This window comes from Silvania confinis, assembly GCF_025564085.1.
GTDB classification, from domain to species: domain Bacteria; phylum Pseudomonadota; class Gammaproteobacteria; order Enterobacterales; family Enterobacteriaceae; genus Enterobacter; species Enterobacter confinis.
The window spans coordinates 1-57,671 of sequence record NZ_JAMGZJ010000060.1; the positions used below are offsets into that span (position 1 = coordinate 1).

The 57,671-nt window shown below is 55.3% G+C and carries 51 protein-coding genes (1 of these 51 running past the window's edge); 16 read left to right on the forward strand and 35 right to left on the reverse strand.

Going from position 1 to position 57,671, the window contains the following annotated elements; all coding sequences use genetic code 11:
- Nucleotides 1-200 precede the first annotated feature (200 nt).
- Nucleotides 201-761: a D-glycero-beta-D-manno-heptose 1,7-bisphosphate 7-phosphatase gene (gmhB, locus tag M8013_RS00645; RefSeq protein WP_271265908.1), complete on the reverse strand. Its 561-nt coding sequence runs from the start codon at nt 759-761 to the stop codon at nt 201-203.
- Nucleotides 762-948: 187 nt separating this feature from the next.
- On the opposite strand from gmhB, the gene metN reads away from it, so the two are divergent.
- The 6 genes from metN to proS all read left to right on the forward strand — a co-directional run bounded on the left by metN (nt 949) and on the right by proS (nt 6,529).
- Nucleotides 949-1,980: a methionine ABC transporter ATP-binding protein MetN gene (gene metN / locus M8013_RS00650; protein WP_271265909.1), complete on the forward strand. Its 1,032-nt coding sequence runs from the start codon at nt 949-951 to the stop codon at nt 1,978-1,980.
- Nucleotides 1,973-2,626 (forward strand): methionine ABC transporter permease MetI, encoded by a 654-nt coding sequence (locus tag M8013_RS00655; protein ID WP_271265910.1) that lies wholly within the window; start codon nt 1,973-1,975, stop codon nt 2,624-2,626. The genes metN and M8013_RS00655 overlap by 8 nt, the downstream gene beginning before the upstream one ends.
- Nucleotides 2,627-2,667: 41 nt before the next feature.
- Nucleotides 2,668-3,483 carry a methionine ABC transporter substrate-binding lipoprotein MetQ gene (gene metQ, locus M8013_RS00660; protein ID WP_271265911.1) on the forward strand — a complete coding sequence of 272 codons (816 nt, stop codon included), beginning with the start codon at nt 2,668-2,670 and terminating at the stop codon, nt 3,481-3,483.
- A gap of 107 nt (nt 3,484-3,590) precedes the next feature.
- On the forward strand, nt 3,591-3,995 hold the full coding sequence (rcsF, locus tag M8013_RS00665) for an Rcs stress response system protein RcsF (RefSeq protein WP_271265912.1): 405 nt from the start codon (nt 3,591-3,593) through the stop codon (nt 3,993-3,995).
- Nucleotides 3,992-4,699 carry a tRNA (N6-threonylcarbamoyladenosine(37)-N6)-methyltransferase TrmO gene (tsaA, locus tag M8013_RS00670; protein ID WP_271265913.1) on the forward strand — a complete coding sequence of 236 codons (708 nt, stop codon included), beginning with the start codon at nt 3,992-3,994 and terminating at the stop codon, nt 4,697-4,699. Before rcsF ends, tsaA begins: the two co-directional genes overlap by 4 nt.
- A gap of 111 nt (nt 4,700-4,810) precedes the next feature.
- The gene (proS, locus tag M8013_RS00675; protein ID WP_271265914.1) at nt 4,811-6,529 is read left to right on the forward strand and encodes a proline--tRNA ligase; all 1,719 of its coding nucleotides are present in this window, start codon (nt 4,811-4,813) and stop codon (nt 6,527-6,529) included.
- A gap of 40 nt (nt 6,530-6,569) precedes the next feature.
- Here the strand turns inward: proS and nlpE are convergent, their stop codons facing one another.
- The 3 genes from nlpE to M8013_RS00690 are packed head-to-tail and all read right to left on the reverse strand — an operon-like array spanning nt 6,570 to nt 8,257.
- The gene (gene nlpE, locus M8013_RS00680; protein WP_271265915.1) at nt 6,570-7,268 is read right to left on the reverse strand and encodes an envelope stress response activation lipoprotein NlpE; all 699 of its coding nucleotides are present in this window, start codon (nt 7,266-7,268) and stop codon (nt 6,570-6,572) included.
- Nucleotides 7,269-7,292: 24 nt separating this feature from the next.
- Nucleotides 7,293-7,715, reverse strand: coding sequence for an alternative ribosome rescue aminoacyl-tRNA hydrolase ArfB (gene arfB, locus M8013_RS00685; RefSeq protein WP_271265916.1), 423 nt, complete (start codon nt 7,713-7,715; stop codon nt 7,293-7,295).
- Complete coding sequence (locus tag M8013_RS00690; RefSeq protein WP_271265917.1) at nt 7,712-8,257, reverse strand: YaeQ family protein; 546 nt, start codon at nt 8,255-8,257, stop codon at nt 7,712-7,714. The genes arfB and M8013_RS00690 overlap by 4 nt, the downstream gene beginning before the upstream one ends.
- Nucleotides 8,258-8,455: 198 nt before the next feature.
- On the opposite strand from M8013_RS00690, the gene M8013_RS00695 reads away from it, so the two are divergent.
- Together M8013_RS00695 and rof are read left to right on the forward strand one after the other, a co-directional pair.
- Nucleotides 8,456-8,656 (forward strand): YaeP family protein, encoded by a 201-nt coding sequence (locus M8013_RS00695; RefSeq protein ID WP_271265918.1) that lies wholly within the window; start codon nt 8,456-8,458, stop codon nt 8,654-8,656.
- Nucleotides 8,643-8,903, forward strand: a complete 261-nt coding sequence (rof, locus tag M8013_RS00700) for a Rho-binding antiterminator (protein ID WP_271265919.1) — start codon at nt 8,643-8,645, stop codon at nt 8,901-8,903. Before M8013_RS00695 ends, rof begins: the two co-directional genes overlap by 14 nt.
- A gap of 28 nt (nt 8,904-8,931) precedes the next feature.
- Here the strand turns inward: rof and tilS are convergent, their stop codons facing one another.
- The 20 genes from tilS to rpsB form a co-directional block, all read right to left on the reverse strand.
- Nucleotides 8,932-10,224 carry a tRNA lysidine(34) synthetase TilS gene (gene tilS / locus M8013_RS00705; RefSeq protein ID WP_271265920.1) on the reverse strand — a complete coding sequence of 431 codons (1,293 nt, stop codon included), beginning with the start codon at nt 10,222-10,224 and terminating at the stop codon, nt 8,932-8,934.
- 62 nt (nt 10,225-10,286) lie between these two features.
- Nucleotides 10,287-10,676 carry a VOC family protein gene (locus tag M8013_RS00710; protein ID WP_271265921.1) on the reverse strand — a complete coding sequence of 130 codons (390 nt, stop codon included), beginning with the start codon at nt 10,674-10,676 and terminating at the stop codon, nt 10,287-10,289.
- 59 nt (nt 10,677-10,735) lie between these two features.
- Nucleotides 10,736-12,874, reverse strand: coding sequence for a lysine decarboxylase LdcC (locus M8013_RS00715; protein WP_271265922.1), 2,139 nt, complete (start codon nt 12,872-12,874; stop codon nt 10,736-10,738).
- 101 nt (nt 12,875-12,975) lie between these two features.
- Nucleotides 12,976-13,935, reverse strand: a complete 960-nt coding sequence (gene accA / locus M8013_RS00720) for an acetyl-CoA carboxylase carboxyl transferase subunit alpha (RefSeq protein WP_271265923.1) — start codon at nt 13,933-13,935, stop codon at nt 12,976-12,978.
- A 12-nt stretch (nt 13,936-13,947) separates the two neighbouring features.
- Entirely contained in the window at nt 13,948-17,430 is a 3,483-nt protein-coding gene (gene dnaE / locus M8013_RS00725; RefSeq protein ID WP_271265924.1) for a DNA polymerase III subunit alpha, read from the reverse strand.
- A 33-nt stretch (nt 17,431-17,463) separates the two neighbouring features.
- Complete coding sequence (gene rnhB, locus M8013_RS00730; protein WP_271265925.1) at nt 17,464-18,060, reverse strand: ribonuclease HII; 597 nt, start codon at nt 18,058-18,060, stop codon at nt 17,464-17,466.
- Nucleotides 18,057-19,205, reverse strand: a complete 1,149-nt coding sequence (gene lpxB / locus M8013_RS00735; protein WP_271265926.1) for a lipid-A-disaccharide synthase — start codon at nt 19,203-19,205, stop codon at nt 18,057-18,059. Before lpxB ends, rnhB begins: the two co-directional genes overlap by 4 nt.
- Nucleotides 19,205-19,993: an acyl-ACP--UDP-N-acetylglucosamine O-acyltransferase gene (gene lpxA, locus M8013_RS00740; RefSeq protein ID WP_271265927.1), complete on the reverse strand. Its 789-nt coding sequence runs from the start codon at nt 19,991-19,993 to the stop codon at nt 19,205-19,207. The genes lpxB and lpxA overlap by 1 nt, the downstream gene beginning before the upstream one ends.
- 3 nt (nt 19,994-19,996) lie before the next feature.
- Complete coding sequence (fabZ, locus tag M8013_RS00745; RefSeq protein WP_006817227.1) at nt 19,997-20,452, reverse strand: 3-hydroxyacyl-ACP dehydratase FabZ; 456 nt, start codon at nt 20,450-20,452, stop codon at nt 19,997-19,999.
- Nucleotides 20,453-20,554: 102 nt separating this feature from the next.
- The gene (gene lpxD, locus M8013_RS00750; RefSeq protein ID WP_271265928.1) at nt 20,555-21,580 is read right to left on the reverse strand and encodes a UDP-3-O-(3-hydroxymyristoyl)glucosamine N-acyltransferase; all 1,026 of its coding nucleotides are present in this window, start codon (nt 21,578-21,580) and stop codon (nt 20,555-20,557) included.
- Nucleotides 21,581-21,583: 3 nt separating this feature from the next.
- Nucleotides 21,584-22,078: a molecular chaperone Skp gene (gene skp, locus M8013_RS00755; RefSeq protein WP_271265929.1), complete on the reverse strand. Its 495-nt coding sequence runs from the start codon at nt 22,076-22,078 to the stop codon at nt 21,584-21,586.
- A gap of 118 nt (nt 22,079-22,196) precedes the next feature.
- Nucleotides 22,197-24,614, reverse strand: coding sequence for an outer membrane protein assembly factor BamA (gene bamA / locus M8013_RS00760; protein WP_271265930.1), 2,418 nt, complete (start codon nt 24,612-24,614; stop codon nt 22,197-22,199).
- 31 nt (nt 24,615-24,645) lie between these two features.
- Entirely contained in the window at nt 24,646-25,998 is a 1,353-nt protein-coding gene (gene rseP / locus M8013_RS00765; RefSeq protein ID WP_271265968.1) for a sigma E protease regulator RseP, read from the reverse strand.
- 11 nt (nt 25,999-26,009) lie between these two features.
- Nucleotides 26,010-26,867 (reverse strand): phosphatidate cytidylyltransferase, encoded by an 858-nt coding sequence (gene cdsA, locus M8013_RS00770; protein WP_271265931.1) that lies wholly within the window; start codon nt 26,865-26,867, stop codon nt 26,010-26,012.
- Between the two features lie 12 nt (nt 26,868-26,879).
- Nucleotides 26,880-27,638: a (2E,6E)-farnesyl-diphosphate-specific ditrans,polycis-undecaprenyl-diphosphate synthase gene (gene ispU, locus M8013_RS00775; protein WP_271265932.1), complete on the reverse strand. Its 759-nt coding sequence runs from the start codon at nt 27,636-27,638 to the stop codon at nt 26,880-26,882.
- Between the two features lie 188 nt (nt 27,639-27,826).
- Complete coding sequence (gene ispC, locus M8013_RS00780) at nt 27,827-29,023, reverse strand: 1-deoxy-D-xylulose-5-phosphate reductoisomerase (protein ID WP_271265933.1); 1,197 nt, start codon at nt 29,021-29,023, stop codon at nt 27,827-27,829.
- A gap of 95 nt (nt 29,024-29,118) precedes the next feature.
- Nucleotides 29,119-29,676 carry a ribosome recycling factor gene (gene frr, locus M8013_RS00785; protein ID WP_271265934.1) on the reverse strand — a complete coding sequence of 186 codons (558 nt, stop codon included), beginning with the start codon at nt 29,674-29,676 and terminating at the stop codon, nt 29,119-29,121.
- 169 nt (nt 29,677-29,845) lie between these two features.
- Complete coding sequence (gene pyrH, locus M8013_RS00790; protein ID WP_271265935.1) at nt 29,846-30,571, reverse strand: UMP kinase; 726 nt, start codon at nt 30,569-30,571, stop codon at nt 29,846-29,848.
- Between the two features lie 151 nt (nt 30,572-30,722).
- Nucleotides 30,723-31,574: a translation elongation factor Ts gene (tsf, locus tag M8013_RS00795; protein ID WP_271265936.1), complete on the reverse strand. Its 852-nt coding sequence runs from the start codon at nt 31,572-31,574 to the stop codon at nt 30,723-30,725.
- 120 nt (nt 31,575-31,694) lie between these two features.
- Nucleotides 31,695-32,420 carry a 30S ribosomal protein S2 gene (rpsB, locus tag M8013_RS00800; protein WP_271265937.1) on the reverse strand — a complete coding sequence of 242 codons (726 nt, stop codon included), beginning with the start codon at nt 32,418-32,420 and terminating at the stop codon, nt 31,695-31,697.
- Between the two features lie 319 nt (nt 32,421-32,739).
- On the opposite strand from rpsB, the gene map reads away from it, so the two are divergent.
- The 4 genes from map to M8013_RS00820 all read left to right on the forward strand — a co-directional run bounded on the left by map (nt 32,740) and on the right by M8013_RS00820 (nt 37,626).
- Entirely contained in the window at nt 32,740-33,534 is a 795-nt protein-coding gene (gene map, locus M8013_RS00805; protein ID WP_271265938.1) for a type I methionyl aminopeptidase, read from the forward strand.
- A gap of 62 nt (nt 33,535-33,596) precedes the next feature.
- Nucleotides 33,597-36,272, forward strand: a complete 2,676-nt coding sequence (gene glnD, locus M8013_RS00810; protein ID WP_271265939.1) for a bifunctional uridylyltransferase/uridylyl-removing protein GlnD — start codon at nt 33,597-33,599, stop codon at nt 36,270-36,272.
- A 28-nt stretch (nt 36,273-36,300) separates the two neighbouring features.
- A complete protein-coding gene (gene dapD / locus M8013_RS00815) occupies nt 36,301-37,125 on the forward strand; it encodes a 2,3,4,5-tetrahydropyridine-2,6-dicarboxylate N-succinyltransferase (RefSeq protein WP_271265940.1) in 825 nt (274 codons plus the stop codon).
- Between the two features lie 111 nt (nt 37,126-37,236).
- Nucleotides 37,237-37,626: a DUF3461 family protein gene (locus M8013_RS00820; protein ID WP_012016111.1), complete on the forward strand. Its 390-nt coding sequence runs from the start codon at nt 37,237-37,239 to the stop codon at nt 37,624-37,626.
- 96 nt (nt 37,627-37,722) lie between these two features.
- On the opposite strand, the gene cdaR is transcribed toward M8013_RS00820, so the two are convergent.
- From cdaR to dgt, 3 genes are all read right to left on the reverse strand, one after another.
- The gene (cdaR, locus tag M8013_RS00825; protein ID WP_271265941.1) at nt 37,723-38,880 is read right to left on the reverse strand and encodes a DNA-binding transcriptional regulator CdaR; all 1,158 of its coding nucleotides are present in this window, start codon (nt 38,878-38,880) and stop codon (nt 37,723-37,725) included.
- A 158-nt stretch (nt 38,881-39,038) separates the two neighbouring features.
- The gene (degP, locus tag M8013_RS00830) at nt 39,039-40,478 is read right to left on the reverse strand and encodes a serine endoprotease DegP (protein WP_271265942.1); all 1,440 of its coding nucleotides are present in this window, start codon (nt 40,476-40,478) and stop codon (nt 39,039-39,041) included.
- 131 nt (nt 40,479-40,609) lie between these two features.
- Complete coding sequence (gene dgt, locus M8013_RS00835; RefSeq protein WP_271265943.1) at nt 40,610-42,124, reverse strand: dGTPase; 1,515 nt, start codon at nt 42,122-42,124, stop codon at nt 40,610-40,612.
- A gap of 83 nt (nt 42,125-42,207) precedes the next feature.
- Between dgt and mtnN the strand changes: the two genes are divergently transcribed.
- Genes mtnN through M8013_RS00850 form a run of 3 tightly spaced genes read left to right on the forward strand, consistent with a single transcriptional unit; the run spans nt 42,208 to nt 44,339 of the window.
- A complete protein-coding gene (gene mtnN, locus M8013_RS00840; RefSeq protein ID WP_271265944.1) occupies nt 42,208-42,906 on the forward strand; it encodes a 5'-methylthioadenosine/S-adenosylhomocysteine nucleosidase in 699 nt (232 codons plus the stop codon).
- Entirely contained in the window at nt 42,899-43,699 is an 801-nt protein-coding gene (gene btuF / locus M8013_RS00845) for a vitamin B12 ABC transporter substrate-binding protein BtuF (protein WP_271265945.1), read from the forward strand. Before mtnN ends, btuF begins: the two co-directional genes overlap by 8 nt.
- Before the next feature lie 16 nt (nt 43,700-43,715).
- The gene (locus tag M8013_RS00850; RefSeq protein WP_271265946.1) at nt 43,716-44,339 is read left to right on the forward strand and encodes a TRIC cation channel family protein; all 624 of its coding nucleotides are present in this window, start codon (nt 43,716-43,718) and stop codon (nt 44,337-44,339) included.
- A gap of 47 nt (nt 44,340-44,386) precedes the next feature.
- Here M8013_RS00850 and erpA read toward each other — a convergent pair whose 3' ends face one another.
- Together erpA and clcA are read right to left on the reverse strand one after the other, a co-directional pair.
- Nucleotides 44,387-44,731 (reverse strand): iron-sulfur cluster insertion protein ErpA, encoded by a 345-nt coding sequence (erpA, locus tag M8013_RS00855; RefSeq protein ID WP_271265947.1) that lies wholly within the window; start codon nt 44,729-44,731, stop codon nt 44,387-44,389.
- A gap of 79 nt (nt 44,732-44,810) precedes the next feature.
- Nucleotides 44,811-46,187: a H(+)/Cl(-) exchange transporter ClcA gene (clcA, locus tag M8013_RS00860; protein ID WP_271265948.1), complete on the reverse strand. Its 1,377-nt coding sequence runs from the start codon at nt 46,185-46,187 to the stop codon at nt 44,811-44,813.
- Nucleotides 46,188-46,364: 177 nt separating this feature from the next.
- Here clcA and hemL point away from each other — a divergent pair, with 177 nt between their 5' ends.
- The gene (hemL, locus tag M8013_RS00865) at nt 46,365-47,645 is read left to right on the forward strand and encodes a glutamate-1-semialdehyde 2,1-aminomutase (RefSeq protein ID WP_271265949.1); all 1,281 of its coding nucleotides are present in this window, start codon (nt 46,365-46,367) and stop codon (nt 47,643-47,645) included.
- 108 nt (nt 47,646-47,753) lie between these two features.
- Here hemL and fhuB read toward each other — a convergent pair whose 3' ends face one another.
- The 6 genes from fhuB to hrpB form a co-directional block, all read right to left on the reverse strand.
- Nucleotides 47,754-49,736, reverse strand: coding sequence for a Fe(3+)-hydroxamate ABC transporter permease FhuB (gene fhuB / locus M8013_RS00870; protein ID WP_271265950.1), 1,983 nt, complete (start codon nt 49,734-49,736; stop codon nt 47,754-47,756).
- A complete protein-coding gene (gene fhuD / locus M8013_RS00875) occupies nt 49,733-50,620 on the reverse strand; it encodes a Fe(3+)-hydroxamate ABC transporter substrate-binding protein FhuD (RefSeq protein ID WP_418939515.1) in 888 nt (295 codons plus the stop codon). Before fhuD ends, fhuB begins: the two co-directional genes overlap by 4 nt.
- Nucleotides 50,620-51,417: a Fe3+-hydroxamate ABC transporter ATP-binding protein FhuC gene (fhuC, locus tag M8013_RS00880; protein WP_271265951.1), complete on the reverse strand. Its 798-nt coding sequence runs from the start codon at nt 51,415-51,417 to the stop codon at nt 50,620-50,622. Before fhuC ends, fhuD begins: the two co-directional genes overlap by 1 nt.
- A gap of 55 nt (nt 51,418-51,472) precedes the next feature.
- Nucleotides 51,473-53,731: a ferrichrome porin FhuA gene (gene fhuA, locus M8013_RS00885; RefSeq protein ID WP_271265952.1), complete on the reverse strand. Its 2,259-nt coding sequence runs from the start codon at nt 53,729-53,731 to the stop codon at nt 51,473-51,475.
- 236 nt (nt 53,732-53,967) lie between these two features.
- Entirely contained in the window at nt 53,968-56,499 is a 2,532-nt protein-coding gene (gene mrcB / locus M8013_RS00890; protein ID WP_271265953.1) for a bifunctional glycosyl transferase/transpeptidase, read from the reverse strand.
- A gap of 142 nt (nt 56,500-56,641) precedes the next feature.
- On the reverse strand, nt 56,642-57,671 hold the 3' portion of the coding sequence (hrpB, locus tag M8013_RS00895) for an ATP-dependent helicase HrpB (RefSeq protein ID WP_271265954.1). 1,400 nt of this gene lie beyond the right edge of the window; the window shows 1,030 of its 2,430 coding nt (coding positions 1,401-2,430); the start codon falls outside the window, past its right edge — the gene reads right to left on this strand; the stop codon is at nt 56,642-56,644.

Consider the following 57,671-nt stretch of genomic DNA (forward strand, 5'->3'; position numbering starts at 1 on the left):
AGGTGGCGTATATTACGCTTTCCTCTTTCAGAGTCAAGCGTTTATTTTCGCTTTTCTCTTCAACCGAACCGGCTGTTTGTGTGAAGTGATTCACATGTTCCGTGTCGATGGAGGCGCATTATAGGGAGTTATCCGGCGCTGACAAGCGGAAAAAGACAAATTTATTTCAACCGCTCATCTTTTCGCCATAACGCCTGCTTTTACTGCTTTTTGAGGGTTGCCGGCAGCTCTGCCAGGCTATTAATCACCCAATCGGCTGCATTTTCTGCTTCTGGCGTGACGGGTTTACCTGTACGCACCAGAACTTTATGACCGATACCTGCAGCCGCAGCCGCCTGCATGTCTTCCAGTTTGTCGCCCACCATATATGAAGCGCTCAAATCAATATCAAGGAACTCTTGCGCAGAGATGAACATGCCCGGGTGCGGTTTACGGCAATCGCACGTCTGGCGATACTCTTCAACGGTGCCCTGCGGATGATGCGGACAATAATAGATACCGTCGAGGTCAACGCCACGATCGGCCAGCGACCAGTCCATCCATTCGGTCAAAGTCTCAAACTGCGCTTCGGTGAATTTACCGCGTGCGATGCCAGACTGGTTGGTGACCACCACCAGCGCATAGCCCATCTCTTTCAATTCACGCATGGCATCTATTACGCCATCGATGAATTCGAATTCATCTATCTCATGCACGTAACCGTGATCGACATTAATTGTGCCGTCACGATCGAGAAAAATTGCGGGTACTGATTTCGCCACCGGTTTGCTCCTGAAAAGGGGTGTCTTAGTAGTATCTCATGAATCACTGCGCAATAAAGTGCTCATCACACAGAGTTGGATTGATTTAGACGTCTGGATGCCTTAACATCCGTTTTGTTGACGGTCATCGCCGGTATCAGGCAGCATAAAATGCCACGACTCACTTACATACGATAAAAATAATCTAATGATTAAACTTTCGAATATCACCAAAGTGTTCCAGCAAGGGACCCGTACCATTCAGGCGTTGAACAACGTTAGCCTGCATGTTCCGGCTGGACAGATTTATGGCGTCATTGGCGCCTCAGGTGCAGGTAAAAGCACACTCATTCGTTGCGTTAACCTGCTCGAACGTCCAACAGAGGGCGTGGTCCAGGTTGATGATCAGGATCTGACTCAGCTCTCCGAAACAGAATTAACCAAAGCACGCCGTCAGATTGGCATGATTTTCCAGCACTTTAATCTGCTGGCTTCCCGCACCGTGTTTGGTAATGTTGCCTTACCGCTGGAGCTGGACAACACCCCAAAGGACGAGATCAAACGTCGCGTGAAGGAACTGCTGGATCTGGTCGGTCTGAGCGATAAGCACGATGTTTATCCCGCGAACTTATCCGGTGGCCAAAAGCAGCGTGTGGCCATTGCCCGCGCGCTGGCAAGTAACCCAAAAGTCCTGCTGTGCGATGAAGCCACCAGCGCATTGGATCCAGCAACGACCCGCTCGATTCTGGAACTGTTGAAAGACATTAACCGTCGTCTGGGGCTGACCATTCTCCTTATTACCCACGAAATGGATGTCGTCAAACGCATCTGCGACTGCGTGGCAGTGATCAGCAACGGTGAGTTGATTGAACAAGACACCGTAAGCGAAGTGTTCTCGCATCCGAAAACCCCGCTGGCGCAGCAGTTTATCCAGGCCACATTGCATCTGGATATTCCGGAAGATTATCAGGCACGTTTAAAAAGCACGCCGCAAGCCGACAGTGTTCCCATGCTGCGCATGGAATTTACCGGTAAATCCGTGGATGCGCCGCTGCTGTCTGAGACCGCGCGTCGCTTCAACGTGAACAACAACATTATTAGCGCGCAGATGGATTATGCCGGTGGCGTGAAGTTCGGCATTATGCTGACCGAAATGCATGGCACGCAACAGGACACGCAAGCCGCTATCGCCTGGCTGCAAGAACATCATGTAAAAGTAGAGGTACTGGGTTATGTCTGAGCCAATGATGTGGTTGCTGGCGCGCGGCGTATGGGAAACGCTGGCGATGACCTTTGTATCCGGCTTTTTCGGTTTTGTGATTGGTCTGCCGGTAGGCGTGCTGCTGTACGTCACGCGTCCGGGCCAAATTATTGAGAATGCCAAACTTTATCGCACCCTTTCGGCGCTGGTGAATATCTTCCGTTCCATCCCCTTCATTATTCTGTTGGTGTGGATGATTCCCTTTACCCGCGTTATCGTGGGTACGTCTATCGGCCTGCAAGCAGCAATTGTTCCGCTGACTGTAGGCGCCGCGCCGTTTATTGCGCGTATGGTGGAAAACGCACTGTTAGAGATCCCAACGGGTCTGATTGAAGCCTCACGCGCAATGGGCGCTACGCCAATGCAGATTGTGCGCAAGGTCTTACTGCCAGAAGCACTGCCAGGTCTGGTCAATGCAGCGACCATCACCCTGATTACCCTGGTGGGTTATTCAGCGATGGGCGGTGCAGTGGGTGCCGGCGGTTTAGGTCAGATCGGCTATCAGTATGGCTACATTGGCTACAATGCTACGGTGATGAATACCGTACTGGTGCTGCTGGTCGTGCTGGTTTACCTCATTCAACTCTCTGGCGATCGCATCGTCCGGACTGTTACGCACAAGTAACGTTACATACAACACAAACTCGACGAGTTAAGGATAAAAACATGGCGTTTAAATTGAAGACTTTTGCTGCGGTAGGCGCATTGATCGGTTCTCTGGCTCTGGTGGGTTGCGGTCAGGACGAAAAAGATCCAAATCACATCAAAGTAGGCGTCATCGTCGGTGCGGAACAGCAGGTTGCAGAAACGGCAGCCAAAGTTGCAAAAGAGAAGTATGGCCTCGACGTCGAACTGGTGACCTTCAACGACTACGTTCTGCCTAACGAAGCGCTGAGCAAAGGCGATATCGATGCCAACGCCTTCCAGCACAAACCTTACCTGGATCAGCAGATCAAGGATCGTGGCTACAAGCTGGTTGCAGCGGCTAACACCTTCGTTTATCCGATTGCTGGCTACTCCAAAAAAATCAAATCTGTTGATGAACTGCAGGACGGTTCGCAGGTTGCAGTCCCGAACGATCCAACCAACCTTGGCCGTTCTCTGCTGCTGCTGCAGAAAGTGGGCCTGATCAAACTGAAAGATGGCGTAGGTCTGCTGCCAACCGTTCTGGACGTGACCGAGAACCCAAAAAATCTGAAAATTGTTGAACTGGAAGCACCTCAGCTGCCACGTTCTCTGGATGACGCACAGATTGCACTGGCGGTTATCAACACCACCTACGCCAGCCAGATTAACCTGACCCCGGCGAAAGACGGTATCTTCGTTGAAGATAAAAACTCTCCGTACGTAAACCTGATCGTGACGCGCGAAGACAATAAAGATGCCGAAAACGTGAAGAAATTCGTTCAGGCTTATCAGTCTGATGAAGTTTACCAGGAAGCGAACAAAGTCTTTAACGGTGGTGCAGTTAAAGGCTGGTAATCTGACCTTTGTGTAATATCATTCAGGACGGGCGTAAGCCCGTCTTGTCATTTATGCAGGCAACTGATTCAATATCTGACGATTTGATTATTCACTGAGGAATTACTATGCGTGCTTTACCGATCTGTCTTTTAGCGCTGATGCTGAGCGGCTGTTCCATGCTAAGCAGATCTCCTGTTGAACCTGTTAAAAGCACAGCAACCCCGCCTAAAGCAGAGCCAGAGAAACCGAAAGCGCCGCGCCCTGCCCCGGTCAAAATCTATACCAACGCCGAAGAGTTAGTGGGTAAACCTTTCCGCGACCTCGGTGAAGTCTCCGGCGATTCTTGCCAGGCCAGCAATCAGGACTCTCCTCCGAATATCCCTACTGCGCGTAAACGCATGCAGGTTAATGCCTCTAAAATGAAGGCCAACGCCGTCCTGCTGCACAGCTGTGAAGTGACCAGCGGCACGCCGGGCTGCTACCGTCAGGCTGTTTGCGTAGGTTCAGCCCTTAACGTATCGGCGAAATGAGTGCTTTCCAGTTCGAGCAGATAGGCGTTATCCGTTCTCCTTATAAAGAGAAGTTTGCCGTGCCGCGCCAGCCAGGTCTGGTGAAAAGCGGCGGTGGTGAACTTCACTTGATAACGCCGTATAACCAGGCCGATGCCGTGCGCGGACTGGAAGCATTTAGCCACCTGTGGGTGCTGTTTATCTTTCATCAGACCATGGCTGGCGGCTGGCGTCCGACCGTGCGCCCGCCCCGTCTGGGCGGTAATGCCAGAATGGGCGTCTTTGCTACCCGATCAACCTTCCGGCCGAACCCTGTCGGGATGTCGCTGGTCGAGTTAAAGGGCATCCGCTGTCAGAAAGACCAGGTGATCCTTGAGCTTGGTAGCCTGGATCTGGTGGATGGCACGCCGGTGGTGGATATCAAACCTTACCTGCCGTTTGCTGAAGCCATACCGGATGCTCGCGCAAGCTATGCCCAACAGGCACCGCAGGCAGATATGCCGGTGTACTTTACTGATGCGCTGACCGCACAACTCGCACTGTTGGAAAAGCGCTACCCTCGCCTGCAGGATTTTATCGTCGATGTACTGGCGCAAGACCCCCGTCCGGCCTACCGCAAAGAGGAAGCGGCCGGGAAAACCTACGCCGTTATGCTGCTGGATTTTAACGTTCGCTGGCGTGTCACCGAAGCAGGCTTCGAAGTGTTTGCCCTGGAAGCGCAGTAATTTTATTGTCCTCTCTTTTGGCATCATGGCCACACTGGTAAACTAAACCACTTTTTTGTGTCAGGCTGATCTGTCAGCCTGTTCCAATCGTCGAAATGGAACCGTAACTACATGCGTACTAGCCAATATCTGCTCTCCACTCTGAAGGAGACGCCAGCCGACGCCGAAGTCATCAGCCATCAGCTGATGCTGCGCGCCGGGATGATCCGCAAGCTGGCCTCCGGGTTGTATACCTGGCTGCCGACCGGCCTGCGCGTCCTGAGAAAAGTCGAAAACATCGTGCGTGAAGAAATGGATAACGCCGGTGCCATTGAGGTGTCCATGCCTGTGGTTCAGCCTGCTGACCTGTGGGTTGAGAGCGGCCGCTGGGAGCAGTACGGTCCGGAATTGCTGCGCTTTGTTGATCGTGGCGAGCGCCCGTTTGTCCTTGGCCCGACTCATGAAGAGGTGATCACCGACCTGATTCGTAACGAGCTGAGCTCTTACAAACAGCTGCCGTTGAACTTCTACCAGATCCAGACCAAATTCCGTGACGAAGTGCGCCCACGTTTTGGCGTAATGCGCTCCCGTGAATTCCTGATGAAAGATTCCTACTCGTTCCATACCTCACAGGACTCGCTGCAAGAGACCTATGACAAGATGTATGACGCGTACAGCAAAATTTTCACCCGCATGGGTCTGGATTTCCGTGCGGTGCAGGCCGACACCGGTTCTATCGGCGGCAGTGCATCCCATGAGTTCCAGGTTCTGGCGCAGAGCGGCGAAGATGATGTGATCTTCTCCGACACCTCCGACTACGCAGCCAACATCGAGTTTGCCGAAGCGCTGGCTCCGACTGCTCCACGTGCAGCGGCTACCCAGGAAATGACGCTGGTTGATACGCCAAATGCTAAAACCATCGCCGAGCTGGTTGAGCAGTTCAATCTGCCGATTGAGAAAACGGTTAAAACCCTGCTGGTGAAAGCGGTTGAAGGCAGCAGCTACCCACTTGTTGCCCTGCTGGTGCGTGGCGATCATGAGCTGAACGAAGTGAAAGCAGAAAAACTGCCACAGGTTGCCAGCCCGTTAACCTTCGCGACCGAAGCGGACATCCGTGCGGTAGTGAATGCCGGCCCTGGCTCTCTCGGCCCGGTTAATCTGCCAGTTCCGGTGGTTATCGACCGTACCGTAGCCGCCATGAGCGATTTCTCCGCCGGGGCGAACATCGACGGTCAGCATTACTTTGGCATTAACTGGGATCGCGACGCTGCGACGCCAGAAGTGGCCGATATCCGTAACGTGGTCGCAGGCGATCCAAGCCCGGATGGCCAGGGCGTGCTGCAGATTAAACGCGGCATCGAAGTCGGTCATATCTTCCAGTTGGGAACTAAATATTCCCAGGCACTGAACGCAGCGGTACAAGGTGAAGACGGTCGTAACCAAACGCTGACCATGGGTTGCTACGGTATCGGGGTAACGCGCGTGGTGGCTGCAGCAATCGAGCAGAACCATGACGAGCGCGGGATTGTCTGGCCGGACAACATTGCACCTTTCCATGTGGCGATCCTGCCAATGAACATGCACAAGTCCTACCGCGTGCAGGAGCTGGCAGAGAAACTGTACAGCGAGCTGCGTGCACAGGGTATCGAAGTGCTGATGGACGACCGTAAAGAGCGTCCGGGTGTGATGTTTGCCGATATGGAACTGATCGGGATCCCACACACTGTGGTGATTGGCGACCGTAACCTCGATAACGAAGAAATTGAGTACAAATATCGTCGCAACGGCGAGAAGCAGATGATCAAAACCAGCGAAATCCTGGATTATCTGGTGAAAGCGATTAAGGCATAAGCCACAAAAAACCCCGCTGATGCGGGGTTTTTTATGTCAGCTATTTGCTGTCGCAGTTTTTGCCGGGTTCAAACCTGGCGTCTCTGTCTGGCACCATCGTTTTAACGCTTTCTCCGCTGTCCGGATTGGGCTCCAGAGTAAAATGCCCGTCCACCGTCAGCAGCAACGGTTTGCTATCACTGCCACGCGCCGCCGCATAATCCCGTTCCAGCTGGGCGTTATTGGTCACGCTCACCTTTTTACCCGTCATACAGTCGGTGAAGATCGCCGCATCCGCCATATAGAAATACATCCCCCGCATCGCCATCGGCGTGGACGGTAGCGCGGCACTCGCTGGCTCAAGCGTGTAGTTCAGCTGCGAATCAATAGGGTTGCCTTCACGATCCAGCATCTCGAGTGCTGCACCTTTGGCGTGGAAATAGTGTTTTTCGCCATCGGTCGCCGTAAGTACCAGCTTGTCGGCCGTACGTGCCCAGCTGCCGTAGGTGGCAAATGAGGACGGCGCTTTTGCGCCCTGATAGTGCTGATTCATGACCCAGCTACCGTCTGTTTCCAGAAACAGCGAGGTTTCGATGCCTTCACAATCGGCACAAGGCAACACGCCGCGCCAGCTTTGCTGCATCGGTTTTAACGCTTCTGCATGACTGGACCCCAGCGCCTGCACTTCCGTGCGATTATGACATCCCATCAGAACCAACAGCGCACCTGCTGCCATCACTGAAAATATCGCTGTTTTCACCCTAAATTCCTTATGTATTCCCGACTAATCCTGAGGGCGGCGCACTTTGCCACGCAGTGACTTAACCGTCGATTTCTGCGATTTCGAAGACAGGCGACGCTCTTTCGATGCGCGTGTCGGACGGGTTGCCCGACGACTTTTTTGTACTGTGGTTAACTCTTGTATCACTGCCACCAGCCGGGAAAGCGCCGCTTCACGGTTCATCTCCTGGCTACGGTACTCCTGCGCCTTAATGATAATCACACCCTCGCTGGTGATCAGATGATGGCTGGCGGCCAGCAGGCGTTCTTTATAATACTCTGGCAGGCTGGATGCCCGAATGTCAAAGCGCAGATGGATAGCCGTTGAGGCTTTGTTCACATGCTGCCCACCCGCTCCCTGTGCGCGGATCGCCGTTATTTCGACTTCGCTATCAGGAAGGGTGACCGTTCGGGACAATACAATCATGAACGTGACTGCCAGGCGTCGAGATGAATTTCCAGATTATTCTCAGCATCCGATAACCAGATGGCACCGTCCTGGATCGTGGCCTGCAGGATCATGGTCCGCCCGGCAAATGCACTTAGCTGCGCCAGTTGCTCATCATCCAGATACCAGACCGACAGATTGTTAAACTGCGCACATTTGTTCTTGTGCTGCTGCCACCAGATTTCCGCCGCGCGGCTGTTATAGGCAAATAAAGCCACTTCACCCGCCTGGGTGCAGGCTTTCTTGATGCGGCGTTCATCCGGCAGTCCGAGCTCAATCCAGAGATCAATCCCCAGATGATCGTTGAGCTGCCAGGCTTCCGGCTCATCTTCCGCACTCAGTCCGCGGGTAAACTGCAGCCGGTCGTTGGCATATTTAATCCATGCCAGCAGGCGCAGCATCATGCGCTCCTGGGTTTCAGAAGGGTGACGCGCCAGCGTCAAGGTCGCATCAAGAAACTGGTTGCGATCTAAATCCGCCACATTGACCGTGGCTTTGTAAATTGTCGCTTTAAGCGCCATGAGAGAACTCCTTTCGAATCAGGTGCGCATTGTAGCGAAATATCCATAAAAAGGCTGTTATAGCCTCGCGAATGTCTGTGACATCAACCTGCTGATATTGCTTAAATGAGTATGGTATAGTCACCTTGCTAAACCGAGTTTATCTTCGTAGGCTTAAGGGTATCTCACAGTAAAGTCAGTGCGCTGGCAGGAGGGGATGTGAATAATTATTGTGAGCTAATTCGCAAACGGTATGCGGAAATTGCCAGCGGCGATCTGGGGTATATCCCTGATGCGTTGGGCTGTGTATTGAAAGTTCTGAATGAAATCGCATCAGATGATACGCTTTCAGAGTCGATCAGAGAAAAAGCGGCATATGCTGCTGCGAATTTACTGGTGAGCGATTATGTCAATGAATGATACCTATCAACCCATCAATTGTGATGACTATGACAACCTCGAACTTGCCTGCCAGCACCATTATATCCTGGCGCTGGCACTCAAAGATGGCGAGGTTCTGAAGGCGAAGGCGAGCGATCTGGTCTCCCGTAAAAACGTGGAGTATCTGGTGGTGGAAGACGGCGGCGCAACCCGCGAACTCCGTCTCGATAAAATTGCCAGCTTCAGTCATCCCGAAATCGGCACCGTCGTGGTGAGCGAGTCCTGATAGTGTGTGACGGGCGGCCTGCTGCCCGTTACGCTTTCCACTCCAGCTGTACGCCCTTCCCGCTTTCATCCACGCCATCCAGGGTAACGAACACTCCAGCCGCCGCCACCAGCGTCTCGCCGTAAAACAGCAGCGGTGTGCTATCACGCAGCCAGGGAGCAACGTTCAACTCCTGCCAGATTTTTTTAATCTTACGCCCACCGTTTCGCCCAACAATGTGCAAGGTTCCGCTGGCACGAAAACGCACCGTGACCGGCTCATCAGACTGCGGTAAACGCAGATCGCCATTCGCTGTCAAAGACAGCGTACCCAGCCCCAGCGGCAACAGCAGCGGCGCGAATGGACGATGCCAGTCGATAATCTGGTCGGCCAACGAGGGCTGGCATTTCACCCACCACAGCCGATCCTTAAAGCGTCTGATTTCAGCCTCACCGCAACGCAGTCGCGGTGCGGCATCTTCCCGGGCCAGCGCCACTTCGTCCCAGAGCCGATTCAGCAGCGCGCGCGAGGGCATTAATCCCCCGTGCCCGGCAATCCAGCGCCGCAGCATGGCCGCCCGGCGCACGGCACTCATTGCCCGCAGCGGCGCAATAGTCAGCGAGCCGTCGTCACAGACTAATGACGCCAGTTCCTCTGCCAGCAGTTCATCCAGCAGCTGTTCCTGCTCTGCGCAGAGCTCAGCGCTGCGCGTCGTGGCTTGCGCAAAATGCGGCCAGCGTGCGGCCAGCAACGGCAGCACGCGCAGACGCAGAAAATTGCGGTCATAGCCATCATCCTGATTGCTTTCATCCTCAATCCAGCGCAAACCTTGATGCTGTGCCCAGTGCAGGAGTGATTCGCGTGCCTCATTGAGCAGCGGGCGAAGCTGTTCGGTATCGGCAAAACGAGCTCGGGCAGGCATACCCGACAGCCCCGCAGGGCCGCTACCGCGCTTGAGCGCCAGCAGGAAGGTTTCGCACTGATCGTCCTGATGCTGCGCCGTGACCAACGCTTCATCAGGCAACAGCGCATCGCGAAAAGCGGCATAGCGCGCTTTACGCGCCTGCGCCTCGATGCCCAAACCCTCTTCGACTAGCGTCACGCGTGCCACAATCAGGGGAATGCGCCATTCGCGGCAAACGTTCTCGCAGTGGGCGGCCCAGCTATCGGCATTCGGGCTCAGCCCGTGATGAATATGGATAGCGCGCAGTTCAAGGCCGGGATCCTGTTCCCGCACCTGCATCAGGCGATGCAGCAGAACGGTAGAATCCAGCCCACCGCTAAATCCCACCAGCAGACGGCGGTACGGATCGATAGCGTGATGCAGAACAGGTATGGTCATTGTCATTTTTTATACAGGAAGATGCCCGGCAAATTACCGGGCATTGCAATGGGAGGCAAGTGTTACTGCTGATACAGCTCCAGCGGCAGGCCATCCGGATCGTTGAAAAAGGTGAAGCGTTTGTCGGTAAACGGATCGATACGAATGGCTTCGCATTTTACGCCATGCGACTCGAGATGCTGCACCGCCTGGTCGATGTCATCCACGCTGAAGGCAAGATGACGCAGGCCACAGGCTTCTGGTCGTGACGGGCGCGCCGGCGGAAAAGGGAAAGAAAACAGCTCAATAACATACTGGCCGTTCAGCGCCAGATCGCCCTTCCAGGAGTCGCGCTCTTCACGATAAAACTCACTCTGCAGGGTAAAACCCAGCGTATCGCAGTAGAACGCCTTACTGACGGCATAGTTGGACGCAATAATTGCAATATGGTGAACCTGCTTTAAACCCAGCATAGCCTCTCCTTTTTAGTGTGCCTGAACGGTATATCCGAAAGCCCGCGTCACGCAAGCGGTCATTGCGCTTTTAGGACCCTTACCCGGTAGATGCCGTTTTCATCGCGTTTCGCGCCGTGAATATCGGTTTCAAAGCCCGGATAATGACGTCCGATAGAGCAGAGCATCAGCAGAAAATCGAGCACCGCCCGGCTCTGTTCGGTGATCATCTCTCCAGGCATCAACAGCGGAACGCCCGGGGGATAAGGCAGGATCATGTTGGCGGAGATCCTGCCGACCAGATTTTCAAGTTCGACCGTTTCGACCTCACCGCGAACCTGACGCTGCCAGGCATGGTGCGGCGTGAGCTTCATTTCCGGCAGGACATCAAAGGCCTGTAGCATCAGGCGCGGCAAATCGTGCTGGCGGATCAGCCGGTGGATCCCCTGCGCCAAATCCTGGATCCGCATATTGCGGTAATAATCAGGATCCTCGGCATACAGATCCGGCAGCATGTTCCTGACCCGCAAATTGAGATCGTAGGCGCGCTTGAACTCCATTAGCCCACGCAGCAGCCCCATCGCCCGGGTCTTATCGATGCCGATACTGAACAGAAACAGCAGATTATACGGCCCGGTTTTTTCTACCACCACGCCGCGTTGATCGAGGAATTTCGCCACCAGCGCCGCCGGGATCCCCTCTTCACTCATTACCCCCTGCTCGTCCATGCCCGGCGTCAGGATCGTCACTTTGACCGGATCGAGGAACATATGATCCGCATCAGCGTCGCGAAAGCCGTGCCAGCTCTCTCCCGGCGCCACCGGCCAGCACTCGGCTTCTTCAATCTCGTTCGGCTGCCAGATATCGAAGAACCAGCCTTCGGCTTCGTCCTTCAGGCGCTGCACCTCTTTACGAAAATGCAGTGCCCGCTCCACCGAGCGATTGATCAGCCGTTTACCCGGATTACCACGCAGCATTGCTGCGGCGGTTTCAATCGAGGCCACCAGCGGATAGCTCGGTGACGTGGTGGTGTGCATCATATAGGCTTCGTTGAAGGTCTCTTCATCGTAGTCACCTTTTATGTGGATCAGCGAGGCCTGCGAAAAAGCTGCCAGCATTTTGTGCGTGGACTGGGTTTCAAAGAACACTTTTCCCGGCACCCGCTCGCCGCTCATTCCACTTTTACCGGCATAAATCGGATGGAAATTAGTGTAGGGCACCCACGCCGAATCAAAATGGATCGAGGGAACGTCCAGCGTCTGCTTGACCCAGTTGGTGTTATACAGCAGGCCGTCATAGGTGGAGTTGGTGATCACCGCATGCACCGGCCAGCTTGCCCCGGGAACGGAGGCCACTTTGCCTTCAATGGCAGCAGGGGAAAATTCACGCCGCGGGATCCCGCCGAGAATGCCCAGCGCGTTACGCGTAGGTGATAGCCAGAGTGGGATCACATCGCTCATCATCAGCAGGTGGGCCAGCGATTTGTGACAGTTGCGGTCTATCAGCACCGTACTTCCAACCGGAGCGGCATACATACCGACAATCTTGTTTGATGTCGAGGTGCCGTTGGTCACCATATAGCTCTGCTCAGCGCCAAAGGTGCGGGCGATATACTCTTCCGCTTCCAGATGCGGGCCGGTATGGTCCAACAGCGATCCCAGTTCGGTGACCGAGATCGACACATCCGCTTTTAAGGTATTGCCGCCAAAGAAATCATAAAACAGGCATCCCACCGGACTTTTCTGGTAGGCGGTTCCCGCCATATGACCCGGCGTACAAAAAGTATATTTCCCCTCCTTCACATAGGTGAAAAGTGCGCGGGTAAACGGCGGGGTGATGTTATCCAGATACTCGCTGGTGTATTGCTGAATGCGGGTCGCAATGTCGTCCGCGACGCCCAGTGAATACTCAAAAAACCACAGCGCCATGCGCATATCATGCGCGCTGACGTCCATCGTGGAGTGGGTATTGATAAAGGCATACAGCGGCAGGTACTCATTGAGCCGATTGATATCGCTGCATAATTCCAGATCGTACTCATCCCAGTCGAAAATGACGCCACAGATACGCGGGTTGTGTTCGATGAATTTCAGCAAATCGGCACTGTTGTGTGGCCAGATGAGTTGATAACCACGCGAGGCTAACGCCTGCTCCAGCTCCTTGATGGGTTCATCTTTATAAAAGACGCCGTGCGGCCCCATAATGGCAATGATGTTCACGGTATACCTCCTTAAAAAACATTCACTAAGCATAGTTGAGGTAAACGGCAGGCATAAAAAAAGCCGCAACAGTGTGCGGCTTTTTAAGATTAATGTGCGGCTTATGCGTAGCCGTAGCTCATCAAACGCTGATAACGACGATTAAGCAGCTCTTCTTTGCTCAACACATCAAGATCGGCGAGATCAGCCAGTAATTGAGCCTTCAGGGACGCAGCTATCACTTCTGGCTTACGATGTGCACCACCCAGCGGTTCTGGAATGATAGAGTCGATAAGCTTCAGCTCTTTCAGACGCGTGGCAATAATGCCCATCGCTTCCGCAGCCAGCGGGGCTTTATCGGCGCTTTTCCACAGAATGGATGCACAGCCTTCCGGGGAAATAACGGAATAGGTGCTGTACTGCAGCATATTCACTTTATCGCCCACGCCAATTGCCAGTGCGCCACCGGAACCACCTTCACCGATAACGGTACAGATAACCGGTACGCTCAGGCGCGACATTTCGCGCAGATTGCGGGCAATCGCTTCGGACTGACCGCGCTCTTCTGCGCCCACGCCCGGATAGGCACCAGGGGTGTCGATGAAGGTGACGATCGGCATATTAAAACGCTCGGCCATCTCCATCAGACGCAGTGCTTTACGGTAACCTTCTGGGGCAGGCATCCCGAAATTACGGCGAATTTTTTCTTTGGTTTCGCGCCCTTTCTGGTGGCCAATGATCATGACTGGACGACCGTCGAGACGCGCAATGCCGCCGACAATAGCTTTATCGTCTGCATAGGCACGATCGCCTGCCAGTTCGTCAAACTCATCAAATGCCAGGCGGACATAATCCAGGGTGTACGGACGCTGAGGATGGCGCGCCAGTTGGGCAACCTGCCATGCGCCAAGATCGGCAAAGATTTTGCGCGTCAGTTCTACGCTTTTTTCACGCAGACGATGCACTTCTTCGTCGATGTTAATATCCAGTTTTTCATCCTGACGGCTCACGGCGGTCAGAGAATCGATTTTCGCTTCCAGCTCTGCAATCGGCTGTTCGAAATCAAGGAAATTCAGACTCATAGTATTCCTGTATTAGTCAAACTCCAGTTCCACCTGCTCCGAACCAATAAGGCCACGGAGATCGTTTAGTAAACGATCGCTCGGAGAGACACGCCACGTTGCACCAAAGCGCAATCGCGCACGTGCATCCGCCCTCTGATAGTAGAGATGTACTGGAATGGTCCCCGAACGATGGGGTTCCAGAGACTGACGGAGTCGGTTTAAAAGCTGGTCATCAATTTGCCTGTCCGTCAGCGAGATAGCAAGCCCGCGAGCATATTTTTCCCGGGCTTCGTCAATATCCATCACTTCACGGGCCATCATTTTAAGCCCACCACTGAAGTCATCAAAGCTGACCTGTCCGCTGACGATAAGTATGCGGTCGTTTTCCAGCAAATGCTGGTATTTTTCCAGTGCTTCGGTGAATAACATCACTTCCAGCCGCCCGGAGCGGTCATCCAGCGTACAGATGCCGATGCGATTGCCGCGCTTGGTGACCATTACCCTTGCTGCAATCACGAGCCCAGCCGCCGTGGTCATTTTACCACGTTCGGTCGGATGCATGTCTTTAAGCCGATAGCCGCCGACATAGCGCTCAATTTCTTTCAGATACTGGTTGATGGGGTGTCCGGTCAGATACAGACCTAACGTTTCACGCTCCCCTTCCAGTACAGTATGTTCTGGCCACGGTTGGCAATTGGCATAGGATTGCTCGATTTGTTCCGGCTCTTCTGCCAGCACGCCAAACATATCTGCCTGACCAATGGCCTCGGCTTTAGAGTGCTGATCGGCCGCTTTGAGCGCATCGGCCAGCGAGTTCATCAGCGCGGCGCGGTGCGGCCCCAGGCGGTCGAACGCCCCGGACATGATCAGCTTTTCCAGCACCCGACGGTTAAGCTTTTTGATATCGGTTCGCGCGCACAGGTCGAACAGCTCGCGGAAATACCCGCCCTGGTTACGCGCTTCGATAATGGCTTCGATGGGGCCTTCGCCCACGCCTTTTATCGCACCAATACCATAGACAATTTCCCCGTCGTCATTAACGTGGAAGTGATACTGCCCCGAGTTAATATCCGGCGGCAGGATTTTAAGCCCCATTCGCCAGCATTCATCTACCAGGCCTACCACCTTCTCGGTGTTGTCCATATCGGCGGTCATTACCGCGGCCATAAACTCTGCCGGGTAGTGCGCTTTCAGCCACAGCGTCTGGTACGAGACCAGTGCGTAGGCTGCGGAGTGCGATTTGTTAAACCCGTATCCAGCGAATTTCTCCACCAGATCGAAGATTTTCATCGCCAGTTCGCCATCAACGCCATTTTTTATCGCCCCTTCTTCGAAGGTGCCGCGCTGCTTGGCCATCTCTTCCGGCTTTTTCTTACCCATTGCGCGACGCAGCATATCCGCCCCGCCGAGGGTATAACCAGAGAGTTCCTGGGCGATCTGCATCACCTGTTCCTGATACAGGATGATGCCGTAGGTCGGTTCCAGTACCGGTTTCAGGCATTCGTGCTGCCACTGAACATCCGGATAGGAGAGCTCTTCACGGCCGTGTTTACGGTCGATAAAGTTGTCTACCATCCCCGACTGTAGCGGGCCCGGACGGAACAGGGCCACCAGCGCGATCATGTCTTCAAAACAGTCGGGCTGCAGACGTTTAATTAGATCCTTCATGCCGCGGGATTCAAGCTGGAAGACTGCGGTGGTTTCCGAGCGCTGCAGCATGTCGAAGCTTTTTTTATCCTCCAGCGGGATCGCTGCGATATCAATCGGCTCCAGACCCAGTTTTGCCCGGCGCGGATTGATCATCTTCAGCGCCCAGTCGATGATAGTAAGCGTACGCAGACCGAGGAAGTCGAACTTCACCAGACCGGCGTACTCTACATCGTTCTTATCGAACTGGGTAACCGGATGCGACCCGGTTTCGTCGCAGTAAAGCGGCGCGAAATCAGTAATTTTAGTCGGCGCGATCACCACCCCACCGGCATGTTTACCGGCGTTACGGGTGACCCCTTCCAGCTTGCGCGCCATGTCGATCAGCGCTTTAACTTCTTCGTCCGCTTCGTAGATTTCTGGTAGCTGCGGCTCAGCTTCAAAGGCTTTCGCCAGCGTCATGCCCGGATCGGGTGGCACCAGCTTGGAAATACGATCCACGAAGCCGTACGGATGACCCAGCACACGGCCCACGTCACGGATAACCGCTTTCGCCGCCATCGTACCGAAGGTAATAATCTGCGATACCGCGTCGCGGCCGTACATCTCAGCGACGTGATCGATAACCTGGTCGCGTTTCTCCATACAGAAATCGACGTCAAAGTCGGGCATCGAGACACGCTCCGGGTTCAGGAAGCGTTCAAACAGCAGATCAAATTCCAGCGGATCGAGATCGGTAATTTTCAGCGCATACGCCACCAGCGATCCCGCACCTGAACCGCGCCCCGGCCCTACCGGTACGCCGTTGTCCTTCGACCACTGGATAAACTCCATTACGATCAGGAAGTAGCCCGGGAACCCCATCTGGTTGATAACCTGAAGTTCAATGTCCAGACGTTCATCGTAAGGGGGACGCTTCTCGTTACGTTCAGCCTCATCCGGGAACAAAAACTCCAGACGATCTTCGAGCCCTTCCTTCGATTTCAGGACCAGGAAATCTTCCGTCGTCATTTCGCCGGTCGGGAACTGCGGCAGGAAGTACTCGCCCAGACGGACAGTCACGTTACAGCGTTTGGCAATCTCTACGCTGTTTTCCAGCGCTTCCGGGATATCGGAAAATAGCTCGCACATTTCGTCTTCGCTGCGCATGTACTGCTGCGGCGAATAGTTGCGCGGTCGCTTTGGATCATCGAGGGTAAAACCATCGTGGATAGCCACGCGAATTTCATGCGCGTCAAAATCATCGGCGTTGATAAAACGCACGTCGTTGGAGGCCACCACCGGTAAGCCGCGCGCCTCTGCAAGCGCAACAGCGGCATGCAGATAATTCTCTTCATCAGGGCGACCGGTACGGATCAGTTCCAGATAGAAGCGATCCGCGAAGTATTGTTGATAAAAGTCGACGCACTGGTCCGCCAGAGCCGTGTTACCGCGCAGCAAACACCTGCCGACGTCACCCATGCGGCCGCCGGAGATCAGCAGCAGTCCATTGTTCAGCTCCGCCAGCCACTCCCGGTCAATCCACGGGCCCAGCGCGCCGTAGCCCCGCTGATAGGCGCGTGAAATCAACAGGGTCAGGTTCTGATAGCCGTCATTATTCATCGCAATGACGGTGATTTGCGTCATTTCATCGGCGAGCAGTTCGCTCTGAACGTGAAAATCGGCACCTATCACAGGTTTTAATCCGGCACCGTGCGCCGTTCCGTAGAACTTCACCAGACCACACAGGTTGGTAAAATCGGTGATCGCCATGGCAGGCATGCCAAGCGCGGCCGCCTTTTTCACCAGCGGTCCGGTCTTTGCCAGCCCATCAATCATGGAATAGTCGCTGTGCACCCGTAGGTGTACGAAACGTGGTTCAGCCATCTTCAGATTCCGCGTTACTTAGTGCGTCTTGACTCAGGACACCAGTCCCAATGCGCGTTTCACCGGCCCAAAACTGCGGCGGTGGTGTTCAGTTGCGCCATGTTCAGCCAGTCTTTCCAGATGGAAAGCGGTAGGATACCCCTTATGCTGGGCGAAGCCATACTGGGGAAAAGAGAGGTCCAGCGCGGCCATTTCTGCATCGCGCGTGACTTTAGCCACGATCGAGGCGGCGCTGATTTCTGCCACGCGGCTGTCGCCTTTCACCACCGCCATCGACGGCATCGGCAATGCCGGACAGCGGTTGCCGTCGATCAGCACATACTCTGGTGTAATCTTCAGCCCAGCGACGGCGCGCTGCATCGCCAGCATTGTGGCGTGAAGAATGTTCAGGTCGTCAATCTCATGCGGTTCTGCACGGCCCAGGCTCCAGGCCAGTGCTTTCTCGACGATCTCATCGAACAAGGCCAAACGACGCTTTTCGGATAATTTTTTTGAATCGTTAAGACCGATAATCGGACGCGCAGGATCGAGGATCACTGCAGCAGTGACGACAGCACCCACCAGAGGCCCGCGCCCCACTTCGTCCACACCCGCAACCAGATGGGTGTGAGGATAAACAAATTCGATCATCTTGCTAACTCCAGCACCGCGTCAGCTGCCTGCTCATCGGCATTGCAGCGGATCTGCTGATGCAGCTCCCGGAAGGTATCATGCATTTCATGGCTGGTTTTACCGTCCGCCAACAGAGGCAGCAGCGCAGCGGCAAGCGCCTGCGGCTGACATTCATCCTGCAGCAGCTCTTTCACCAGTTCGCGTCGGGCCAGCAGATTTGGCAGTGAAACGTATTCCGTTTTCACCAGCTTTTTTGCCAGCCAGAAGGTGAACGGCTTCATGCGATAACCCACTACCATCGGGCATTTCGCCAGCATGCACTCCAGTGCGGCGGTCCCGGATGCCAGCAGCGCAGCATCGCTGGCCACCATCGCTTCGCGGCCTTTTCCATCAAGCAGATGAACCTGCAGGTCGGGCGCGACTTCGGCTTTAATGCGCTCAAACTGCTCGCGACGTTTGGCATTCACCAGCGGCACGACCACTTCCAGATCCGGGTAGGTCTGGCGCAAAATTTGTGCCGTTTTCAGGAAATCTGCGCTAAGCATTTCTACTTCTGCGCCCCGGCTACCCGGCAGTAATGCCAGACAGTGGGCATCATGCGGAATACCCAGCACGTCGCGGGCCGCGTTCTTATCCGGCTCCAGCGGCATGGCGTCTGCCATGGTGTGGCCGATAAAGCGGCACGGCACGTTAAATTTATCGTAAAACGCTTTTTCGAAAGGCAGGAAGGCTAACACCAGATTCGTCGATCTGCCTATTTTGAAAACGCGTTTCTGTCGCCACGCCCAGACGGACGGACTGACGTAATGAATGGTTTTGATCCCCTGCTTTTTCAGATTCCCTTCGAGGGTAATATTGAAATCAGGTGCATCAATACCGACAAAAACATCGGGCTTGAGTTCGGTAAAGCGGCGCGTCAGATCGGCGCGAATGTGCAGCAAACGGCGCAAGCGCCCCAGCACTTCGACGATACCCATCACAGCCAACTCTTCCATTTCGTACCAGGCTTCACAGCCTTCCGCCTGCATCAGCGGACCGGCGACGCCGACAAAGCGCGCATTTGGAATGCGCGCTTTGAGCGCACGAATAAGACCGGCACCAAGAATATCGCCGGAGGTTTCTCCGGCGACAAGGGCGATCGTAAGCGGGCGACTATCGACCATTAACGAATCAGACCGCGAGTAGAGCGTGCGAAGAATTCGACAAACGCGTTCACTTCAGGGTGCTGCTTCGCCAGTTCGGCGATTTCCGGCTTGGCCTCTTCCAGCGTTTTACCGTTACGGTACAACTGCTTGTACGCGTTACGGATCGCCAGAATCGCTTCACGGCTAAAGCCGCGACGCTTGAGGCCTTCGATGTTGACACCAAACGGCGTCGCATGGTTGCCCTGGGCAATCACATACGGCGGAACGTCCTGCGCCACGCCGGAGCAGCCGCCAACCATCACGTGCGCACCGATGATGCAGAACTGATGGACCGCAGTCATGCCGCCAATGATGGCATGATCGTCAACAGATACGTGACCCGCCAGCGTTGCATTGTTGGCGAGAATGCAGCGGTTACCGATAGTACAGTCATGCGCGATATGCACGTTGACCATAAACAGGTTATCGCTGCCCACCTTCGTCAATTCACCGCCCTGTACTGTGCCACGATGAATGGTGACGCTTTCGCGAATGCGGTTACGATCGCCAATTTCCACACGGGTAGGTTCGCCAGCATATTTGAGATCCTGGTTTACTTCACCGATGGAGGCGAACTGATAGATCTCGTTATCGCGGCCAATGGTCGTATGACCATTCACGACAACGTGAGATTTCAGTACGGTACCCTCACCAATTTCGACATGGGGTCCAACAATACAAAAAGGACCAATGTGGACGTTAGCACCGATAACGGCACCCTCTTCCACAATGGCGGTTGGATGAATAAAGGCGGTTTTATCAATCACGTATCAGGCCTCCCGGCTACGCGCACACATCATGGTAGCTTCGCAAACAACCTTGCCGTCAACCAGAGCTACGCCTTTGAAGCGAGTCAGGCCACGACGCGTTTTTTCAAAAGTTACTTCCATGATCATCTGATCACCAGGCACAACCGGGCGCTTAAAGCGCGCTTCGTCGATACCTGCGAAGTAATAAAGCTCACCCGGCTCCAGTTTACCCACGCTTTTAAACGCCAGAATACCGGTAGCCTGAGCCATCGCTTCCAGGATCAATACGCCCGGGAAGATAGGTTTACCAGGGAAGTGTCCCTGGAAGAATGGCTCATTTACAGAAACATTTTTCACTGCGCGCAGAAAACGACCTTCTTCAAAATCCAGCACACGGTCGACCAGTAAAAACGGGAAGCGGTGCGGCAGAAGTTCTAAAATCTCTTCAATATGCAGAGTATGAGTGTCAGTAGTCAAAATACTCTTCCTGTCAAAATATCTGAATGGCAATAATAACACGGCCTGCCGGTTTATAAGAAAGCCGACAGGCCGGGAAGTGTGCGTTAAATGGATGAACGCTTAGTCTTGTTGATCGATTTTGCGCTCAAGGGCCTTGAGGCGCTTGCTCATATCATCAATATTCATCACCAGAGCAGCAGTTTTACGCCACGCCTTATTAGGCTGCAGCGGAATGCCTGAAGAATAAACGCCCGGTTCGGTGATAGGACGCATAACCATGCCCATTCCCGTGACCGTGACTTTGTCGCATATTTCCATATGCCCGTTAATCACGCTGGCGCCGCCAATCATGCAGTAACGGCCAATCTTCAGGCTACCAGCCATAATGACGCCACCGGCAACTGCGGTATTGTCGCCAATCACAACGTTATGTGCAATCTGGCACTGGTTGTCGATGATAACACCATTACCGATAATCGTGTCATCAAGCGCGCCACGGTCTATCGTCGTGCATGCGCCGATCTCAACACGATCGCCGATGATCACCCGGCCAAGCTGGGGGATCTTCACCCAGTTACCGCGATCGTTGGCATAGCCGAAACCATCTGAACCTATAACGGTGCTGGACTGGATCAGGCACTGTTCACCGATTTCAATCTCGTGATAAACACTGACATTGGCCCATAAGCGAGAGCCAGCACCGATTTTAGTTTTCTTACCCACGAAGCAACCGGCACCGATAACGACGTTATCGCCCAGTTCCACGTCAGATTCGATCACGGCATTTGCGCCAATCGATACGTTGTTACCCACCTTCGCCGTCGGGTCAACCACCGCACTGGGTGCGATGTTTTGCGCCGGCTGCGGCGTGGTATCCAGAATTTGTGCCATACGGGCATACGTCAGGTAGGGGTTCTTCACTACCAGCGCAGCACCTGCGGCAAACGGCAAATCGTCCTGCGTCAGTACGACAGCAGACGCCTGGCAAAGCGCCAGATGTTCACGGTACTTCGGGCTTACCATGAAGGTAATGTTGCCTGCTTTAGCAGATTGCATGGACGCAACAGCGGTGATGACGATATCGCCATCACCGTGTAATTCTGCATCCAACTGCTGAGCTAAATCAGCGAGTCGAATTGAAGGCATTACTTATTTAACCTGTTTCAGGACATCAGCGGTGATGTCTTTAACATCGCTGCTGTTGAATGCAACAGCATTTGCATCAACAACCAGATCGATGCTCTGATCGGCAGCAACTGCTTTCACAGCGGACTGGATACGGGTAACCAGCTTGCCACGTTCTTCGTTAGAACGACGCTGACGATCCTGCTCAAAAGCCTGCGCTTTCTGAGAGAAAGTCTGGCGCTGAGCCATCACGTCTTTCTCCAGCTTGCTGCGGTCGCTCGCCTTCATGGTAGAACCATCGCGCTGCAGACGCTGCATTTTAGTTTGCAGATCTTTTTCCATACCCTGCAACTCGCCTGCACGGCCTTTGAACTCGTTTTCCAGTGTTGCAGAAACACCTGTTTTCTGCGCAACCTGCTGGAATAAGTTACCCATATTGACGATTGCGATTTTGTCCGCTGCCTGAGCAGAAGTAACCATCGCTAAACCGAGACCTGCAGCTAATAACCACTTTTTCACAATTAACTCCTTACCATCCCATTGGTACCCGAAGGTACCGTTCTTTGCGTGGCAAGGCGATCATGCGATCGCCAGTTGTCATCGCTACACTGCCAATACATTCCTTTGCGGCGGGCAATTACCAGGTTTTACCAATGTTAAACTGGAATTGTTCCGCTTTGTCCCCTTCGTATTTCTTAAACGGCTGGGCGTAGGAGAAGACCAACGGCCCCAGCGGTGACATCCATTGTAGTGCGAGACCTGCAGACATACGAATATTGCTCGGATCGCTGTAGTCAGGGATGCCCTCGTTTCTCATCTGCTCGGTGTTATCCCAGTTCGTATCCCACACTGTACCCGCATCTAAGAAGAACGAGGTACGGACTGAGTTAGCATACTTGTCGCTGATAAACGGCGTCGGGGTAATGAACTCGAGGCTGGCAACGCCCATGGCGTTCCCGCCGACGGCGTCATCAGACCGGCAAACATCTGCAGATGACGCTTTGTCACAGTTATCTGTGTCGTTACCGCCATTGTAGACCGCTTTCGGACCAATGTTATTGGACTGGAAGCCACGCACCGTACTCGAACCACCGGCATAGAAGTTTTCATAGAATGGCATCTCTTTGCCACCCAGACCGTCACCATAGCCCCAGCGCGTACGACCCAGAACAACCCACTTGTGATCGTCATCGATTGGGAAGTAAGACGCGGTATCCAGCGTCAACTTATAGAACTCGTTGTCTGAACCCGGAATGGTCACTTTACCGTTCAGGTTGACGCGCGAGCCTTCAGTCGGGAAGAAACCACGGTCGAGACGGTTATAGGTCCAGCCGTAGTTAAAGGTGAAGTCATCTGCAGCAAAACCGTTGTCGTCATTGTTCAGACTCGCAGGTTGCCCAATCGAGTCAAGATAACGCCACATGGCCACCTGCGGCTGCATGTTGGACAGGTCATTATGCACATAACCTAAGCCCGCACGCAGGGTGTTGTATTCGTTAATCGGGAAGCCGAGCGTCCCATCCATACCATAGCTTTTATTGGTATAGGAGGAGAGGTCCGCATCATCAGCTTTAAAGTCGTTATAGAAAATACGACCGCCCAGACTCACACCATCAACGGTGAAGTACGGGTTAGTGATGGAAAGCTCAGAGTAGGTCTGGTAATCGTTCTTGGTTCCGTTGATACCAACGGAATAGCCCGTACCTAACCAGTTATCCTGCTGCACACCAACCTGGAAGCTGATGCCGCTCTCGGTGCCGTAACCGACGCCAAAGTTAAAGCTACCGGTATTACGCTCTTTAACCTTGTAGACGACGTCAACTTGATCCGGTCTGCCCGAGACACGCTGTGTATCGGTATCGACGGTTTCAAAGTAACCCAGACGGTTCAGACGCTCTTTACCCTGATCAACCAGGTCGCTGCCCAGCCACGCCCCTTCCATCTGGCGCATTTCGCGACGCAGTACGGAATCTTTGGAGGTGCTGTTGCCTTCAAAGCGAATCTTACGCACATAGAAACGGTTGCCCGCATCAACGTTGACATGGAGCTTAACGGTTTTATCCGTATCGTTGATTTCAGGCTGAGTCTGCACGCGCGGGTACGCATAACCATAACGGCCGAGCAGCTTTTTAATGCTGTCTTCCATTTTGGTCACTTTCGCACCGCTATAGAGTTCACCCGGCTGCAGTTTCGTCAGGGTCTCAATTTCGGCAGAATGGCCCGCGAGGTTGCCACTCACTTCAACACCCGACAGCTTGTACTGATCGCCTTCGGTAATGTTAACCGTGATGTAGATACCTTTCTTGTCCGGAGTCAGACTGACCTGGGTAGAATCGATGTTGAAACGTGCATAACCGCGGTCCAGATAGTAGCTGCGCAGGGTTTCTAAATCGCCCGCCAGTTTCTGTTTCTGATATTTACGGTCACCCACTACGTTCCACCACGGCACTTCGTCGCGCAGCTGGAAGGTTGAGATCAGTTCATCGGTGCTAAACGCGTGGTTGCCCACGATGTTGATCTGCTGAATCTTCGCGGAGACACCTTCCTGGAACACCAGCTTCAGGTCAACACGGTTACGTGGCAGTGGGGTAACCACCGCTTTTACGCTCGCGCTGTATTTACCGACGCTGTAGTAGAAATCTTCCAGCCCTTTCTCGATATCAGACAGGGTGGTGCGATCCAGAGATTCGCCGACACGGACGCCAGAGGCTTCAAGGTTTTGCTTGAGCATATCGTCTTTCACCGACTTGTTGCCGGAGAATGTGATACTGGCAATCGTCGGACGTTCTTTCACCTGAACCAGCAGCGTATCACCATCGCGCAGGACGCGAACGTCCTCGAAGTTGCCAGTGGCAAACAGCGCGCGAATGGTATTACTAATGTCTTCATCATTAACCGTGTCGCCCTGGCGCACTGGCATACTGAGGAGGGCCGCACCAACGGCGACACGCTGTAGGCCTTCGAAATGAATATCCTTCACTACGAACCCTTCAGCACCGTATACGGTCGCGCTGCTAAACAGCAGCGACGCTATGAGCAACTTTTTCATCGCCATCGTTATTATGCGTTCTTCCTAACTATCTCTCTTACAACCGAGAGAAATCATTGAAAAGTGCAAGTCCCATTAACAGCACCAGTAGAATCGAACCAATGCGATAACTAAAGTCTTGAACTCGCTCGGATACCGGCCCGCCTTTTAGCTTCTCAATCGCTAAAAACAGCAGATGACCCCCGTCTAAAACGGGAAGTGGGAACAGGTTGATTATTCCAAGGTTCACGCTAATGAGCGCGAGAAACATCAGATAGTAAATCACCCCGAACTCTGCTGACATCCCAGCCCCCTGAGCGATCGAAATCGGCCCACTGAGGTTGTTCAGTTTCACGTCACCGGTAATCAATTTCCCCAACATTTGCACGGTCAGTTTCATCAGTTGCCAGGTTTTATCCGTGGCTTCAAGGATGGCGCTGAACGGCCCATACTGGCGTATTGTCTTGTACTCATCAGGCAGCGGGATCACTTTTGGCACCACGCCTGCAAACCCTTCAGCCTTAGCGCTCCCCGGTTTCGTATCCGGGATCAGCGTTAACGCCAAGGGACTCCCCTGCCGTTCTATCTCCAGCGCCAGCGGCGTACCGGGATTATCACGCACCAGAGTAACAAAGGTCATCCACTGCGTTAAAGGCTGACCATCGACTTTAACGATCCTGTCGCCCGCTTGCAAACCTGCTTTACGGGCTGCTGAGTCTGCCTGCACTTCTGCCAGGACCGGTTCAATCTGCGCGCCTCGCGGCCGAATGCCTAACGCAGCGACGGGATCTTCTTTATCAGGTTCAAATGCCCACTGGCGCAGATTCAGAATTTTCTCCTGACGCTGCTCAGAACCAAAGGGAGAAACGCTGATAGTTGTTTGCTCATCGCCAATTTTGGAGACCAGCTGCAGCCGGACGGCATCCCAATCAGGGGTTTCGATGCCATCAATCGCTTTAAGTTCCATGCCCGGATTAATTTGCGCGCTGGCGGCGATTGAGTTGGGCGTAATTTCACCGACAACCGGACGCACGCCTGGAACGCCGATGATAAACACCAGCCAGTAAGCGAAGATAGCGAAGAGGAAGTTTGCAATCGGACCCGCCGCAATAATGGCAGCGCGCTGGCCGATAGTTTTGTTGTTAAACGCGTAGTGGCGCATTTCGGGTGCGACCGGCTCTACGCGTTCATCCAGCATTTTGACGTAGCCGCCTAATGGGATAAGGGCAATAACGAATTCTGTGCCACGGCGATCGGTACGACGCCAGAGCGCCTTGCCAAAGCCAATGGAGAAGCGCTCTACCCGCACGCCACAGCGCCGAGCAACCCAGAAATGGCCAAATTCATGCACTGTGATAAGTACACCGAGTGCAACGATGAATGCTGCCAGATTCCAGAGAATGCTAAGCATAAAACCTTCCGTTAAATCGTCCCAAATACCAGTAAGAACAGGCATGCAAACACAGGAACTGCCGCCGTAAGGCTGTCTATGCGATCCAGAATACCACCGTGCCCTGGAATCAGATTGCCGCTGTCTTTTATCCCTGCTTCACGCTTAAACATACTTTCGGTCAAATCACCCAGCACGGAAGCCAGCGCAGCGATGATTGAACAGACCAGCAGCGTGGTCGGCGCAACCTCGAGGTTCGCCCATACGCCATAGCCCCAGGAAATGATCGCTGCGGTAAACAGGCCACCGAAGAATCCTTGCCAGGTTTTGCCTGGAGAGACCTTCGGTGCCAGCTTATGTTTGCCAAACAGTTTACCAAACATATAGGCACCGGAGTCAGCTCCCCAGACGAGAATCATGACATACAGCAGCCATAACGCCCCGCTGTACGGGTTATCGTCGTAGTGCCAGGTGCGGAGTGCGAGCATCCCCCAGAAGAAAGGGACAATAGTGAAGAGCCCGAAAATCAGGCGCAGCACTTTAGAGTTACGCCACAGCGATGCAGAGCCCGGATAGAAGAGGACCAGCAGCAGCGCGGCCAGCCACCATCCCAGCGACAGCCAGAGCGAGCCAGCAATCAGCGGCTGATGAATATTGTGATGGTACTCTGGCAGCATGAATAGCATCAGCGCCAGCATCAGGCCGCACAGAACGGCCAGCCATACCCGCTGAGAGCGCGAGGTAAAACCGCTAAACTGCCCCCATTCCCACGCTGCCAGCATGCAAACTACCAGGGTGACAATAGCGAATCCCACCGGAGGCAGTAAAAACAGCGCCGCGATGACAACAGGTATTAACACAAACGCAGAAATCAGGCGATACTTCAGCAAAAGCTACCCCCATCAGGCGTTTTCGCCACCAGGCTCGGTACCACCAAAACGTCGATCTCGATTGGCAAAGGCATGCAGCGCACCTTCAAAGTCTTGTTCATCAAAATCGGGCCAAAGAACATCCGTAAAGTAAAGTTCAGCGTAGGCGATTTGCCATAGCAAAAAGTTACTGATTCGGTGCTCTCCCCCTGTCCTAATTACCAAATCCACGGGCGTGAGTTCACTCATGCAGATTTGCTTACTCAGCGCCTCTTCATCAATTTGGTCAGGCCTTAATAACCCTTCCTGAACCTGCTCAGCAAGATGCCGAACGCCCTGGACAATATCCCAGCGTCCGCCGTAATTCGCCGCGATATTGAGCGTTAACCCGGTATTTTGCCCGGTTATTGCTTCCGCTTTGCGAATACGTTCCTGCAAACGTGAGTTAAAACGACTGGTATCACCGATAATACGCAGGCGAACGTTGTGGCGGTGCAGGCTTTTTACTTCGCTGTCGAGCGCCCACACGAACAATTCCATCAACGCGCTAACTTCCTGCGCAGGTCGATTCCAGTTTTCACTGCTGAAAGCATAGAGCGTTAGCGCGTCAATGCCGTTATTAGCGGCAAACGAGACAGCGCGGCGAACAGATTTCGCCCCAGCTTTATGCCCAAAGGCTCGGATCTTCCCTTGTCTTTTCGCCCAGCGGCCGTTGCCATCCATAATGATTGCTACATGACGACAGCCATGAGCTGGCACGTTTTCGCTTATTGGTTGATTCGCAGACAACATAACGCGTTTTTGGTCCCTGAAAGGATTTAACGGTACTCAGGAATACTGAAGCCTTTACGTAAAAAAGCCGTGTCAAACCACGGCTGACCTGACTGCATAACGTCAACTACCCGCAATCAAGTGGCGCAGACTATATCACTGAAGCCCAACGCTAACAAATAGCATGACCGCTAGTGGGTGGAATATCACTAGCTTGCGAGCCGCGTCACCGCTTTTTGCGCAGTCACTCTGGCTTCGGCATCGACGGTCAGCACGTCATCCACGCTCAGCGGTTCGCGTAAATCCATCGCCTCAAGCACAGAAAGGTTCAGCGCGGCAATATCCGTAAAGCGGATCCGCTGTTCAAGGAACGCTGCGACGGCAATCTCGTTTGCCGCATTCAGCGCAGTCGTCGCCGCCTGCCCCTGGTCGAAAGCTTCCATCGCCAGCTTTAGACACGGATAGCGCTGATAATCCGGCGCGCTGAAGGTCAGCGAGCTTAGCTTGCAGAAATCGAGCGGTTTAACGCCAGAGATTACGCGGTTCGGCCACGCCATCGTATGAGCAATCGGGGTACGCATATCCGGTTCGCCGAGCTGCGCCATCACGCTGCCATCCCGATAACGCACCATGGAGTGGATCACCGACTGCGGGTGGATCAGCACTTCCATCTGCTCAGCCGAAGCGTTAAATAACCAGCGGGCTTCAATGTATTCCAGACCTTTGTTCATCATGGTAGCGGAATCGACAGAGATTTTACGCCCCATCGACCAGTTCGGATGACGACATGCCTGATCGGGTGTCATTGTGACCAGTTCAGACAGCGGCGTATCCCGGAACGGGCCACCAGACCCGGTAAGCAGAATAGAAGAAACACCATTCTGCTCAAGTGAAGCGTACCCCAGGTCTTGTTGAAAAGGGTGCGGTAAACTCTGAAAAATAGCGTTATGTTCACTGTCTACCGGCAAAAGTCGCGCACCGCGTTGTTTTACCGCTTCCATGAACAGGCGTCCGCAGGTGACCAACGCCTCTTTGTTCGCCAGCAGAACCGTTTTACCGGCATCAATGGCCGCCAGCGTCGGCAGCAGGCCTGCGGCACCAACAATCGCCGCCATCACCTGATCCACCTCATCCAGCGCTGCCATTTCGCAGGCCGCCTGTTGACCACTCAATACTTCGGTCTGACTGCCGTTCGCGGCCAGCAGCGCTTTTACCTGGCGAGCACTCCCCTCGTCGTCCATAACCGCATAGCGCGGTGAAAACTCCAGACATTGTTCAACCATACGCTGAACGTTTTTCCCGGCAACAAGGGCGGTCACGGTGTACTGTTCAGGATTGTGACGAACGACGTCGAGCGTGCTGCAACCGATAGAACCGGTTGAGCCGAGGAGAGTTAATTGCTTCATGAAATGTCCAGAAGTAGTGAAGTCAGCAAAGCAAAACGCCGCCAGCAAAGCCCGTAGGGCCTTCTGAACGGCGTTTTATCAGATTACGTCAGAAATCAGAACTGCATCAGTTCCGCTTCTTTATCTGCCAGCGCCGCATCAAGTTTCTTGATCGCTGCGTCAGTCAGTTTCTGTACGTCGTCCTGAGAACGGCGATCGTCATCTTCGCTGATCTCTTTATCTTTCAGCAGTGCTTTCACTTTGTCGTTTGCGTCACGACGCACGTTACGCACGGCTACGCGCGCGCCTTCAGCCTCACCACGAACCACTTTGATCAGCTCTTTACGACGCTCTTCGGTCAGCGCTGGCAGCGGAACGCGAATATCAGCACCCGCAGAGCTTGGGTTCAGCCCCAGGTCGGACGCCATGATCGCTTTCTCGACGGCCGGACCTAAAGAACGATCGAAGACGTTGATTTTCAGCGTACGGGTATCTTCTACCGTGACGCTCGCCAGCTGACGCAGCGGCGTTGGTGTACCGTAATAAGGTACAACGATGCCATCCAGCAGGCTCGGAGAAGCGCGGCCAGTGCGCACTTTGCTGATTTGGTTTTTGAACACTTCTACGCACTTGTCCATGCGTACTTCAGCATCTTTTCTGATCTCGTTAATCACGTTACGAATCCTTGAAAACTTGTCTCAGGCAGACTATCCGCCAGCACCACCGTTAAAAGATGTGCTAAGTATAGCCCTGTTTAATTCATGACAACGCCTGGGGCGCGTCCAGATAAGAAACCACAATAAAGTAGAGCGGAATCTTACCTCTATTTATCGCCGACGGAAATTATTCCGTGATCAAAGTGCCTTCTTTTTCACCCATTACGACGCGACGCAGCGCACCAGGTTTATTCATATTGAAGACACGAATCGGCAGTTTGTGGTCACGTGCCAGCGTGAAGGCAGCAAGATCCATGACTTTCAGCTCTTTATCCAGCACTTCATTGTAGGTCAGCTGTTCGTACATGGTTGCCGTCGGATCGATGGCCGGATCGGCGGTAAATACGCCGTCCACTTTGGTTGCTTTCAGCACGACGTCTGCTTCAATTTCGATACCGCGCAAACAGGCTGCGGAATCGGTGGTAAAGAACGGGTTACCCGTACCGGCAGCGAGGATCACCACGCGGTTATTGCGCAGCAGGCTGATAGCTTCGGCCCAGCTGTAGTTGTCGCACACGCCATTCAGCGGAATGGCAGACATCAGGCGCGCATTGACATAGGCGCGATGCAGGGCATCACGCATTGCCAGGCCATTCATGACCGTTGCCAGCATGCCCATGTGGTCGCCCACAACGCGGTTCATACCGGCTTTCGCCAGACCAGCACCACGGAAAAGGTTACCACCGCCAATGACTACGCCAACCTGGATGCCCAGTTCAACCAGTTCTTTGATTTCCTGCGCCATGCGATCAAGGATGCTTGCGTCAATACCGAAGCCTTCCGACCCCTGCAGCGCTTCGCCACTCAGCTTAAGGAGAATGCGTTTGTAAACGGGTTTTGCATTGGTAGCCATTTTTGTTTCCTGGGACTGTCAACGATTGAGATAGGGGATAATTCTGGCGACATGATATATCGCATTTCAGCACAGTAACTATAGGTATCAGGCTGATTTACACATTACGTACACAAAAAGAAGCCGCCCTCAGGCGGCTTCTTTTCGCTCATTAAGACTGCTTGGACATTGCAGCAACTTCTGCTGCGAAGTCAGTCTCAACTTTCTCGATGCCTTCGCCCACTTCAAAGCGGATGAAGCCAGTCACGTCTGCGTTGCGCTCTTTCAGCAGCTCAGCAACAGATTTGCTTGGATCCATAACGAATGGCTGGCCAGTCAGAGAAACTTCGCCGGTGAATTTCTTCATGCGGCCTTCAACCATTTTCTCTGCGATTTCTTTTGGCTTGCCAGACTGCATGGCGATGTCCAGCTGAACCTGGTACTCTTTTTCTACCACTTCAGCAGACACGTCTTCTGGCTTAACGAATTCTGGCTTGCTTGCAGCGATGTGCATTGCCAGCTGTTTAACCAGCTCTTCGTCTGCGCCTTTAGCGGCAACCAGAACACCGATGCGTGCACCGTGCTGGTATGAACCCAGAACGTCGCCTTCGATAGAAGCAACACGACGGATGTTGATGTTCTCACCGATTTTAGCAACCAGCGCAACACGTTCTTCTTCGAACTGTGCTTTCAGAACTTCAACGTCAGTGATTTTGCCAGCAATCGCTGCATCCAGAACTTTGTTAGCAAATGCCTGGAAACCACCATCTTTAGCAACGAAGTCAGTCTGGCAGTTAACTTCCAGAATGATGCCGTAGTTGCCGTCGATTTTGGTGATGATCACGCCGTCAGCTGCAACGTTGCCTGCTTTTTTCGCCGCTTTGATCGCGCCGGATTTACGCATGTTTTCGATTGCCAGCTCGATGTCGCCATTAGCTTCAGTCAGTGCTTTTTTGCAATCCATCATGCCTGCGCTAGTACGTTCACGCAGCTCTTTTACCAGGGATGCGGTAATTTCAGCCATTCTTAAATCCTCGGGAGAGATGACCTGCCCGGCTCCAGGAACCGCACAGTTTTAAAAGTGAAAAAGGGGCCATTAAGAGGCCCCTATCCATACACGGTACTAATAAGGGGTAGAACCTTATTATTCAGCTTCTACGAAGCTTTCTTCCGCCTGGGAAGCCAGATCCTGAGAACGGCCTTCACGTACGGTGGTCGCTACAGCACCCAGGTACAGAGTAACAGCACGGATTGCATCGTCGTTACCCGGGATAACGAAATCAACACCGTCCGGATCGGAGTTGGTATCAACGATAGCAAATACCGGGATACCCAGGTTGTTAGCTTCTTTGATCGCGATGTGCTCGTGGTCAGCATCAACAACGAACAGAGCGTCTGGCAGACCACCCATGTCTTTGATCCCGCCAAGGCTGTTTTCCAGCTTGCCGAGTTCACGAGTGCGCATCAGCGCTTCTTTCTTGGTCAGCTTATCGAAAGTACCGTCCTGAGACTGGGTTTCCAGATCTTTCAGGCGCTTGATGGACTGACGAACAGTTTTCCAGTTGGTCAGCATGCCGCCCAACCAGCGATGGTTCACGAAGAACTGATCGCAGCTGTTAGCAGCTTCTTTCACAGCTTCGCTTGCAGCGCGTTTAGTACCAACAAACAGAATCTTACCTTTACGGGAAGAGATCTTGTTCAGCTCAGCCAGGGCTTCGTTGAACATTGGTACAGTTTTCTCAAGGTTGATGATGTGAACTTTGTTACGCGCGCCGAAGATGAAAGGCTTCATTTTCGGGTTCCAGTAACGGGTCTGGTGACCAAAGTGAACACCAGCCTTGAGCATGTCGCGCATGGAAACAGTTGCCATGTTAAAACCTCTATTTAAAAGTTGGGGTTAAGCCTCCACGCATCCCATATTACCGACCCCAAAGGGCACCCCGGAATATGTGTCGATACGTGTGTGTTATTACACAAAGTGAGATTTGTCGCTCCCGTCCAGCCTGTGTATCTGAGATGGATCGGAAGTCCGGCGCGCTTTATACCACAAAACAGCGCCTGAAACCAACAATTGTTGGCGGTGTGTGCTGTTAATGATTCTCGATTTGGCAGCACGTGCGCCTGACTGATACCATTGACAACACTTAGACTAGTATTGTCGAAAAAATCGACACTGATGGACAGATTACATGGCTATCTCAATTAAGACACCAGAAGAAATTGAAAAGATGCGCGTCGCCGGTCGTCTGGCCGCCGAAGTGCTGGAAATGATCGAACCGTACATCAAACCGGGCATCAGCACCGGTGAACTGGATCGTATCTGCAACGACTATATCGTCAATGAGCAGCAGGCTGTTTCCGCCTGCCTCGGCTATCACGGCTTCCCAAAATCCGTCTGCATCTCACTGAACGAAGTGGTCTGCCACGGTATTCCGGATGATGAAAAGCTGCTGAAAGACGGTGATATCGTCAACATCGACGTGACCGTTATTAAAGATGAGTATCACGGCGATACCTCTAAAATGTTCATCGTCGGCAAACCAACCATTCTGGGCGAACGCCTGTGCCGTATCACCCAGGAGAGCCTGTATCTGGCGCTGAAGATGGTGAAACCTGGTATCCGTCTGCGCACCCTTGGCGCAGCTATCCAGAAGTTCGTCGAAGCAGAAGGTTTCTCTGTCGTGCGCGAATACTGTGGTCACGGCATTGGTCGTGTCTTCCACGAAGAGCCGCAGGTCCTGCACTATGATGCAGATGACAGCGGCGTAGTGCTGCAGGCGGGCATGACCTTCACTATTGAGCCAATGGTCAACGCAGGCGATTATCGCATCCGCACCATGAAAGACGGCTGGACAGTGAAAACCAAAGACAGAAGCTTGTCTGCTCAGTACGAGCATACTATTGTGGTGACAGACAACGGCTGCGAAATTCTGACGTTACGCAAGGATGACACCATCCCGGCGATACTCTCGCAAGACGCATGATAAGAAGCCGGCAAATGCCGGCTTTTTTTATGGCTATCGTTTTTTCTTATGGGTGGCGCGCAATGAGTAACCTTTTACCCGAGCAGTACGCTAATACGGCACTTCCCACCCTTCCCGGCCAACCGGATAATCCTGGCGTCTGGCCGACACCCGAACTGACCTGCCCGGGTATCAAAGCGCATATCGACACGTTCCAGCGCTGGCTGGGTGATGCCTTTGACAGCGGGATCTCCGCCGAAGCGCTGATCGAGGCACGTACCGAATTCATTGACCAACTGCTGCAGCGGCTATGGATTGATTATGGTTTTGCTCAGCTCGGCGATGTCGCGCTGGTCGCCGTCGGCGGCTACGGCCGCGGCGAGCTCCATCCCCTTTCGGATATCGATCTGCTGATCCTCAGCCGTAAAAAGCTGCCGGTCGAGCAGTCGCAAAAAATTGGCGAGCTACTGACGCTGCTGTGGGATGTGAAGCTCGAAGTTGGCCACAGCGTGCGCACGCTGGAAGAGTGTCTGCTGGAGGGGTTATCCGATCTGACGGTCGCCACCAATCTGATTGAATCACGTCTGTTGATTGGCGATGTCGCCCTGTTACTGGAACTGCAAAAGCACATCTTCAGCGACGGGTTCTGGCCTTCGGAGAAATTTTTCGCCGCCAAGGTCGAGGAACAACAGGCCCGCCACCAGCGCTATCATGGCACCAGCTATAACCTGGAGCCCGATATCAAAAGCAGCCCTGGTGGCCTGCGGGATATCCATACTCTGCAATGGGTTGCCCGCCGCCATTTTGGTGCCACCTCGCTGGATGAGATGGTCGGCTTTGGCTTTCTGACGGAAGCCGAACGTACCGAGCTGAATGAGTGTTTACACCTGCTGTGGCGCATCCGTTTTGCGCTGCATCTCGAAGTCACGCGCTACGACAACCGCCTGCTGTTCGATCGACAGCTGAGCGTTGCCCAGCGCCTGCACTATCGCGGCGAAGGCAACGAGCCGGTTGAGCGGATGATGAAAGACTTCTTTCGCGTCACCCGCCGCGTGGGTGAACTGAATCAAATGCTGTTGCAGCTGTTCGATGAGGCGATACTGGCCCTGACGGCCGATGAAAAACCGCGCCCGATCGATGACGAATTCCAGCTGCGCGGCGCGTTAATCGATTTGCGTGACGAGACGCTGTTCATCCGCAAGCCGGAGGCCATCCTGCGGATGTTCTACACCATGGTGCGCAACAGCACCATCACCGGGATTTACTCCACGACATTGCGCCACCTGCGCCATGCCCGTCGTCATCTGACCCAGCCACTCTGCTACATCCCGGAAGCGCGCTCGCTGTTTTTGAGCATGCTGCGCCACCCCGGCGCGGTCAGCCGCGGATTACTGCCAATGCACCGTCACAGCGTGCTCTGGGCGTATATGCCGCAGTGGTCGCACATTGTCGGCCAGATGCAGTTTGACCTGTTCCATGCCTATACCGTTGATGAGCACACCATTCGGGTGATGCTGAAGCTGGAAAGCTTCGCCAAAGAAGAGACCCGAAGCCGCCATCCGCTTTGCGTTGAGCTGTGGCCACGGCTCACCAACCCGGAACTGATCCTGATTGCCGCCCTGTTTCACGATATTGCCAAAGGGCGTGGGGGCGATCACTCGGTGCTGGGCGCGGAGGACGTGCTGAAATTTGCGGAGCTTCACGGGTTCAATTCGCGTGAAACCCAGCTGGTTGCGTGGCTGGTGCGCCACCACCTGCTGATGTCGGTGACGGCGCAGCGTCGGGACATCCAGGACCCGGAGGTGATCAAGCAATTTGCCGAAGCGGTCCAGACCGAAAATCGCCTGCGTTTCCTGGTCTGCCTGACGGTGGCGGACATCTGTGCCACCAACGAAACGCTGTGGAACAGCTGGAAGCAGAGCCTGCTGCGTGAGCTGTACTTTGCCACCGAGAAGCAGTTACGTCGCGGCATGGAGAACACCCCGGACATGCGCGAGCGCGTGCGTCACCATCAGATGCAGGCCCTGGCGCTATTGCGGATGGACAATATCAATGAAGAGGCGCTGCATCTGATTTGGTCCCGCTGTCGCGCGAACTATTTTGTGCGCCACAGCGCGAACCAACTGGCCTGGCACGCCCGCCATCTGCTGCAACACGATCTGAGCAAGCCACTGATCCTGCTGAGTCCGCAAGCCACACGCGGCGGGACGGAGATCTTCATCTGGAGCCCTGACCGCCCTTATCTTTTTGCCGCCGTATGTGCCGAACTCGACCGCCGTAATCTCAGCGTTCACGACGCACAGGTTTTCACCACCCGCGACGGAATGGCGATGGACTCCTTTATTGTGCTGGAGCCGGACGGCAGCCCGCTGTCAGCCGACCGACATGAACCGATTCGCTTTGGGCTTGAGCAGGCGATCACTCAGCACAGCTGGCAGCCACCGCAGCCACGTCGCCAGCCAGCCAAATTGCGCCATTTTACCGTCGATACCGAGGTCAATTTCCTGCCGACGCATACCGACCGGAAGTCATTCCTGGAGCTGATCGCCCTCGACCAACCGGGTCTGCTGGCGCGGGTCGGACAGGTTTTTGCCGACCTGGGAATCTCACTGCATGGCGCCCGAATTACAACCATTGGCGAGCGAGTAGAAGATTTATTTATAATCGCCACAGCCGACCGCCGTGGCCTTAATAATGCGCTGCAGCGGGAAGTGCAACAACGGTTGACAGCAGCCCTCAATCCAAACGATAAAGGGTAGTGTTTTTTTAATTGGAAAGAGTTTAACAATGCAGCAGTTACAGAACGTTATTGAGTCCGCTTTTGAGCGTCGCGCCGAGATCACTCCGGCGAATGTGGATACCGTGACCCGTGAAGCGGTTAACCAGGTTATTTCTCTGCTGGATTCCGGCGCACTGCGTGTCGCAGAAAAGCTCGACGGACAGTGGGTAACCCATCAGTGGCTTAAAAAAGCGGTACTGCTCTCTTTCCGTATTAACGATAACCAGGTTATCGATGGTGCGGAAAGCCGCTACTTCGATAAAGTACCCATGAAATTCGCTAATTACGACGAAGCGCGTTTCCAGAAAGAAGGTTTCCGCGTGGTACCACCTGCGGCCGTGCGTCAGGGTGCGTTTATCGCGCGTAATACCGTGCTGATGCCGTCTTACGTGAACATCGGTGCTTACGTTGACGAAGGCACCATGGTGGATACCTGGGCAACCGTGGGTTCCTGCGCGCAGATCGGTAAAAACGTACACCTCTCCGGCGGAGTCGGCATCGGTGGCGTTCTTGAGCCACTGCAGGCGAATCCAACCATCATCGAAGATAACTGCTTCATCGGCGCACGTTCCGAAGTGGTAGAAGGCGTGATCGTTGAAGAAGGCTCGGTGATCTCGATGGGCGTTTACATCGGCCAAAGCACCCGCATTTACGATCGCGAAACCGGCGAAGTACATTATGGTCGTGTACCGGCAGGTTCCGTGGTGGTTTCCGGCAATCTGCCTTCGAAAGATGGCAAATACAGCCTGTACTGTGCGGTTATCGTGAAGAAAGTGGACGCGAAAACCCGCGGTAAAGTGGGCATCAACGAGTTGCTGCGCACAATCGATTAATCGGGTATAACAAAAAGCGGGGGCTACCCCGCTTTTTTTATATCTCAGGGTGGCGAAATTAGATTTTTTCGTTAATTATTCATAGGTTATGTTGAGATCAAGGGTACCGCTATGTACGATAATCTGAAAAGTCTGGGCATTACCAATCCTGATGAAATTGATCGTTACAGCCTCCGGCAGGAAGCCAACAACGATATCCTGAAAATCTATTTTCACAAGGATAAAGGCGAGTTCTTCGCCAAGAGCGTGAAGTTCAAATATCCACGTCAGCGTAAAACCGTCGTCGCCGATGGCGTCGGTCAGGGGTATAAAGAGGTTCAGGAAATCAGTCCAAATCTGCGCTACGTAATCGACGAGCTCGATCAGATCTGCCAGCGCGATCGTACCGAAGTCGATCTGAAGCGTAAGATCCTCGATGACCTTCGCCACCTTGAAAGTGTCGTCACCCACAAGATCAGCGAAATCGAAGCCGATCTTGAGAAGTTAACCCGCAATAAGTAAATCCCGGTGCGGCCTGATGCCCTCACCCCCAACCCTCTCCCACAGGAGAGGGTGCAAACACTAAAAAAGGCAACTGCCGTTGCCTTTTGCTTTTATCTACCTCTGTTCGTCCAGCTGCAGCGCCACATACAGCAGCAACCTGTCGTCGAAATTCCCCAGATCCAGCCCCGTTAATTCCGAGATGCGGTTCAGGCGATATTCCAGCGTATTGCGATGGATAAACAGCGCCTTCGAGGTGGCCAGCGGCTGCACGTTATGGCGGAACCAGGCCTGCAGCGTGCGGCGCAGTAAGCCGTTGTTATCCATTGCTTTAAGACGCACCAGCGGTCGCGCCAGCTCATTAGCCTGCCAGCCGCCGCGCAGGCTGTCGAGCAGCACCGGCAACATCAGATCCTGATAAAAATAGCTGCGGTTCTCGGGCATCCGCTGCTTACCGACCATCATAGTGGTGCGGGCGGTACGCCAGGAGCGCGCGATGCTTCCCGGGCCGGTAAAGTAGTTACCCAATGCCACTCGAAAGCGCAGTTGCCCGTTCTCTTTCATCCGCGCAATCAGCAGCTCGACCCGGCGACGGTGATCTTCAGCATCCCAACGGCCAAACTGGTTCAGCGCCGGTTTCAGTACCACCATCTCAGTGAGCGAGACAATCGCCACCAGGTTATTACGCTCAGGCGTCGCCAGCGCATTCTGCAGCTGCTGAAGCTCGACCATGGCGCTATCGACACCCAACTGACCGCTGTCGACCTCAATTACCGCCACCACGCGGGGCTGGTTGAGATCGATGCCCAGACGCTGTGCCCATTCGGTCAGTGCGGGGGTATGTTCTTCTGCCTGAATCAGGTTCATCACCAGCTCTTCACGCAGGCGGCTGTCCTGTGCCAGCAGGTGCATCAGACGTGATTGTTCCAGCATCATCTCAGCCGTCATGCATACCAGCTCACCGTATTTGCGCAGCGACTCCGGCTCACCGGTCAGGCCGATCACCCCGACAATTTCGCCTTCCAGACGCAGCGGCAGGTTGATCCCCTGACGCACGCCATGCAGATGACGCGCCACCGCATCGTCAATATCGACCACGCGCCCCTGAGAGAGCACCAGCAGCGCGCCTTCGTGCAATTCCCCAATACGCTCGCGATCACCGCTGCCAATGATCCGCCCACGTGCATCCATTACGTTAATATTGGTATCGATGATGCGCATCGTTCGCGCCACGATATCCTGCGCCATTTTGGTATCAAGATGCCAGCCAGCCATATCGCCCTCCTCTGAGCAGAGCTCAAGCATAAGGAAGAATAGACAACGCTGCATTGTGCGTATGCACAAACTGACGGGTAGAAGTATGGACTTGTGGAAGGGTTCACAGAAAGGCAGGAAAAGCCCCTGTTTCCCGACGGAAACAGGGGCGGTACAACTTACTGCATCAGCAGGTAGAGAGAGGTGTCACCACGCTGGATATTCAGCGCCAACACCGCCGGTTTGCTGTCGAGGACCTTACGCAGTTCAGCAATGTTTTTAATGGGCTGCTGGTTGGCGCCAATAATCACATCGCCTTTCTTCAGGCCGATACGGGCAGCCGGGGTATTGGCTTTCACGTTGTTCACCGCTACGCCTTTATCCCCCTCTTTGTTGCTCATATCCGCACCTTCGATCCCCTGGAAGATGGTGCTGGAATCAACCTGATTCTGGCTGCTCTGCTGCAGTTCCAGGTTCACGGTCACTGGCTTACCTTCACGCAGCAGGCCCAGCGTCACTTTGCTACCCACCGGCATCGAGCCCACTTCCGCGCGCAGCGCCGCAAAGCTGCTGATCGGCTTACCGTTCAGGGTTGTGATCACATCCCCGGCTTTAATGCCCGCTTTCGCCGCCGACGAGTTTGGCATAACCTGGCTGACAAAGGCGCCGCGCTGCGCGTCCACCTTCATCGCTTTCGCCAGCTCAGAGTTCAACTCGGTGCCGAGGATACCCAGCTCACCGCGTTTCACCTGACCAAACTCAACCATCTGCGCCGTCAGGTTTTTCACCATATTGCTCGGGATAGCAAAACCGATGCCGATGTTGCCGCCGTCCGGGGCAAGGATCGCGGTGTTAATCCCGATCAGCTCCCCGTTCAGGTTGACCAGCGCACCGCCGGAGTTACCCCGGTTAATCGCGGCATCGGTCTGGATAAAGTTCTCATAGTTTTCCGCATTCAGGCCACTGCGACCCAGCGCAGAAACAATCCCGGAAGTGACCGTCTCGCCCAGGCCGAACGGGTTACCGATCGCCACGGTGTAGTCTCCCACGCGCAGCGCGTCGGAGTCAGCCAGCTTAATCGCGGTCAGGTTTTTTGGATCCTGAATCTGGATCAGCGCGATATCAGAGCGCGGATCTTTACCCACCATTTTGGCGTCAAGCTTACGCCCGTCGCTCAGCTGCACTTTGATGCTGCTGGCATTGTCCACCACGTGGTTGTTGGTAACGACGTAGCCCTTAGCGGCATCGATGATTACCCCCGAACCCAGCGCCATAAACTTCTGCTGCTGGCCGCCGCCGTTGCCGCCTTCATCCCCTGCGCCACCACCCTGACAGAACGGTGAACTCTGGAACGGCGAACCCTCCTGGCAGAACGGCGAGTTATCGCCGAAGAACTGCTGGAAGTTACGCGGCATGCGCGGTGTATTGACGGTGGTGCTGCCTTCTACGTTGATACTCACGACCGACGGCATCACTTTTTCTAACATCGGCGCCAGGCTTGGCATCTGCTGAGCACTGCTCGCCGCAGATGCGGTCTCAGCTGCGATAGCAGAGAGAGGAGACAGCGCTAAACCTAAACTTAAAGCCAGTGCACTCATTGCTAATGTGGTTTTTTTCATGTTTCTTAATCTCGATTTACAGGTCACGCACAATTGCTGTGTATATCAGATTCATTTCTTCGCACGAAGTTCCGGTATTAAGTTTCTGGAAAAAGTAAAAATTTATTGTTCGTCTTTACAAAACGCTGAGCTTATTCCACTGCCATCAGCTTGCGGTATTCATCCCAGGCATACAAATCGGTCATCCCGCTGATATAGTCCTGGATCAGGCGGCAGCGATAATAAAACTCAAGCACCGGCCAGTCAGGCTGCTGCCGGTCAAATTTACTGACGGCTTCCACGTAGGCCAGGCGATGGCGAGGTGAGAGTTTATGAAATAAGCGCGATTCAATCGGCAAGTGGCGCACTCGCTCCTTTTCTACCAGCTCGCTAAAGGCCTCGACGGATAATTGTAGCAACGGACTGTAGATTTCGAGCAAGCCGCTGATGACGCGATATCCTTGTAATTCCAGTTGCTCAACCTCTGGATGGCTAAAGACATGGTGTACAGCGACATTTTTATACAGTTCAAGCAGTTGGCTGTAGCTACTATCATCCTCAAGCAGCGCATGGTTAAATTCTCCCTGATAAATCTGCGCCATATTGTCAATAAAACGTTCGGCGGCGTAAGGCACCAGTTTATTTAAGGTATTGACGCGTAAATACATGAAGAACTGATCTTCGGTACTGCGGCTCAAGGTATTGGAACGGGATTTTTCCCAGGCATTTTCGACCACCTGCGAGAATAGCGAGCCTTTCTTATGCGTTCCCCAGGCATCATAAAGATGCTGATAAAGTTCCTCGACGCTGAATATTCTTTTCTCCACGGCGTCTTCCAGATCGGCCACGCAATACGAAATATCGTCTGCAGCTTCCATAATCCATGTCAATGGAAAACGGCCATAGGGCGTCAGGGACAGCGCCTCGCGAAGCCGGTCGATATAACCCTCTTCCGAGAAATAATAGCCGGGTTTTTTCATCAAATAATTATGCGTGGCGGGCGGATCACCCAGCCACCATGCCGGACGCGTATATTTGAGGATGCAACCCACCTGCGCCCAGGTCAGGTTCATGCGCATCAGCGAATGCACCAGACGGATGCCCTGCGCATTGCCTTCGAAGTGACACAGGTCCTGACGGACTTTGCGACGCAGCTCGTTCAGCGCCTCTTCCCCTTCGCGCAGGCGCAGGGCCGGGATCGCACAGCGATCGACACTCAGCGGCTGGCTGGCGGCATCAGAGGGAAACAGGCGCTGGCGGAACCAGTCGTTGATCGCCGCTTCGCCAAAGTGACCAAAAGGGGGGTTGCCAATGTCGTGCATCAGGCACGCCATCTCGACGATGCTTTCAAACGGCCCGGTCAGTTCACCGAGTCCATAAGGTTCCAGCAGGCGCTGCTCTTTCAGGCGGCTCAAAATCTCTTTTGCGATATAGCGACCTACCTGCTGCACTTCCAGCGAGTGGGTGAGGCGCGTGCGCACCGCCGCATTACGTTCAAGGGGAAAGACCTGGGTTTTTTGCTGCAGGCGACGGATCGCCGGGGAGTTGACGATGCGGCCGCGGTCGCTTTCGAAGATCCGCAGGATCTCATGCTCGCTCTTATCCCCCTGCGGGGAGCGGTAACGACGGTGCCAGTTAATCTTGGTGCGAAAATCGATCTGTGCCATGTGCTCTCCCGCGCGGAAAATACGATTCCCCTAAAGCGCATGATAGACTATGCCTTCAAACATGGCACATCGCGAGTAAATCTATGAAAATCGGTATTATTGGAGCAATGGAAGAAGAAGTTACGCTGCTGCGTGACAAAATCGAAAACCGTCAGACCCTCTCCCTGGGTGGCTGCGAGATTTACACCGGCCAGCTGAACGGGACCGACGTTGCTCTGCTGAGATCCGGTATCGGTAAAGTCTCTGCTGCACTGGGCGCCACGCTGCTGCTGGAGCGCTGCAAGCCAGACGTGATCGTCAATACCGGCTCGGCGGGTGGCCTGGCGCCAACGCTGAAAGTGGGCGATATCGTGGTGTCTGACGAAGCGCGCTATCACGACGCCGACGTCACCGCGTTCGGTTACGAGCTGGGTCAACTTCCGGGCTGTCCGGCAGGTTTCAAAGCCGATGATCAATTGATTGCCGCCGCAGAAAGTTGCATCGCAGAGCTTAACCTCAACGCCGTGCGTGGGCTGATTGTCAGCGGCGATGCGTTTATCAATGGCTCCGAAAACCTGGCGAAAATCCGTCAAAACTTCCCGCAGGCGATTGCCGTAGAAATGGAAGCGACCGCTATCGCCCATGTTTGCCATAACTTCAGCGTACCCTTTGTAGTGGTTCGCGCCATCTCCGACGTGGCCGATCAGGAGTCTCATCTGAGCTTCGACGAGTTCCTCGTGGTGGCGGCCAAACAGTCCAGCCTGATGGTTGAAACCCTGGTACAGAAACTGGCGCGTGGCTAAGCCCTTTTTCAGGGCGCTAATTGCGCTGTTTCTGCTGACACCGGCGTGGCTTCTGGCCGCGCCGCGTGTTATCTCCCTCTCCCCTGCTAATACCGAACTGGCGTTTGCCGCCGGGATCACCCCCGTTGGCGTCAGCAGCTTTTCCGATTATCCCCCCGAAGCGACGCACATCGAAGAGGTGGCAAGCTGGCAAGGCATGAACATTGAACGGATCGTGGCGTTGAAGCCGGATCTGGTGCTCGCCTGGCGTGGCGGCAATGCTGAACGTCAGGTGAATCAGCTGACCTCACTTGGCATAAAAGTGCTGTGGATTGACGCCACCCGCATTGAGCAAGTGGCGCAAGCCCTCCGAGACCTCGCCCCCTGGAGCCCAACCCCTGAAAAGGCCCGGCTGGCCGCACAGCAAATGCTCGATGAGTTTGCGGCCCTCAAAGCCCAATACGGTGCACAGCCTAAGAAGCGCGTCTTCTTGCAATTTGGCCAGCTACCCTTATTCACCACCAGCCAGGGATCGCTGCAGCATCAGGTGCTGGAAGTGTGTGGCGGGGAGAATATCTTTGCCGCCAGCCGTGTGCCCTGGCCGCAAGTAAGCCGTGAACAGGTGCTGGCACGCCAGCCACAGGTCATCGTCGTGGCCGGTTCTGCGGGCGATATTCCCAAAATCGAACGCTACTGGCAAAGTCAGTTAACAATACCGGTGATTGCCCTTAAGAGTGACTGGTTTGAGCGCGCGAGCCCGCGTATTATCCTCGCCGCGAAACAACTCTGCTCTGCGCTGTCGCAGAGCCATTAATTTCTCGAGGATTACGATGCTCGTTTATTGGCTGGATATTCTTGGCACAGCCGTTTTTGCGATTTCTGGCGTTCTGCTGGCCGGTAAGCTGCGCATGGATCCCTTTGGGGTGCTGGTGTTAGGCGTGGTGACGGCCGTGGGGGGTGGGACCATCCGCGATATGGCGCTCGATCACGGTCCGGTATTTTGGGTCAGGGATCCCACCGACCTGGTGGTGGCAATGGTCACCTGCCTGCTGACTATCGTGCTGGTACGCCAACCGCGTCGCCTGCCAAAATGGATCCTGCCGGTGCTGGATGCGGTCGGTCTGGCGGTATTCGTCGGGATTGGCGTCAACAAAGCGTTTATGGCCGGTACTGGCCCGATGGTGGCTATCTGTATGGGCGTTTTAACCGGCGTGGGCGGCGGGATTATCCGCGATATCCTGGCGCGTGAAGTGCCGATGATCCTGCGCACTGAAATCTACGCCACGGCCTGCATTATCGGCGGGATCGTCCATGCCACGGCGTTTTATACTTTTGGTGTTGAGCTCGAAACAGCGGCGATGATCGGGATGGTGGTCACGCTGGGCATTCGACTGGCGGCAATCCGCTGGCACTTAAAACTGCCGACGTTTGCGCTGGATGAGAATGGAAGGTAGAGCGGAGTAACAAGCCCGGTAAGCTATGACGCCACCGGGCATTACCATCAGATGCTAAACGACGAACCACACCCGCAGGTGCTGGTCGCGTTCGGGTTGGTCACCACAAAGCGGGAACCTTCCAGACCTTCGGTATAATCGACGGCTCCACCCACCAGATATTGCAGACTCATCGGGTCAACAACCAGCGCGACGCCCTGCTTCTCAATCGTCATATCGCCGTCATTGATCTGATCGTCAAAGGTGAAACCATACTGGAAGCCGCTGCAGCCGCCGCCAGTAATATATACGCGCAGTTTCAGATCCGGATTGTCTTCGTCGGCAATCAGGGTTTTCACTTTACTGGCTGCTGCTTCTGTAAACTGCAACGGCAGCGCTACGTCATCACTCATCTTATGCTCCCATGAATACTACCAGTGGGCAAAAATCACCCAATGCTTATTGTCATTATCTAATACCCTGGTAATTCAATCAAGTATTCTGCTTCGCCAGGGTGCGGGCAAGGATCGTGGAGTATAACGGTTTTCCGCCCAGGAATTGGGCTAATAGTGTCGCGCCAAGGCAAGTAATGATCATTGGCAAAATGAGCTGATAATTATCAGTCATTTCCAGCACCAGGATGATGCCGGTTAGCGGTGCGCGCAGCGACGCCGCCAGCAATGCGCCCATCCCGGCAATGGCAAAGGTGCCGGCATCCAGCTGATATGCTGGAAAACCGGCCGCGGCCGCCATGCCAAAGGCCGACCCCAGTAAGGTACCTAAGGCCAGCATCGGGGCAAAGATCCCGCCCGGCGCGCCGGAAGAAAAGCACAGCAGCGTCGTCGCCACTCGAACGATAAACAGCACCAGCAGCAGACCTATGCTGAAATTCCCGGCCGTGGCGATCGGGATAAGATTAAACCCGCCGCCTGCGGCCTCGGGCAGGATCATCCCCAGCACGCCGCACATCCCGCCCAGCAGCCCCCCGACCAACACCCATTTCGTGGTGTTCCCGCCATGAATGCGCTGGAACATATCCTGCGTCCGCAGTATCAGCGTATTAAACAGAGGCCCTACTACGCCAAAAATCATGCCGAGGATCAGATACAACCAGAGCGTGTTCAGCGGGGCATTGCTGAGCTTGCCGACCTCAATCACCGCCGCTTCGCCATTAAACAGGCGGAAGACGATGCTCGACATGATCACGCCCGTAAAGACCGCTTTAATTGATATTAGGCTGTAGCGAAACTGTGCGCGCATCTCTTCGATGATAAACAGGATCCCAGCCAACGGCGCGTTAAAGGCGGCGGACAGCCCCGCCGCGGCCCCGGTCGCCAGCAGCGTATGCCGGGCTTCGGCGCTGCGCATGCGAAACAGATCCCCGACCATGCGCCCGATATTGCCGCCGATTTGTACTGTCGGCCCTTCGCGACCCAGCACCATGCCCGCGCCGAGCGTTCCTAACCCGCCGATAAATTTCACCGGCAACACCCGCCACCAGCGCACTGGCCGCAGTTCTTCCAGCGCGCCTTCAATCTCAGGAATGCCCGATCCCCCCGCCTCAGGGGCATATTTACGCACCAGATAGTAGCCCACCATCGCCAGCAAGGCTGACAGGATGAAGGCCATCGGCCAGACCAGCAGCGGGCGATCGGCCCAGCCCGCCAGGGTGCCGACGCGCCAGTACAGCACCGCATTAACCGCTTTTTCAAAGGCCACGCCAACCAGCCCTGCGAGCGTACCGACCAGCGCGGCCATCAGCAGGATCGCCAGCGGCGTTTTGTCCCGGTTCAGCAGACGGCGGATCCTGACTCTGCGCCAGAGCCGCGCGTGTTGCTGCATTTCGTAAGAGGGAGCGTCAGTTTTCATCAGATGATCATTTATGGGTAGGTCAGGGAAAGATCGGCATTTTAAAGGCCAGCGCCGCCCGCGTCGCAACAATTTAATTAATGAATAGTAGGATTAAAGTGCGCAAAGGTGCATAACCCGGCGCGAATCACTTAGAATAGCGAGCTTAATTCTTTTCCCGAAACCAGGAACGACGCCATGAGCAAGTCTGAAACTCTTTACAGCGCGGCCCGCGAACTTATCCCTGGCGGTGTAAACTCCCCCGTACGTGCTTTTACCGGCGTGGGCGGTACACCGCTGTTCATCGAACGTGCCGATGGCGCGTACCTGTACGACGTGGATGGCAAAGCCTATATCGATTACGTCGGCTCCTGGGGCCCGATGGTGCTGGGCCATAATCACCCTGCTATCCGTAATGCGGTGATCGAAGCTGCCCAGCGCGGCCTGAGCTTTGGCGCGCCAACCGAGATGGAAGTGAAAATGGCCGCGCTGGTCACCGAACTGGTGCCGACCATGGATATGGTGCGCATGGTGAACTCCGGTACAGAAGCCACTATGAGCGCCATCCGTCTGGCTCGCGGCTTTACCGGTCGCGACAAAATCATCAAGTTCGAAGGCTGCTACCATGGCCACGCCGACTGCCTGCTGGTGAAAGCCGGTTCCGGCGCGCTGACCCTCGGTCAACCCAACTCCCCGGGCGTACCGGCAGACTTCGCAAAACATACCCTGACCTGTACCTACAACGATCTGGATTCCGTGCGCGCTGCCTTTGAGCAGTACCCGCAGGAGATCGCCTGCATCATCGTGGAGCCGGTGGCGGGCAACATGAACTGCATCCCGCCGCAACCGGGCTTCCTGCAGGGCCTGCGCGCCCTGTGCGACGAGTTCAATGCATTGCTGATTATCGACGAAGTGATGACCGGATTCCGCGTCGCGCTGGCGGGTGCGCAGGCGTATTACGACGTGGTGCCCGATTTGACCTGTCTGGGCAAAATCATCGGTGGCGGTATGCCGGTAGGCGCGTTTGGCGGGCGTAAAGACGTGATGGATGCGCTGGCCCCGACCGGTCCGGTGTATCAGGCCGGTACGCTGTCGGGTAACCCGATCGCCATGGCCGCCGGATTTGCCTGCTTAAACGAAGTGGCCCAGCCGGGTATTCACGCCACCCTGACCGCGCGCACCACCCAACTGGCCAACGGCTTGCTGGATGCCGCTGAAGATACCGGTATTCCGCTGGTGGTGAACCACGTTGGCGGCATGTTCGGGATCTTCTTCACCGAAGCCAAAACCGTCACCAGCTACCAGGATGTGGTGAAGTGCGACGTTGAGCGCTTCAAGCGCTTCTTCCACCTGATGCTGGAAGAAGGCGTCTATCTGGCACCGTCGGCGTTCGAGGCGGGCTTTATGTCGGTTGCGCACAGCGAAGAAGATATCAATAACACCATCGACGCGGCGCGTAAGGTGTTTGCGAAGCTCTGATAACGTTGTTTGTAGGGTGCGGCCTGATGCCCTCACCCCGGCCCTCTCCCACAGGGAGAGGGAGAAAACACTCAAAACGGCAACCCGATGGTTGCCGTTTTGCATTTGTTACCGACTCTGCTTACGCAGCAGATAGATAAAGTACGGCGCACCGATAAAGGTCGACAGTAGCCCTGCCGGGATCTGATACGGGAACAACACCATCCGTCCGCACCAGTCGGCAAACACCAGCAAAATCCCCCCCGTTAACGCCGACATCACCATGTGCGGCATCGTCCGACGAAAACCCATCATCCGTGCAATGTGCGGTGCCATCAGACCGATAAAGCTCAGCGGGCCGATGGTCAGGGTCGCGGTGGCTGTCAGGCAGGCCGCCAGCAACAACAGACCAATACGCGAGGTGCTCAGCGCCATCCCCACCGAACGGGCAGTATCGCCCCCCAGCGGCAGCACCGTTAACCAGCGCCGACACAGAGGAACGATCGCCAGTAACACAACCATCGCGATGCCGGTGCGCACTACCTGCTCGGTGGTCGCGTTATAGGTTGAACCGGAGATCCAGGTCAGGATTTGTGCCATTCGCGGATCGCCGCTGGCCTGCAGCATCATCAGCAGCATGGTGAATGCGGTGCTTAACGCCATCCCCGCCAGCAGCATCCGGTGCGGCGAGAATCCACCGCGCCCGGCGGCAATCATAATAATCAGCAGTGTCACCGCCGCACCGATACTGCCCGCCGGCATCAGCCAGCCGAAGGCATTGCCCGGCACAAAGAACAGCATCAGGACCACGCCGAATGCCGCACCAGAGCTTATCCCCAGCACTTCCGGGCTCGCCATCGGGTTGCCGGTCAGACGCTGAATAATGCAGCCCGCCACCGCCAGCATCACCCCGGCGATCAGCGCGGCAAAAATGCGTGGCGCGCGCCACGGCATCAGCTCGTCGAGCATCGCCCCGCTGGCCCAGTGCCAGCCCTGAGCATCTCGGCCAAACGTCAGCGCGGCAATCACCGCCAGTATCAGCACAGCACCGCCCGCCAGCGCATACCCGAGGACATGATGGCGCTCGGCACTGACTTTATCCCCGCCATTCATTGCCGGGCTGTTCATACTGCGCAAGCGCGGCAGCAGCCACAGCAGCAGCGGCGCGCCAATCAGCGCGGTCACCGAACCGGTCGAGACCTCCATCCACACCCGTGTTAACCACAGGATCACCTGATCGGAAAGCCAGAGGATCAGCGCCCCGATCAGCGGGGCCAGGATCAGGCGGGAGAGTAACCGCCGCGCACCGAGCATTTTTGCCAGCAGCGGCGCGAACAGGCCGATAAAACCAATAATACCGACCGCATTGACCAGCAGAGCGCTGATGACAATCGCCAGCGTTAACGCAGCCAGCCGCGCCAGCGACAGCGCCAGCCCGAGGTTGCGTGCCACCCCGTCATCCAGCCCCATTAAGGTCAGCGGACGCAGCAGCAGCAGGGTCAGCAGTACGCCGCCCAGCAGCTGTGGCCACAGGCGTTGAACGATGCTCCAGTCGGTTTGCGTCAGTGTGCCGGTACTCCACAGGAACATGCTCTGAAGCTGATCGTGGTGGAAGATGACTAACAGCTGGTTAACCGCGCCGCAGTACAAACTCACCACCAGCCCCGCGAGGATCAGTGTGACCGGCGACAGGCGCTTACCCCACGCCACGCCAAAGACAATCGCCCCCACTACGCAGGCACCGACCAGCGCCGCAAACTGCGGTGCCAGCGCACCCGGCAGCGACCACAGGGTGATGATGGTGATCCCCAGTTGGGCTCCGGTTGCCACGCCAAGCGTGGTCGGTTCCGCCAGCGGGTTACGTAGCACCTGCTGGAACAACACGCCGACCAGGCCAAGACCCGCCCCCACCAGCAGCGAGATCGCCAGCCGTGGCAGCAGGCTGTAGTGGAACAGCATCTGTTGAATATTGTCGATATCGGGGGTGACTAACGCCGTGCCCCACTGCGCGCGCGGCAGGGCCAGATTGAGGTTCGACCAGGTCAGACCCAGCGCCAGAACCAGCAGCGTGGTCATTAACAGTGCCGGGAACAGGGCAATCCGTGATTTCATGCCTGGCCTCCCAGCGCGTTATCCAGTACCCGGGCAAAGTGCATCGCCGACAGCGTTGCCCCGTAGAACCACACCGCAGGAACGCGCTTCACGCGCTGCTGGCGGACAAACGGCATCGCCTGCCACAGAGGTGTCGCCATTAACGCCTGCATTTCACGCTCGTTGCCATGGTCGAAACAGAGTACATCCACATCACGGAACATCGCCAGACGATCGATCCCCACCGCAGTACTGCCCCAGAAGGTCATCTCCCCTTCCCAGGCGTTTTTAATCCCGTAGCGATCCAGCACTTCCTGGAACAGGCAGTTATTGCCAAACACCAGCATATGACGCGCGTCGAGCAGGGTAACCATCAGCAGCGGGCGATCGCCGCGGCCGGCAAAACGGGGCTTGAAGCTGTCAATCACGCTGTCGAAATGATCAAGATGCGAACGGGCAGCCGCTTCCATGTTCAGCAGCTGTGCCATCTCGCTTAACGATTTACGCGCATTTGCCAGCGGCTTTTTGCCATCGCTGAAGGAAAACCCTCGTCCCGGTGCAATCCGCGACAGTTTCTCTTCCGACGGACCATAGCCCGCCGACCAGACCAGATACGACGGTTTCATCTGGGTCAGCAGTTCGAGATTGGGTTCGGTTCGCAGACCGATGTCGATCACTGACTCAGGCAGACGGGGTTCGTTGACCCACAAGGTGTAGTTGGGAATATCGGCCACGCCGTAAGGGGTGACACCAAGCGCCAGCAGCAGCTCGACCGGCAGCCACTCGAGGGCCACAATGCGCGTGGGATCAACGGCGGCGGCATGTGCCGTGCCCATTTTCCACAGCAGCGGAGAAAGTGCCATGGCCGTCAACAGCCGACGGCGGTTAATCATGAAATCAGACATCAGTAGACAAAGCTCACCGGTGCCGCGCCACCCGGATGCGGCAGAATACCCATTGGAATACCGTAAATGTTTTCCAGCGTTTCACTGCGCATCAGTTCAGATGGCGAGCCCTGAGCGATCATCTCTCCACCGCGCAGCGCCACCAGATAGTCGCAATAGCGCGCGGCCATATTGATGTCATGCAGCACGGCAATCACCGTTAGCCCGCGCTGCTGGCTCAGGCGATGCACCAGCGCCAGCACGTCGACCTGATGGGCAATATCCAGCGCCGAGGTGGGTTCATCCAGCAATAAACACCGGCTGTCCTGCGCCACCAGCATGGCGATCCACGCCCGCTGCCGCTCGCCGCCGGATAAGCTATCCACCAGACGATGGGCCAGCGGCTTTAAGCCCACCAGCATTATCGCCTCTTCGACTTTTTCGCGGTCGGCCACGCCAAAGCGCCCGAGCGCCCCGTGCCAGGGATAACGCCCAATCGCCACCAGTTCACGTACGGTCATCCCTTCCGCCTGCGGCAGCTGCTGCGGCAGATAGGCCACTTTGCGGGCAAAGGCTTTGCTGTTCCAGCTCTCCAGCGGCTGTCCGTCCAGCAAGATATCGCCTTCTGACGGCGGCTGATGGCGGCCGAGCATTTTCAGTAAGGTGGATTTGCCGGAGCCGTTATGGCCGATAAGGCCAGTGACTTTGCCTGCGGGGAAGGTCAGCGAAAGCGGATGCAGCAGCGTGCGTCCGGGAACACGAAAGGAAGTACCGTTTAGCGCAAAGGTGGTATCAGATTGCGGTTTGTTATCCTGCATGGTGGCCAACTTAAGTAAAGGGCACGAAAAACGTGCCCAAAATAGAGAATAAAGATTAGAAGCGGAAGGTCGCCGTGGCAACAACCTGACGTTCAGCACCCCAGAAACAGCCGTAGGTGTTGAAGCAGCTGGCAACGTATTCACGATCCAGCAGGTTGTTTACATGGAGCGCAACGTTAGAGCCTGCCATGCCAACACGCGCCAGATCGTAACGGACCAACGCATCCATTACCGTGTAGCTACCCACTTTAAAGCTGTTCGCCGGATCGCCATAGCTGGAGCCAGAGTAGCGACCGCCGGTACCCAGCGTCAGACCAGAGAGCGCGCCTTCATAGAAGGTGTAATCCGCCCACAGAGAGGCCATATGTTCTGGCACCTGGGCCGGGGTGTTGCCTTTGTAATTGGTGTCGGTGGTGTATTCCGCATCGGTATAGGTGTAAGAACCCACCACGTTAACACTGGCAGACAGCGCGGCCTTGGCTTCGATCTCAATACCACGGGAGCGAATCTCACCGCCTTCGATCGAGAAGAACGAACCTGGCGTCGGGTCGGCCATCAGGTTGTTGGTTTTGGTCAGCTGATAGACTGCACCCGTCAACACAATCGGACGATCGTTCGGAACGTATTTCACGCCCGCTTCGTACTGTTTGCCTTTAGACGGTGCAAAGATATTGCCATCCGCGCCCAGAGTAGAAGCCGTTTCGAAAGATTCGCTGTAGCTGAAGTACGGCGTTACGCCGTTATCAAACAGGTAGTTAACGCCACCGCGCCAGGTGAACTCGCTATCATCGCGGGAATCTTCAACGCCCGAAACGCGGTTCAGAGAGTCCTGTTTCGCCCAGTCGTAACGGCCGCCAAGGGTGACCAGCACTTTTTCCCACTGCATCTGATCCTGTACGTACAGGCCAGTCTGCTGCTGTTTGTTCAGCACCTGATACGCGCCTGACGGGCCAGGGTGCGCACCAAAGTCGAAGTCGCTGCGGTCGAGATTATAAATATCGGACGGTGCGATCGAACCGGCGTAGCCAAACCAGGAATCGATGTCGTTACGCATACGCATAAAGTCAACGCCGGTCAGCAGCGTGTGATCCACAGAGGCGGTGGCAAACTTGCTTTGCAGCTGAGTATCGACGGTGAAGTTCTGCAGTTTTTCGTTATCAATCACGTACTGACGGGTCAGGGTGTGATCCCATTCGGACTGCGGAACGCTGGCGCAAGGGCTGCTGGCAGGGTTGCTCGAATACATCGGATCGGAGCACATGCCGTAGCCATAGACGCTATTTTGCGAGGTTTTGTTTTCGGCATAACGCAGGTTCTGACGCACGGTAAAGGTATCGTTAAACTCGTGGTCGAAGCTGTAACCCACCATCTTCTCGTTACGAGAGTAGGTATTGTTGTCTGCGCCTTCATTGAAATCCGTAGACAGACGTTTGCCGTTTGGCAGCTCGGTTACGGTGCCCTCTTTCGGCAGCCAGCCGTAGTAGCCGGTTTCTGGCTCGTTCTGGAAATAAGACAGGAAGGTGAAGTTAGTTTTGTCATCCGGACGCCAGCTGAATGCTGGGGCGATGGCATAACGTTGCTCTTCTGCACCCTTCTGCTGGGCATTGGCGGAGCGCGCCAGCCCGGTTAAACGATAGGAGTAAACGCCATCGTCATCCAGCGCATCGCTGAAGTCAAAGCCGGTCTGGAACAGGCTGTTGGTGCCCGCTTTAAACTGAATCTCTTTCAGAGGCTCGGTGGTTGGACGCTTGCTGACCATGTTCAGCAGGCCACCCGGGCTGCTCTTTCCGTACAGGACGGAAACCGGACCGCGCATCACTTCAGCACGCTCCAGCATATACGGGTCGACTACCGCATCGTTATAGAAGTTGCCCTGCATCTTCATGCCATTCAGATAGTTATTCTGACTTTGGCCGTCGGCGGCGAAGCCGCGGATGATCAGGTAATCATAGGTGTTAGACGCGCCACGGGTGCCGACTGCCACGCCGGGGGTGTAGCTGAGCGCCTCTTTCACCGATTTAGGCTGGTGCAGCGCCATCTCTTCAGCGGTTACCACGGAAATAGACTGTGGGATCTTCTCAATAGAAGTATCCGTCTTCGTACCGGTGGCCGACTGGCGTGCCGCGATAGTCGCCGCAGGACCCCAGGCACTCTCCTGCGGAGCAGGCGCTGCGGTAACGGTGATGGTTTCTTCTTTTTTAGGGGTTTCAGCAGCGTGAGCGTAAGCAGACATGCCGCTAACCGCTGTGGCTACTACCACTGCGATTTTTCGCAGTGAAGGTTTCATTGGCTGAGCAGTTTTTGAAAGCGCCATTGGTATCTCTCTGAGAAAGAGTGAATGATAACGTAAACGAGAATTATTATTATGACCGCAGCATATTATGCGAAACATTCCCGGCATAGCAAGTGATATGCGCCCCTACAAGAATTGAGGGTATAAGAAATAACCAATGGAAATTGAAGGGTTAATAAAGGGGGATATGGCTGTTGGGGAGATGTTGATTTGAGGTAAAGACATTCCCTCTCCGACAGGAGAGGGAATGATGCAGGTTAGTTACCGCCGAACATGTCCTTGATCCAGCCCGCGACGCCGTCGCTGTCCTTCTTCTCATTCTGCGGCGGCTGCTGCTGTTGCTGCGGCTGCTGTTGAGGCTGAGAAGACTGATCGAACGGGTTGCCCGTTGGCTGCGGTGCTGGCGCCTGGCACAGGGAATCCGGGTTCGCGGTCCAGACCGGCACGCTACGCATCCCGCCGCCACACACGAAGTTGCCCGACTCATCCACGCCCATATCGACGATATCTTCCGGCGGCGTCAGAGTTAACGGTACCGGAGACTGGTTAGCCAGGTAGCGCTGATAAATCGACATCGCCCCGCTGGCGCCATACAGCCTGGTCGGCTGGTTGTTATCGCGACCGACCCAGGTGATCACCACTTCACGCCCGTCGATGCCCGCAAACCAGGTATCGACGTTGTTGTTGGTGGTCCCGGTTTTACCCGCCAGATGCAGACCGGGATACTTCGCGCCAAGCTGACGCCCGGTTCCGCGCTGCACTACCTGCTGCATGGTCCACAGGGTCATGTAAGCAGCCTGCGCCGGTACGGCACGCTCGGCCTGCGGGAAGCTCTGATACAGCGCGGTGCCATCTTCGGCAATGACCGAACGCACCGCAGAGAGCTGCGCACGGTTACCGCCGCTGGCGATGGTCTGGAACGCCTGCGCCACTTCGATTGGCGTCAGGTTCAGAGCACCTAACAGCATGGCCGGCACCGGATGGAGCTGATCTTTCGGCACCCCCAGTTTCAGCCAAGTGTCAGTCACCGCAGGCAGGCCGAGGGCCATCCCGAGGTTCACCGTCGGCACGTTCATCGAACGGGTCAGGGCGTCCACCAGCATCACCTGTCCGCTGTACTGTTTGTCGTCGTTCTGCGGTGACCACACCTGGCCGTTCGGCTGGCGCAGGGCAATCGGTGCATCGGCGATCCAGGTATTCAGACGGTACTGATTTGGCTGGCTCAGAGCGGTGAGATAGGTCGCGGGTTTTGCCAGCGAGCCGATGGAACGGCGCGCCTGCATCGCACGGTTATAGCCCGCGAACTGAGGCTCTGCCCCGCCGACCATCGCCCGTACTTCGCCGCTGTTACGATCGACCACCACCATCGCGGTTTCCAGATCGCTGAGCTTGCGCTGCTTTTTCAGTACCGGGATACCTTCTACCGCCGCCTTCTCTGCGGCGTCCTGCGCCACGGAGTCGAAGGTGGTGAAGATCTTCACGCCGGAGAGATCTTTAACCTTATCGCCCAGCTTGGTCTGCAACTCCTGACGCACCATCTGCATAAAGGCAGGCTGCGGGGAGATCACGCCGCCGCGCGGCTGGACGCCGAGAGGGCGCGCGCTGAGCATGTCGTACAGCTCCTGGTCGATGACCTGCTGCTGCTGCAGCAGACGCAGCACCAGATTACGTCGTTCCAGCGCCAGCTTCGGGTTACGCCACGGGTTGTAGATTGACGCCCCCTTCACCATGCCCACCAGCAGCGCCTGCTGGTCGAGGCTCAACTCTTCCACCGGGCGGCCAAAGTAGTACAGGCTCGCCAGCGGGAAGCCGCGGATCTCATTGTCGCCGCTCTGACCGAGGTACACCTCGTTCATGTACAGCTCAAGAATGCGATCTTTGCTGTAGCGGGCATCCATCAGCACCGCCATGTACGCTTCGTTGGCCTTACGCCAGTAGGAACGCTCGCTGGAGAGGAACAGGTTCTTCACCAGCTGTTGGGTAAGAGTACTCGCCCCCTGCACCGTGCGCCCGGCAGTGAGGTTCGCCAGCACCGCACGACCGATGGAGTACAGGCTCACGCCGTCGTGCTCATAGAAGTGGCGGTCTTCGGTGGCCAACAAAGTATCCACCAGCAGATCCGGGAAGCCGTTACGCGCGACAAACAGGCGCTGCTCGCCGTTTGGCGAGGAGAGCATGGTGATCAGACGCGGATCGAGACGGAAGAAACCGAACTGGCGGTTGTTATCCAGATTCTCAATGGTATCGATATGATCGCCATCGAAGGTCAGACGCGCGCGCACCTGCCCTTCTTTGCTGTCCGGGAAGTCAAACGGACGGCGGATCATCTCAATGCTTTTCGCCTGCACCGTAAACTCGCCGGGACGCGTCATCTTCGTGACCTGACGGTACTGAGTCGCCTCCAGCAGCTTGACCATCTCGTTCTTGCTGATGGTCATTTCCGGCTCGAGGTTCACCATTCGGCCATACACGGCCGCCGGCAGCTGCCAGACTTTACCGTCAATACGGCTGCGGATTTTCTGATCCAGATAGACGCCATAGATCGCCATCAGTACCACAAAGACAACAAACAGCTTCAGTAACAGCCACAGCCAGCGGCGCTTGCCGCGCGGCTGGCTGCCCTTACCTTTGCCTTTAGCTTTACGCGGCACGGGCTCTTCATCCTGATATTCATTTTCAACGTCATCGTCGTAATCCTCATCTCTGAGTGAACGACGGCCTGCTTTCTCTTTCGCCGGACGTGAAGGTTTGCCTTTACGTCCAATTGGTTCGCGGTCATTCCCCGCCATGCTTTCTCTCCGCAACTATCAGGCGCAAGGGCCCGATTCTCAGCTCTTCCTCCTGGTGGAGGAAGAAGAAATCTCTCAAAATAAACCGCACTTCTCCCTCTCCCTGTGGGGAGGGCCGGGGTGAAGGCATCAGCGAGTACCCTTACGAATACTTCTTCGTACGCCGGGTCGGTGCTGTATTTGCCGGATCGTCCGGCCAGACATGTTTGGGATAGCGCCCTTTCATCTCTTTTTGCACCTCGCGGTAGCTCCCGGCCCAGAAGGCACCCAAATCGCGGGTGATCTGCAGCGGACGCTGCGCCGGGGAAAGCAGCTCTAGCACCAGCGGAATACGCCCTTCGGCAATCGCAGGCGTGGTCGCCTCCCCAAACATCTCCTGCATTCGTACCGCCAGCGCCGGAGGGTTATCCTCATGATAGCGAATGGCGATCCGGCTTCCGGTCGGCACAGTGTAATGCTCCGGCAGCAAACTCACCAGCCGTTGACGCAATGACCAGTCTGCTAAATTTTGTAACGCAGCCTTAACATCCAGCGCTTTCAGGGCGCGCAATGAATGAACACCCTGCATTTGCGGCAGCAGCCACTGCTCCAGCGTGGCCAGCAGCGAAGCGTCATCGACGGCGGGCCAATCGTATTCCGGCAGCCACTGCGCCGCGCAGTGCAGGCGGATCCGATACTGCTCGGCGTCCGGGGTCCAGTTCAGCACGCTGAGGCCTTTATCGCGGATGCCGTTGAGCATCGCCTGGTGCAGCTCCTCTTCGGACGGTTTCGCCAGCGGCCTGACGCTCACCGTCAGACGGCCAATCTGGCTGCGACGCAGCGCTTTTAACGTCCCCAGGGCATCGTCCCACTCCACGGTGTCAGACTGGGTCACCAGCTGTGGGCAGTCGGCGATCAAGGCGTCAATGTCCACCGCGAGGCCCAGTAAAATGCGGGCATCCGGCGACTGGCTGCCCTGCAGCAGCAGCGGGGCAATCAGCCATTCATGGCGGGTCATGGCGTCGTCGCTCTGCAGCATCGCCCCCATGCCGTTTGCCAGCTGATAGCGGCCGTCGAGTCCGCGTCGGCGGGCAATTCTGTCGGGAAAGGCCTGCGCCAGCAGCGCGGGAATGCGGTCGCTGTCCGGTGTGCCGCCGCGGCTGTTCAGGCGCTGGCTCAGCTGTCGGGCGCGC

Coding starts and splice junctions, on each gene's coding strand:
- metN (WP_271265909.1), top strand. CDS start 949: ATGATTAAACTTTCGAATATCACCAAAGTGTTCCAGCAAGGGACCCGT.
- M8013_RS00655 (WP_271265910.1), top strand. CDS start 1,973: ATGTCTGAGCCAATGATGTGGTTGCTGGCGCGCGGCGTATGGGAAACG.
- metQ (WP_271265911.1), top strand. CDS start 2,668: ATGGCGTTTAAATTGAAGACTTTTGCTGCGGTAGGCGCATTGATCGGT.
- rcsF (WP_271265912.1), top strand. CDS start 3,591: ATGCGTGCTTTACCGATCTGTCTTTTAGCGCTGATGCTGAGCGGCTGT.
- tsaA (WP_271265913.1), top strand. CDS start 3,992: ATGAGTGCTTTCCAGTTCGAGCAGATAGGCGTTATCCGTTCTCCTTAT.
- proS (WP_271265914.1), top strand. CDS start 4,811: ATGCGTACTAGCCAATATCTGCTCTCCACTCTGAAGGAGACGCCAGCC.
- arfB (WP_271265916.1), bottom strand. CDS start 7,715: ATGATTGTATTGTCCCGAACGGTCACCCTTCCTGATAGCGAAGTCGAA.
- M8013_RS00690 (WP_271265917.1), bottom strand. CDS start 8,257: ATGGCGCTTAAAGCGACAATTTACAAAGCCACGGTCAATGTGGCGGAT.
- rof (WP_271265919.1), top strand. CDS start 8,643: ATGTCAATGAATGATACCTATCAACCCATCAATTGTGATGACTATGAC.
- tilS (WP_271265920.1), bottom strand. CDS start 10,224: ATGACCATACCTGTTCTGCATCACGCTATCGATCCGTACCGCCGTCTG.
- M8013_RS00710 (WP_271265921.1), bottom strand. CDS start 10,676: ATGCTGGGTTTAAAGCAGGTTCACCATATTGCAATTATTGCGTCCAAC.
- accA (WP_271265923.1), bottom strand. CDS start 13,935: ATGAGTCTGAATTTCCTTGATTTCGAACAGCCGATTGCAGAGCTGGAA.
- dnaE (WP_271265924.1), bottom strand. CDS start 17,430: ATGGCTGAACCACGTTTCGTACACCTACGGGTGCACAGCGACTATTCC.
- rnhB (WP_271265925.1), bottom strand. CDS start 18,060: ATGATCGAATTTGTTTATCCTCACACCCATCTGGTTGCGGGTGTGGAC.
- lpxB (WP_271265926.1), bottom strand. CDS start 19,205: ATGGTCGATAGTCGCCCGCTTACGATCGCCCTTGTCGCCGGAGAAACC.
- lpxD (WP_271265928.1), bottom strand. CDS start 21,580: ATGCCTTCAATTCGACTCGCTGATTTAGCTCAGCAGTTGGATGCAGAA.
- bamA (WP_271265930.1), bottom strand. CDS start 24,614: ATGGCGATGAAAAAGTTGCTCATAGCGTCGCTGCTGTTTAGCAGCGCG.
- rseP (WP_271265968.1), bottom strand. CDS start 25,998: ATGCTTAGCATTCTCTGGAATCTGGCAGCATTCATCGTTGCACTCGGT.
- ispU (WP_271265932.1), bottom strand. CDS start 27,638: ATGTTGTCTGCGAATCAACCAATAAGCGAAAACGTGCCAGCTCATGGC.
- ispC (WP_271265933.1), bottom strand. CDS start 29,023: ATGAAGCAATTAACTCTCCTCGGCTCAACCGGTTCTATCGGTTGCAGC.
- pyrH (WP_271265935.1), bottom strand. CDS start 30,571: ATGGCTACCAATGCAAAACCCGTTTACAAACGCATTCTCCTTAAGCTG.
- tsf (WP_271265936.1), bottom strand. CDS start 31,574: ATGGCTGAAATTACCGCATCCCTGGTAAAAGAGCTGCGTGAACGTACT.
- rpsB (WP_271265937.1), bottom strand. CDS start 32,420: ATGGCAACTGTTTCCATGCGCGACATGCTCAAGGCTGGTGTTCACTTT.
- map (WP_271265938.1), top strand. CDS start 32,740: ATGGCTATCTCAATTAAGACACCAGAAGAAATTGAAAAGATGCGCGTC.
- glnD (WP_271265939.1), top strand. CDS start 33,597: ATGAGTAACCTTTTACCCGAGCAGTACGCTAATACGGCACTTCCCACC.
- dapD (WP_271265940.1), top strand. CDS start 36,301: ATGCAGCAGTTACAGAACGTTATTGAGTCCGCTTTTGAGCGTCGCGCC.
- M8013_RS00820 (WP_012016111.1), top strand. CDS start 37,237: ATGTACGATAATCTGAAAAGTCTGGGCATTACCAATCCTGATGAAATT.
- cdaR (WP_271265941.1), bottom strand. CDS start 38,880: ATGGCTGGCTGGCATCTTGATACCAAAATGGCGCAGGATATCGTGGCG.
- degP (WP_271265942.1), bottom strand. CDS start 40,478: ATGAAAAAAACCACATTAGCAATGAGTGCACTGGCTTTAAGTTTAGGT.
- dgt (WP_271265943.1), bottom strand. CDS start 42,124: ATGGCACAGATCGATTTTCGCACCAAGATTAACTGGCACCGTCGTTAC.
- mtnN (WP_271265944.1), top strand. CDS start 42,208: ATGAAAATCGGTATTATTGGAGCAATGGAAGAAGAAGTTACGCTGCTG.
- M8013_RS00850 (WP_271265946.1), top strand. CDS start 43,716: ATGCTCGTTTATTGGCTGGATATTCTTGGCACAGCCGTTTTTGCGATT.
- erpA (WP_271265947.1), bottom strand. CDS start 44,731: ATGAGTGATGACGTAGCGCTGCCGTTGCAGTTTACAGAAGCAGCAGCC.
- clcA (WP_271265948.1), bottom strand. CDS start 46,187: ATGAAAACTGACGCTCCCTCTTACGAAATGCAGCAACACGCGCGGCTC.
- hemL (WP_271265949.1), top strand. CDS start 46,365: ATGAGCAAGTCTGAAACTCTTTACAGCGCGGCCCGCGAACTTATCCCT.
- fhuB (WP_271265950.1), bottom strand. CDS start 49,736: ATGAAATCACGGATTGCCCTGTTCCCGGCACTGTTAATGACCACGCTG.
- fhuD (WP_418939515.1), bottom strand. CDS start 50,620: ATGTCTGATTTCATGATTAACCGCCGTCGGCTGTTGACGGCCATGGCA.
- fhuC (WP_271265951.1), bottom strand. CDS start 51,417: ATGCAGGATAACAAACCGCAATCTGATACCACCTTTGCGCTAAACGGT.
- fhuA (WP_271265952.1), bottom strand. CDS start 53,731: ATGGCGCTTTCAAAAACTGCTCAGCCAATGAAACCTTCACTGCGAAAA.
- mrcB (WP_271265953.1), bottom strand. CDS start 56,499: ATGGCGGGGAATGACCGCGAACCAATTGGACGTAAAGGCAAACCTTCA.